We start from the raw sequence: 57,671 nt of genomic DNA, 5'->3' as shown, positions 1-57,671 counted from the left end.
CAGCCCCGTCAGCTCGACGAGGCGGCGCTGGGAGATGAATTGGCCGGGGCGGACGTCGCGCGCCAGAAGATGGCGCGTGAAGCTCTCATAGGCCTTCTCTCTCAACGTCGGCTGTTCGCCTAGTCCGTCCATCGGCAGCTCCGGGCTGTTCGGTTAGGCCGCCCTGGCGCGAAACAATGCGTCGAAGGCAGCAAAGATCTTGTCGGAATCCTGAGCGTTCATTGGCACGAGTGGCGGCCTAACTGCAAGCCAACTCGCGTCATCTGCAAGGCGGGCAAGGATCGCCTTGATGGACGGGATGATCGGATAGTTCAGCAGCTCTCCAACGAAACGCTCGACCTTGGCGTCATCGGCGCCGTGCTCGGCCATGGCCTGCACTTCGCGGGGCAGCAGGTTCGCCATGCCCGAAATCGCACCTTGCCCGCCGAGGCGGACGCCGCGCGCCAGATGGCGTTCGTCACCGATCAGGATGATGAGGTCACCATGCGTCTTCAGAAGCGTCTCCGTATAGGGCCAGTCGCCGGAGGAATCCTTGACGCCGACCACCACCTCCGGAAATGCCGCACGCAGCCGGCCGACGAGAGAAACGGAGAGTGGCACCATCGTTACCGACGGAATGTTGTAGACGATCACGTCGCGGGCGTGGGTGCCGAGCATGGTGAAAACGGCGGCGAACCATTTGAAAAGCCCGTCGTCGCTGACATTCTTGAAATAGGATGGTGGAGCGAGAAGGATGCCGCGAACACCTTGTGCGAGCGCCTGCGCGGCCTGCGCCGAGGCGTCTTCGGCGGCATCGACGAGAACACCCATGACGATCTGCTTGGGCGCGATGCCGGCCTCCAGCATTGCCGTGAGAACCTGCTGGCGCTCCTGCATTCCGATCGAGGCGCCTTCGCCCGTCGTGCCGAACAGCGTGACGCTGTTGCAGCCATTGGCAAGGCAATGCCTCGCCTGTTCGATCACACCTGAAATGGCAATCTCGCCATCGGCGTCAAAGGGTGTTGCCAAGGCGGCCGACAGGCCAAAACTCTCTCTCATCCGATCCTCCCGATCTTATGAGATCAGTGCGTATCATACTGACATGTTAGTTGCATAGCAGTTTTTAAGTCAGTCTTGCATAAGTGACTTGCAGATGCGGAGGTATGGCCTGAAGGGAGCGATCGACGTCACTGAAAACACATGGCTTTGGATGAAACATTGGCACGGCATTGAGAATGCTCTCCCCGCGAAATTTCGCAAGGAGAGCAAGACTGAGCTTCGGATCGATCGCAGGAGACCTGCCGATCAGCCCCCGCCTATTTCTGGATGGGCACGTAGTCGAGCCCGCCGTCGATCTTCTGCGGTCTGCCATCGAGAAAGAGTTCGCCGATGCGAGGTGCCGAGCGGGCAATGATTTTGCCGCGCTTGATGACGGCGAGGCGATTGGGCTTCAGGCGAAGTGCCTCCAGCGTATCGACGGCTTGCAGGACGACGAGATCGGCATTGCAGCCCTTTTCCAGCCCGTATCCGTCAAGGCCCATGGTCCTGGCGGAGTTGACGGTGAGGGCGTCAAAGATCTTCTTTTTGTCCTCGATGCCAGCCATCTGCGCGACATGGATTGCCATGTGCCCGACCTCGAGCATGTCGCCCGAGCCCATCGAATACCAAGGGTCCATCACGCAGTCGTGGCCGAAGGAAACGTTGAGGCCCGCATCCATCAGTTCGCGCACGCGCGTCATGCCGCGCCGCTTGGGGTAGGTGTCATGCCGACCCTGCAGCATGATGTTGATGAGCGGGTTGGGGACGACGTTGATCCTGGCTTCCGCCATCAGCGGGATGAGCTTGGAGACGTAATAATTGTCCATCGAATGCATCGAGGTCAGGTGAGAGCCGGCAACGCGGCCCTGCAGTCCGAAGCGGACCGTCTCCGCTGCCAGAGTTTCGATATGGCGCGACATCGGGTCGTCTGTTTCGTCGCAATGCATGTCGACGGGAAGACCGCGATCGGCGGCGATCCTGCAAAGGGCTTCGACCGAAGCCCGGCCTTCGTCCATGGTGCGTTCGAAGTGGGGAATGCCGCCGACGATGTCGACGCCCATGTCGAGGGCGCGGGCAAGCGAGGCGACGCCATCCCTGGCGCGGTAATAACCATCCTGCGGGAATGCGACAAGCTGCAGGTCGATATAGGGCTTGACCCTGTCCTTGACCTCAAGAAGCGCCTCGGCCGTCACCAGTTTCGGGTCGGAAGTATCGACATGGCTGCGGATGAACAGCAGCCCTTGCGTCACCGCAAGATCGCAATAGCGCAAAGCCCGCTCCACCAACTCTTCTTTCGTAACGATCGGACGCAACTCTCCCCAGAGCGCGATGCCTTCCAGGAGCGTGCCGGAAACGTTCATTCGCGGCAGACCGAGCGATAGCGTCGCGTCCATGTGGAAATGCGGGTCGACAAAGGGCGGGCTCACCAGCCGGTCGGTCGCGTCGATCTTTTCCCTGGTCTCGGCGGTGATCGAGGCTTCGATTGCTGCGATCTTGCCATCCTTGACTGCGATATCGATGCCCTTGCGGCCATCGGGCAGATTGGCATTGCGAATGATCAGATCGAACATGAATGGCTCCTCGGATTATCTCTCGCCACGGCGATAGGGTTGCATCAACGCCTGCGGCACGCGGGCTCGCCTGCTCATGACGGCAAGGGCGACGATGGACAGAATGTAGGGCGTCATCAGGAAGATCTGATAGGGTACACCCTGAACTGCGGTTTGGAGGCGCAATTGGAATGCGTCGAAGAAGGCGAAAAGCAGGGCGCCGAACAGCGCCCGGCCCGGCCGCCAGGACGAAAAGACCACCAGTGCGATGCAGATCCAGCCGCGGCCTTGAACCATGGTCGGAAAGAAACTGTTGAAGGCTGACAAGGTCAGGAAGGCACCGCCCATGCCCATCAAGGCGCTGCCCGCGATGATGCTGCCGTACCGGATTTTCATCGGGTTGAGGCCCTGGGCCTCGGCGGCATGCGGGTTTTCACCCGCCATTCGGATGGCAAGCCCGACCGGCGTGCGAAAAATGAGGTAGGCCATAACGAGCGCCACCAGGATTGCGAGATAGGTGGGTACCGTCTGGGTGAAGAGAGCCGGACCGATGAAGGGCAGGGTCGACAGGCCGGGGATCGCGATCGGCTGGAAAGGGGTAATGGTCGGCGGCGTTCCGGCAACCGGTACGACCAGCCGGAAGATGTAATAGCTGAAGCTGGATGCGAAGAGCGTCACGCCAAGGCCAGAAACATGCTGCGACAGGCCGAGCGTTACCGTCAGCGCCGAATGCAGCAGCCCGAAAATGCCGCCGGCGATCGCTGCAATCAGAAGGCCGGTCCAAAGGTCGGCGCCATGATAGACCGAGAGCCAGCCGATCATCGCGCCGAAGGTCATGATGCCCTCGATGCCGAGATTGAGGACGCCGGCTCGTTCGCAAAGCAGCGCGCCGAGCGTGCCGAAGATCAGCGGTGTGGCGATCCTGAGCACGGCAGCCCAGAGCCCGGCTGAAGCAATGATGTCGACCAGCGTGCTCATCGGCGAATCCTGTACTGCGTGAAGAACAATGCGATCAGCATGGTTAGTAGCGAAAGGGCGACCGTGACGTCGGCGATATAGGTGGGGATGCCGAGGCTGCGGCTCATACCATCCGCGCCGACGAACATGGTTGCGGTGAAGATCGCCGCAAGCACGACACCAAGCGCATTAAGGTTGGCAAGCATGGCAACGACGATGCCGGCATAACCGAAGCCGGGCGACAGATCGGTGGTGACGTAACCTTTTACGCCCATCACTTCGATCGCTCCGGCAAGGCCGGCCAGCCCGCCCGACAGACAGGCGACCTTGACGAGGGTCGAGCCGAGGCGAACGCCGGCAAAGACGGCGCCCGACGGGTTGAGGCCGGCTGCCCGTGATTGCATGCCGAAGACGGTGCGCGACTGGACGAAATAGACGACCGCCGCGATGACGATCGCAATTGCAAAACCGATATGGAGACGCGAGCGGGCAATCAGTTTCGGCAGCATGGCCTGATCGACAAGAGCCTGGGATTGCGGCCAGCCAAATGCCGTCGGGTCCTTCAGCACGCCGTCGATCAGCATGGAGACGAAGAGAACGGCGATGAAATTCAGAATAAGGCTCGTGACGACCTCATCGACAGAAAAACGCAGCCGCAGCCATAGCGGCACGAGGATCAAAACCATGCCGGCAATGGCGCCGATCACCATCAGGAGCGGGATGAGAATGGGACCGGGCACGCCGGCGAGCATTTTCGACCCGAAACCTGCAACAGCAATAGCGCCGAAATAGAATTGCCCCTCGGCGCCGATGTTCCACAGGCGGGCGCGAAAGGCGACGGCGGCGGCAAGCCCTGTCAGGATCAGCGGTGTTGCGCGTGTGAGTGTCTCCGTTGCCGAGAGCCGCGAACCGAAGGCGCCGAGCAAGATCCGCCGATAGGCTTCGAAGACAGGCGCGCCGGCGATGGCGATCAGGATGCCGGCGAGCGCGAGCGCGGCAATGATGGCAAGCAACGGTGCGAGGATCATCATGTAGAGTGGGCGGTGCTCTCGCCGTTCAAATCGCATGGTCAGCCCCACTCTTTTCTTTCCATTCGCCTGCCATCATCAGCCCCAGGAGCCGCGCATCGGCCTCATCGGCATCGATGGGTGGCGAAAGATGTCCGCCGACGATCGCCTGGATGCGATCGGCCAAGGCAATGACTTCATCCAGATCCTCCGAGATCAGAAGAACGGCCGTGCCTTGCCGGCGAGCCTCCAGGATGCGCCCGTGAACGGCAGCGACGGCGCCTTCATCCAGCCCGCGCGCCGGTTGGGCGGCGATGAGGATACGCGGGCGCTCATGGAGATTGCGTCCGAGGATCAGCTTCTGCATGTTGCCGCCCGACAACAGGCGGGTGCGGGTCACGGCATTGCCACCGCGCACGTCGAATGCCTCGATGATCTCCTGCGCGAAGGCCATGCCGGCGCCTTTGTCGACCAGTCCGCGTTTCGAATAGGAGGACAGGCGCTCGAGTACGGCATTTTCCCAGATTGCCATTTCGCCGATGGCGCCGTCGCGATTCCGATCCTCCGGAATGCGCCCGATACCGGCATCGATGACCGCGGCGACATCGAGATCGCCGACCGGCTTATCGAACAGAAGAAGCTCGCCCGAGGTACGGTTTGCTGTGCCGGACAGAATCTGCCCCAAGTTCGCCTGACCGTTTCCGGACACGCCGATGATGCCGAGAACCTCGCCCGCACGGACATGGAAGCTGATCTTTTTCAGGCGTTCGACGCCGCCGCTCTTGAGCGTGATGTTGCAAGCTTCAAGCGCGATGGCGCCAGGCGCGCTTTTCTCCCGGGTCGGGCGCGTGACGCGGTGTCCGACCATCAGTTCGGCAAGCTCGCCCTTGGTGGTTTGAGATGCCTGCCTTTCGGCTGCAACCTTGCCGCCCCGCAGAACGACGATGCGGTCGGCCGTCGCCATAACCTCATCGAGCTTGTGAGAGATGAAGATCAGGGAGAGGCCCTGTGCTGCCACCTGCTTCAGCGTCGAGAAGAGTTTCTCGGCCTCGATCTGGGTGAGAACGGCGGTCGGTTCGTCGAGGATGAGAATGCGTGCATCGTTGTAGAGCGCTTTCAGGATCTCCACGCGCTGCTGCTCGCCGACCGAGAGATCACCGAGGCGCGCATCGGGATCGACCTTCAGGCCGAAGCGCTCGGAGATCGCCAGCAGCTTTTTGCGGGCCGCCGCCGTTTGGGACTTGAGCGACCAGAGCGCCTCCGTACCCGTCATGATGTTTTCGAGGACGGTCAGGTTCGGCGCGAGCGAGAAATGCTGATGCACCATGCCGACACCGGCCCTGATTGCTGCGCGCGGCTTGCCCTGCGGCTGTTCCACGTTGTCGATGAGGATGCGTCCGGCGTCGGGCACATAGTGTCCGAAAAGGATGCTCATCAGTGTCGTCTTGCCTGCGCCGTTTTCTCCGAGCAGGGCGACGATCTCGCCCTTTCCCAATGACAGCGAGATATTGTCATTGGCGATCGTGTTGCCGAAGCGCTTGCTGACACCTTCGATGGTCAGAACAGGAATGCTCATGTCGGAAATCCTGCGATCGGGTAGCGGTGCTGCCAAGGTTGCTCGGCCTCGAGCACAGATGCAAGCTGCAGCAGGAGGTTATCCTCACCCATGGGTGTCATCAGCTGGACCGGCAGCGGCAATCCTTCGGCATCCTCGCCGAAGGGGAGCGTGATCGCCGGAAAGCCGGATATGTTGGCAAGCGAAGCAAGCGGCGCAAAGCATGTCATGCGCTCAAGATGCAGCTCGGTGTCCGAATGATCCGTGGGGAAAGACCCGATCGGCGGCGGTGCCGAGGCGAGCATCGGCATGACGATGACGTCGACCTTGTCGAAGATCTCCCACAGACTGCGGCTGGCCCTTACGGCGCCATTGAGCGAGCTCCAAAGGGCCGCTGCCGGCATGGCGCGTCCGCGCGTGATGAAGGCCTGCGTCATCGTCTCGGCGGCACGCATGTCCAGGCCGAGATCGTCAACCAGGCTGGCAATATTGACGGAAATGATATCGCCAAAGGTGCGGGCGCTGGCCTCAACGGCGCTTTTCACCTCGTCCCAGCGAAGGGATACCAACTCGGTTCCCTTTTTCTCGAGCAGGCGGGCGGCTCTCTCCACCGCTTCGGCGCGGTCTGGCTCGATCGCGTAACGCCGTCCGGTTTCTGCCAGAAGTCCAATGCGAAGTTTGCCCGTCTTGGCTGGGGATTGAGCGATATCCGCGAACGGTCCCCGTGTTCGACCCCGTACGACATCGAAGATCCGCGCGGTATCGCGCACGGAGCGGGTCACGGCGAGTTCGCTGGCGATGCCGCCGAGATGATTACCGAATGAAGGGCCGGCGGGCACGGCGCCGCGTGTCGGCTTCAGTCCGACAAGGCCGCAACAGGCGGCCGGGACGCGGATCGAGCCGCCCGCATCCGTCGCATGGGCAATCGCCACGATGCCGGCGGCGACTGCGGCCGCGGCACCTCCCGAGGAGCCGCCGGCGGTTCTGCTTGGATCCAGCGGGTTTCGGCAGATCGGGCCGATCGCCGGCTCGGACGCGAGGGAGAAGCCGAATTCCGGGCTGGTGCTCAAGCCAAAGGCGCAGAGGCCGGCATGGCGAAAGCGACCGGCCAGGTCGCTGTCAGCGCCCCGGCCGGTGCGCGTGAACAGCCGAGAGCCCGCCGTCACCGGCAGTCCCGGAAAAGGGCCGCCGAGATCCTTGGCAACCGTCGGCACCCCGGTAAAGCTGCGCTCAGCAAAACGTTCCGGATGCAGCGACGCCTCCTGATCGAGAGCGCGCGCTGCCGCAAGCCCCGCCTCAGGATTGACATAGGCGATGGCGCCAAGCTCAGCTTGCTTGGCGCAGGCAGCAAGAGCTGCCTGCATGGCGTCCATGCAGGCGAGTTTGCCGGCCTTGATTGCGCCGGCCAGCTCCGTGGCGTCGGCGAATGACGGGCTGCTCATGATCGAACCGGAGGACTACTTCGGCTGATCCGGCACCTTCGGAACTTCAAAGGTGCCGGCCTTGATGTCGGCACGGACCTTCTCCATTGCCGCTTCCGCTTCCGCCGGTGCGACGCCTTTCACGTAGACTATATCGCTGCCGCCCTCCTTCAGCAGGCCATAGGCCGTGTAGTTGCGGCCCACGGGCTTGCCAGCGACAACGTCTGCGATGGCGGCGTTGAGAATGGGGCGGAAATACCACATGGCGTTGGCAAAGACGGTGTCTGGGTAGCGCGGCGTGTAATCGATCAGCGATCCGACGGACTTGATATGCCGTTCCTTGGCGGCATCCGCCGTGCCGATGCGTTCGCCGAAGAGAACGTCGGCACCTGCGTCGATCTGAGCGAGACCTGCTTCACGCGCCTTGGGCGGATCGAAGAAGGTGCCGATGAAGGAGACGAGGTGCTTGCAGTTCGGATTGACCGCCTTGACGCCGGCGGCGAAGGCATTGATCAGCATGTTGACTTCGGGGATCGGAACCGCGCCGACGGATCCGACGACATTCGACTTAGTCATCTTGCCGGCGAGCATGCCCGCAAGATAAGCGCCGTCATAGTTCCACGTGCCGAAGACGCCGAAATTGCTGCCGGCAGCCTCGCCGCTCGAGCCGAGCACGAAGGCGGTGTCCGGATAATCGCCTGCGACTTGGCGTGCTTCCTTTTCAACCGCATAGGCCTCGCCGATAATCAGCTTGTTGCCCTGTTCCGCATATTCACGCATGGCGCGCGGATAGTCCGTGCCCGAGACGCCCTCGGAAAAGACGTATTCGATAACGCCTTCCTTGGCTGCGTCCTGAAGGGCTTTGTGAAGACAGGAATTCCAGGCATTTTCGACTGGCGAGGCGTGAATTCCGGCGACTTTGAGTGGCGCTGCCGCTCGAGCAGCCGGTGCAAGCGCACCGACGCCGAGTGCAATGCCGGACGCGATGACGGCACGACGTGTCAATATGATCTGCTTGGTCATTTTTTAGTTCCCCTGCTTTTTGATCATTTGGTAAAAAATCATAGGAGGCGTCTAAAAAAGTGTCAAGCAACAGCTGTGCCCAAATAATATGCGAAGGGATGAGGAGCTGGATCTCTTCAAAGGAGAGAAACAGTCTAGGCAGCCGGTAATTTCGTGGCTAGCGAATTGCGATCTTCAGCCATCAAGTGCGCGTGTCCCTCAGCCCGCAATATGCTTGATAAGATGCGCAATCGCTGCGCGATATCGATCCGCGTTGCCGCCTGCATCGACCGCAAGGGCTGCTCGATCAAAGGCTGCTGAAAGAATGTCGGCAAGCGCGTCGGCTGGGATGTTGGAGGCGTGGTCCAGATTGAGCGCTGCTTCCAACCCATGCTGCAGGCTAAGTGCCGTGGTTTCCTCGTCCAATTGCTTCATGTCGAGATAGCCGAGCACTGTCGGGCCTTCGATCAGCAAAAGCCGTGTGCGGCCGCCCACCCTCATCGCGTCGAGATAGGCATTGCTGCCGGCGATCAGCGCATCGACAGCCGAAAGACGATCAGGCGTCGCCGCCTCGATCGCGGCTGTTACGGCAAGCGCTTCCTCCCTGACAACGGCGCGAAAGAGTGCGCGCTTGTCCTCGAAATGATGGTAGAGCGCGCCGCGCGTAATGCCGGCCGCTGCCACGATCTCCGGCGTCGACGTTTCGGCATAACCCTTTTCAACGAAGAGGGCGCGCGCTGCTGTGATGAGCGCGGCCTTGGTCTTTTCGGTTCTTTCTCGATTGGAGCGATAGTCTTGCATGCATGCAGCCTGTATGTTATGTACGGAAATACAGGCAGACTGTATGTCTTTTTTGAGGAGATGTGAAGCATGAAGGTGACGAGCTATTACCCCGTGATCATGACGGAGCGCGTCGAGGAGACTGCGGCGTTCTACAGGACGCATTTCGGCTTCCAGGAGAATTTCGCCAGCGATTGGTATGTGCACCTGCAGCATGGGCAGGATAGCGCGATCAACCTTGCCATTCTGGATGGGCAGCATGAGACCATTCCGGGCCAGGGTCGGGGGAGGGTCGCAGGACTATTGCTCAATTTCGAGGTGGACGACGTCGATGCGGTTTATGATCGTGTGCGGCAGGCCGGCCTACCCATTTTGCTTGCCATTCGCGACGAAGCCTTCGGTCAGCGCCACTTCATCACCACCGATCCGAACGGTGTGCTGATCGACATCATTAAGCCAATACCGCCGAGCGCGGAATTTGCGGCGCTTTATGCCGAAGATGCCTTGCCAAAAGAGCAGTAAGCTCTTGAAAGGCAATCGCTAAAATCCGCAGATACAACTCTATCTTTCATTAACTAGGTCACTTCACCCATCTTTTGGGGTTTCTATGCGAAAAGCCCAATAAAGGTGAGGTGACCCATGCAAGAACTTCCGGTTTCGTCGAAAATTATCAAGTCCGTCTTTTTCCGCCCGGATGACGGGCGGCTCTACATCCGTTTTAAGAATGGCGAGGAACGCCAGTTTACCGGCGTGCCGCAGAAGGCGGCGCTTGCCATGGTCAAGGCGTCGTCGCCCGGCCAGCACTACATCGAACATATTCGCACGCAGTTCGAACGCGTGGCCTGAGGGATCGGTTCGGGCGCGCGTTTGCTTTTGAGGCAGTCGCTGCCTGTTTCACCCTCAGGTTCGGTGCGTGAAGTTGCTTTGCCGTCCAGCGCATTGATAAACGCCGAGTTGCGCTATCTACATCAATCAGAACCATCTTTCTGGGAGGATGAGGCGTGGTTGATGAAAAGCAGCTTATCTCCAGGATCACCTGGAGGCTCATGCCGTTTCTGGGTATCCTTTATCTGATCGCCTATATCGATCGTCAGAACGTCAGCTACGCGAAGCTGGAAATGGTCGGCGATCTCGGCATGAGCGAATATGCCTATGGTCTCGGCGCGTCGCTGTTCTTCATCGGCTATTTCATCTTTGAGGTGCCGAGCAACCTGCTTCTCGACAGGTTCGGCGCCAGCAAATGGTTCGCGCGCATCCTGATATCCTGGGGGATAGTCACGGTCGCGTTGGCCTACACCCAGAATGCGACGATGTTCTACATCCTCCGCTTCCTGCTCGGCGCCTGTGAGGCGGGTTTCTTCCCGGGCGTTCTATATCTTCTGACGCTATGGTACCCGTCCGCCTATCGCGGCACGATGGTCGGTCTGTTCATGATCTTCAGCGCCTTCGCCAATGCGATCGGTGCGCCATTGGGGGGCATGCTCCTCGATCTGAACGGCCTTTACGGCATGGCCGGGTGGCAATGGGTTTTCCTCGTCACCGGCATACCCGCCATTATCGCAGGGATCATCACGCTCTTTTTCCTGCCAGATTTGCCTGCCCAGGCGTCGTTTCTCAGCGATACGGAAAAGACATGGCTGAAGGACCGGCTCGCGGCGGAAAATTCAAGCATGGAGAAGAATGCCGCCGACGGATTCCGCGCACTCATCAATCCGCGCGTGTTGCTGATGGCGCTTTGCTATGTCGGCTTCCCGCTGGCTGCATACGGCCTGAGCTACTGGCTGCCGACCATCGTCAAGAACTTCGGCGTCAGCAACACGACGAACGGCTTCCTGAACATCATTCCCTGGCTTCTCGTCGCGATCGCCCTTTATGCGGTGCCCGCAGCGGCTGATAAGGCGCAGTCCAAGACACCCTATATCGTCTTGCCGGCGCTGGTTGGTGCGGTCAGTCTCGTTCTCTCCGCCGTCGTTCCCGACCACACCCTGCAGTTCGCCTTCTTATGCGTCGCGGCCGCCGGCATATTTGCCGGGCAGCCGGTGTTTTGGAGCCTGCCATCGCGATTCCTGCAGGGGGCAGGTGCCGCGGCAGGCCTTGCCGCCATCAACTCCGTCGGCAATCTCGGCGGCTTCGTCGCCCAGAATGTCGTTCCCTGGATCAAGGATTCGACCGGCAGCACGATCGCACCGATGTTCTTCCTTGCTGCTTGTCTGCTGGCTGCGGCGCTGTTGGTTCTCGTGATCGGTCGCATGATACCGAGGGATCTCCGCCGTGAGACTCTTGGCAATTCAGGCGCCGCAAGCGCGAAATGATTGCGAGCAGGCCGATATGATAGCTTCAGCAACGAAAGGGGCGGCCGAACGCCGCCTCTTTCGTCGGATAGGATGTGATCTTTGGCGAATTCAGCCAGCGCGGGGGCCTGGTCAGCCGCATCAACCGCGCTGAAGCAGCGGTCAGAGACAGTGCCGCCATTCTCGCGATGCCGCCGAGGACGGCACCTTTGCTGACGCCGCGCGACAATTTTTCATGGTGCATCGAATCCCTTCCATTTCGACCTCAGTCGGGCCTTGCCTCAGTCGATGCAACCAGCCTCCGGCTTACCGCGATTGCAACTCTCCGGTGTGGCGTCGAGGCCGTATGGATCTCGCAAATAATAACAAAAATTGACAGATATTTACAGATCGAGTAGGTCTGTTGCGAGGACATGCGCTATGGCTGCCGCTGGTCGGCATTGCGAAGGATGATGATGAAACTCGCTGCCGCCAACGAACCCATTACGGGCGCGACGCGCTTCGGCGACATCATCTATGAGCGGATCGTCGCCATGATTGCGGAGGGGAAATTCCCGGTCAACGAACGCCTGCCGGCGGAAACCAGGCTTGCAGAAATGTTCGGTGCATCACGGCCTGTGGTCCGCGATGCACTGGAACGGCTGCGTACCGACGGTTTGGTCGTTTCGCGCAAGGGATCGGGCTCTTACGTTCGACAGAGGCCGGATTCGTCGGTCCTGACGATGGTGCCTGTCGGATCGCTCGCCGATGTTCAACGCTTCTTCGAATTCCGCGCCGGGCTTGAGGCGGAAGCGGCCGAACTCGCTGCCCGCAACTGGCAGCCCGCCGACAGGGAGCGGATTTCGGCTGCGCTGCAGAAGATTGAACAATGTCTGCGTGAAGGCAGGCTTGGGGCTGAGGAAGATCAGGAACTGCATGATGCGATTGCGATGGCGACCGGCAATCAATTTCATGTCTCTGCCCGCGAGTTGTTCAGGCCGCATTTCGCCATTGGCCACTCCGTCACGCGAAGTCTCAGCCTCAAGCGGACGCCCGAACAGATCCGCAGCGTCCAGGACGAGCATGCCGTGATCGTAGAGGCGATCTTTGCACGTCGGGAGGTCGAGGCGCACGATGCCATGAAGCGTCACATATTGAATGCACGCGCCCGCATGTTCCAGGGCGTTTAGGGAGTTTGAGGACACGCGGGAAGAGGCGAGGCGCCTCTTGAAGCATGTTTGGTCCGTCTCAACGGTAACAAGGGTAAGGGTAGGAAGATGAGCGTAGAAATCATGCTGCACGCGTTGACCGGCGTATCCGGTGTTCCGGTCACGGCCTATGATGCCGGCGGCGAGGTGGAAGCAAGGGTAACGGCTCGGGTTTACCAGCGCGTCGCGGCTGCCGGTATCCATAACATCGTTGCAGCCGGCAATACCGGCGAGTTCTATGCGTTGACGCCGGACGAAATCCGCCGTGTCCACGAAGCCGCAGTCGCCGGTGTCGACGGCAAGGCGCCGGTCACGGCGGCGATCGGCCGCTCGCTGCGCGAAGCCATACGAATGGCGAAGGACGCTGCTTCGATCGGCGCTTCGGCCGTCATGTCGCATCAACCGGTGGATCCGTTTGCCGCACCGGCGGCACAGATCGATTACTTCCGGGATTTGGCGGAGGCTTCGCCGCTGCCGCTTGTTGCTTACGTCCGTGCCGAAGGGTTCGGCGTCGACGATATGGTTCGGCTGGCCGGACACGGAAATATCGTCGGCATCAAGTTTGCGACAACCGACCTGATGCTGCTCACACGGGCGATTGCCGCCTCCGATCCAAATGGTGCATTGTTCATTTGCGGCTTGGCCGAAAGCTGGGCACCGACATTTGCAGCAGCGGGCGCGCGTGGTTTCACCTCCGGACTGGTCAATGTGGCACCAAAGTTGTCGCTTGCCGTTCATGCTGCTCTGGCAAAAGGCGATTTTGCCGCTGCGCGTACCATCGTGGCCAAGCTTGAACCCTTCGAGCGCATGCGCACCAAGTTCCGTAACGGCACGAACGTCACGGTCGTCAAGGAGGCGGTCAGCTTTTCTGGTCTGGATGTCGGCCCGGTTCGAGTTCCAGGGCTACCGCAGCTCGACCAGAAGGATCGCGAAGAGTTGCATGTGTTGCTTCGCAGCTGGCGAGAAGCCGGCGACGCCTTCTAGGGCCGAATTCACTCGATCTCTGCGCAAATGGAACTCCATTTATGATTGGGGCTGCCGTCGATATTGGTGCTAGTCATCTGAGGCATATCGACAAGCCCCCGTAATTCGATTGCAAGAATGGTATTGCTTAACCACAAGCTTATCAAAGGGCACGGCCCCGCGATGAGCTTGTTTCTGGTCGGCCGGGCCGACCCAGTGATTTCCTCATTCCGGTCCCGTATTGCTGGTCGCATGGGCCGCGACGCTTCGCCGCTGGCGACTACTCTTGCGGCCTCCCGCTTTTCATTGCTCTTTGCCAAGCGGTACAACCGGGCACATCGACCCCAAAAAACGAAACTCGCTTGAATTGTTTGTGGCATTGAAAACTACAACTCTACTTGGTACCGTCATATTCTGATATGAGCCGCCCCGGCCTTGTTCGATGGGACGGGTCATGATCCTTGCGCCTTATCGGCGCGTAGAATTGGTGCGGTCGCCCTCGTGGTGGCCGGCATCCTTGAGATGATCGCCGCCGGTTTTACGGCGACGAAGCCTGGAAAAACCGCGATCATCGATGTGGCCGGTAGGCTTGCGTATTGCTTGCTACTCGCGAACGCGCCTTCCGTAATCGCTGTCGATCTGCTCGGTTTGGTCGCGCTCATGGATTGCGTTTTTCGCTTGTAAAACAAGTCGATGAAGCCGTAGGCCGACCATGGAGTTGCTTGAGAAGAAACCGCTTCGAAATACCGATTAGATGGTCTGGCATGCGGTGGGCAGTTGAAAGATTAAAGTAGTTTGCCTGCGCGGCCCAAGAGCGTGCGGACCGATGGTTATGGAGAGTGCAATGGCTGTTTCGCGAAAGACCTGGCTTGCAGGCGCAATCATTATCATTGTTGCAGCGGCTGGCTATTACGCATGGACGAAGATCAATGCCCCCGGCCTTCCCGCCGGCTTTGCTGCAAGCAATGGTCGCATTGAGGCGGTCGAAATTGACATTTCCACCAAGACCGCCGGGCGATTGCAGGATTTGCTGGTCCGAGAGGGCGATTTCGTCACGGCCGGCCAGACGCTCGCTCAGATGGATACGGCTCAACTCGAGGCTCGCAAGCGCCAGGCAGAAGCGCAGCTGCGTCGCGCGCAGATCTCGATCGACACGGCGAATAGCCTTGTTGCCCAACGACTGGCGGAGAAGACCTCGGCGATGGCTGTCATCGAACAGCGCAAGGCCCAGCTCGATTCCGCAAGCAAGACGAATGCCCGCAACAGGCAGCTGTTGAGCAGCAACACGATCTCGCAGCAAATCGTCGATGACAGTGAGGCGAACGAGCAGGCTGCCAAAGCAACGCTTGCCTCGGCACAAGCAGCTCTTGCGGCGTCAGACGCCGCCATCAATGCCGCCAAGGCGCAAGTGGTGGACGCAGAAGCGGCGGTCGATGCGGCAAAGGCCGAAATTGAGAGCATAGAAACGGATATATCCGACAGTACGCTCAAGGCTCCGAGGGATGGCCGAATTCAATATCGCATTGCCCAGCCGGGTGAAGTGCTGGCAGCCGGCGGCCGGGTTTTAAATCTCGTCGACCTCGGCGATGTCTACATGACGTTCTTCCTGCCGACGGAACAGGCGGGCCGGACTTCGATCGCATCGGACGTTCGTCTGGTGCTCGACGCGGCGCCGCAATACACGATTCCCGCCAAGGTCTCGTTCGTCGCAGACGTTGCACAATTCACGCCAAAAACTGTCGAAACCGAAGAGGAGCGGCAGAAGCTCACCTTCCGCGTTCGCGCCCAGATCCCTCAGGAGCTTCTGAAAAAATACATCCAATATGTCAAAACGGGTTTGCCCGGCATGGCCTATGTCCGTCTCGACCCAAAGGCACAGTGGCCTGACAATCTCGAACGCAACCTCGTCAAGTAGCGGTTGACGATATGGTGGACGCGGTCGAACGTATACCGAAAGACGAGAAGAGCAACGTCGCAGTTGCCAGGCTGGCCGATGTTCGGCTCGTCTACAAAAATGCGATTGGGCTGGACAACATCGCGCTTGAAATTCCTTCGGGGCGGATGACCGGCTTGATCGGCCCCGATGGCGTCGGCAAATCCAGCCTATTGTCGCTGATTTCAGGCGCCCGCGCGGTGCAGACGGGACGAGTAGAGGTATTCGGCGGAGACATGAGCGATGCCCGGCATCGCGACCGGACATGCCCACGGATTGCCTATATGCCGCAGGGGCTCGGCAAGAATCTCTATCCAACCCTTTCCGTCTTCGAGAATGTCGATTTCTTCGGGCGCCTTTTTGGACAAGGCAAGGAAGAACGGAAAGCCAGGATTGCCGAATTGCTCGACAGCACCGGTCTCGGACCGTTTGCGCAGCGTCCGGCCGCGAAACTGTCGGGTGGTATGAAGCAGAAGCTCGGATTGTGCTGCGCGCTCATTCACGATCCTGACCTGCTTATTCTGGACGAGCCGACCACCGGCGTCGATCCGCTATCGCGTCGGCAATTCTGGGAGTTGATTGGCAGCATTCGGACAAGCCGGCCCGGTATGAGCGTCATCGTCGCGACCGCCTATATGGAGGAGGCGGCCGGGTTCGACTGGCTGATCGCGATGAATGCCGGCAAAGTCCTTGATACCGGCACTCCCAAGCAACTTCTTGAACGCACGCAGACCAGCGATCTCGATGCTGCCTTCATCGCTCTGCTTCCGGAGGCCGATCGCCGTGACCATCACGAGATCATCATTCCGCCACGCCCGAAGGCCGCTGAGGGTGTCTACGCCATCGAGGCCAGTCACCTCAGCATGCGGTTCGGCGATTTTACTGCCGTCGACAATGTCAGCTTTCAGATACCAAAGGGCGAGATATTCGGCTTTCTGGGCTCGAATGGGTGCGGCAAGACCACGACGATGAAGATGCTGACGGGGCTGCTTGCCGCGAGCGAAGGCGAAGCCAAGCTTTTCGGCCGCAAGGTCGACGCCAGCGATATGGCGGTCAGACGTCGGGTCGGCTACATGAGCCAAGCCTTCTCGCTTTATGGCGAGCTGACAGTCCGGCAGAACCTCGATCTTCATGCCCGTCTTTTCAAACTGGCCGAAGAGCGGATTCCCGCACGCATCGCCGAAATGACGGATCGCTTCGGGCTGGGCAATGTGATGGATGCGCTGCCGGACGCACTGCCGCTCGGCATCCGCCAGCGGCTGTCGCTTGCGGTTGCAATGATTCACGCGCCGGACATTCTCATTCTTGACGAGCCGACCTCGGGTGTCGACCCGGTTGCGCGCGATGCTTTCTGGCAGATCCTTGTGGACCTCTCTCGCAAGGATGATGTGACGATCTTCATCTCGACCCATTTCATGAACGAGGCCGAGCGCTGCGATCGAATTTCGCTGATGCATGCGGGCAAGGTGCTGATTAGCGACACGCCGGCGGCCATCGCCCGCAGCCGCGACGCGGCGACGCTGGAAGATGCATTCATTGCTTATCTCGAGGAAGCGTCGGGTATCGTTCGAGGCGAAGAAGCCAAGCCTGTCGTGATGGCAAACGCTCACGAGCCACCCGCAATGCCGGTCCGCCGACGGCTCTTCGATTTTAGGCGGATGTTCAGCTATACGCGCCGCGAAGCGCTGGAGCTGCAGCGCGATCCCATTCGTGGCACACTTGCCGTTCTCGGGAGCGTTATCCTGATGTTCGTGATCGGCTATGGCATCAACCTCGATGTCGAGGATCTGACCTTTGCCGTGCTCGACCGCGACGATTCGACCATCAGCCGCGACTACGTGCTCGATATTGCCGGCTCGCGATACTTCATCGAAAAGCCACCGATCAAGGACTATGCCGACATGGATCGGCGCATGCGCGACGGCGAACTCAGTCTTGCCATCGAGATACCGCCAGGCTTCGGACGAAACGTATTGCGCGGCGACAATGTCGAGATCGGCGCATGGATTGATGGAGCCATGCCGCAACGGGCCGAAACGGTCAGGGGTTATGTTCAGGGCATGCACGCCAGTTGGCTGGCACGCAAGGCAAAGGAGCTCTACGGACCGGCGGCGACGCAAGGCGCTTTCACGATCGAAACGCGCTTTCGCTATAATCCCGACGTTAAAAGCCTGGTGGCAATGGTCCCGGCAGTCATCCCGCTGCTGTTGATGCTCATCCCGGCAATGCTTGCAGCCTTGAGTGTCGTGCGCGAGAAGGAACTTGGCTCGATCATCAACCTATACGTCACGCCCGTCAGCAAGCTGGAATTCCTGATCGGCAAGCAATTGCCCTATATCGCGCTGGGAGTATTGAACTTTGTTCTGCTGACAGCCTTTGCAACGCTGGTTTTCCGCGTTCCCTTTACGGGCAGCTATCTGACCTATCTGACGGCGGCGCTGCTCTATGTCATCATCGCGACTTCGATCGGCATCGTCATCTCCTCCTTCATGAAAAGCCAGATCGCGGCCATTTTTGGCACTGCGCTACTGACCTTGATACCTGCGACGCAATATTCCGGCATGATCGACCCGGTTTCGTCATTGCAGGGCGCAGGTGCATTGATCGGCAAGCTCTATCCGGCAACCTATTTCATGACGATTTCTCGCGGCACCTTCTCGAAGGCGCTCGACTTTGCGGGCCTCTATGGTTCCTTTATTCCGCTATTGATCGCGATCCCGATCCTTTCGATCCTGGGCACGCTCCTTATCAAGAAGCAGGAGGGATGACATGGCATTGTCCAATATCCTGCAGCTAGGGATCAAGGAGTTGCGTGGTCTGGCCCGCGATCCGATGCTCGTCCTGCTCGTCGTCTATGCATTCACGTTGCAGATCTACACCGGTTCCAGCGCCTTGCCGGAAACGTTGAACAACGCGGCTGTCGCCATCGTCGACGAGGATCAGTCGCCGCTGTCAGGCCGTATCAGCACGGCGTTCTACCCGCCGTATTTCGTGCCGCCAAAGCAGATTTCCATCGCAGAGATGGATCAGCGAATGGATGCGGGCCTCGATACCTTTGCGCTTAACATCCCCCCGGACTTCCAACGCAAGGTCATGGCGGGGCAACAGCCGGCCATTCAGCTTAATGTCGACGCCACCCGCATGAGCCAGGCTTTCTCCGGGAGCGGCTATATCCAGACCATCGTCACGAGCGAGGTCGACGAGTTCATGAAGCGCTATCGCGCTGCCAGTAACGTGCCGGTGGAGCTGACCTTGCGGGCCAGATTCAATGCGCAGCTCAACAAATCCTGGTTCGGCTCGATCAACAACATCATCACCTCGATCACGATGCTTTCGATCGTCTTGACGGGTGCCGCCCTCATTCGCGAAAAGGAGCATGGCACGATCGAGCATTTGCTCGTCATGCCCGTAACCCCGCTGGAGATCATGCTGAGCAAGATCTGGTCGATGGGGCTCGTGGTCCTGGTTGCCACGGCTTTCTCCGTCTTCGTGGTGGTCAAGGGGCTGCTTGGCGTACCTATCGAAGGCTCGATGGCGCTGTTTCTGCTTGGAACAGCGCTCCAGCTTTTTGCAACGACGGCAATGGGAATATTTCTGGCTACCATCGCGGGCTCGATGCCACAATTCGGCCTACTCCTGATTCTCGTGCTCTTGCCGCTGCAGGTCCTGTCCGGTGCCATGACACCGCGCGAAAGCATGCCCGATATCATTCAGAACATCATGCTCCTTGCGCCGAACACTCATTTTGTCATTCTGGCGCAAGCCGTGCTCTTTCGAGGCGCAGGCATCGATGTCGTCTGGCCGCAGCTTTTATCCTTGCTTGCTATCGGCGCGGTTTTGTTTTTCCTGGCTCTAGGAAGATTCAGGAAGTTCCTGAGATAATGGCACGGCGAGGCTGTTGCGGCAGTCCGTCGTATCTGTCCAGAGCTGCAAGACTGCTGAAGTGCGAATGATTTTTCGCCTGTACCACCAAGGCACAGCTCGTCAGCTCTGTCACAAGACTGACAACTATCAGTTGCGATATAGCGTCGCACGGGCCTGGTTGCTTGATTGCTTCCGTGCGCAAATGCCCTAACTTGGGGTGGCAGTACCCTCTGATCCGAGGCTTATCATGACCGACGACGTCCTGCTGACATTCAATGCCGGATCCTCGACCCTGAAGATCGGGGTCTTCGAACAGACGGGCCGCCATGCCAGGAATATCGGTCGCGGAAAGATCGACTTCGATAAGGCGCCGTTGTCGCTCGCCTACTCGATCAGAGACGATCGATACGAAAAGACGCTTACAGGAGATAACGCGGAGAATTTCGTCTCCGTCGTCAGCGAGACCCTCGATCACATCCTTGGCCATCTCCCCGGCACGCTACTTGCGGCATCCCACCGCATCGTTCATGGCGGCCTGCAGTTTCAAGGGCCGGTATTGCTTGACGATGCCAATATCGAACGCGTGGAGGGCCTTGTCCCGCTCGCGCCCTTGCACCAGCCGCAGGCGCTGCGCGTCATCCGCTCGCTTCGAAAACTTCGCCCCGACATTCGGCAAACCGCATCCTTCGATACCGCCTTTCATTCTTCTCAAGCAGATATTGTCAGGCGGCTTGCGATCCCGAGGGCGTTGCACGATGACGGCGTGCGCCGGTACGGTTTTCACGGGCTCTCCTACAAATACATCGCCTCGAAGCTCAATGAGATCGATCCGGCGGTGGCACGAGGCAAGGTCATTGCCTGTCATCTCGGCAGTGGCGCCAGCCTCTGTGCCATGGAAAACGGGATCAGTTGCGACACAAGCATGGGGTTTTCGGCGCTTGACGGCATTCCGATGGCAACGCGCCCGGGATGGCTCGATCCCGGTGCCCTGCTTTATCTGATGCGAAGCGGCCCGCATCAGCCTGAGAAAATCGAGGACTTCCTCTACCATGAATGCGGGCTGCTGGGCGTTTCCGGCATCAGCGGTGATACGCGCGTTCTTTTGCAGGACAAGCGTCCGGAAGCCGCCGAGGCCATCGATCTGTTCTGTCTGCGCATCGCCGGGGAGATCGGCCGAATGTGCTCTACGATCGGCGGCCTCGATGCGATCGTCTTCACCGCCGGCATCGGCGAAAACCAGCCGGAGATTAGAGCCCGCGTTGCGCAAAGGTTGCAATGGTTAGGTATTGAGATCGACGGAGACGCAAATGAGCGCAATTTGATCTCGATCAACGCAACCACCAGCGCCGTCAAGCTATTCGTGATTCCAACCGACGAGGAACAAGTGATCGCCGATGAGACGATAGGGCTCATTGCGTGACGAAAACGAGGAGACGAACATGACCGCAGTCGCCGCACCGCTTTCGCCCGAGGAACTGTCCCTGATCGACCGCTATTGGCGGGCGGCAAACTATCTGTCGGTTGGGCAGATCTATCTGATGAACAATCCGCTTTTGCGCGAACCTTTGAAGGCTGAGCACATCAAGCCGCGACTGCTCGGACATTGGGGAACGACGCCGGGACTGAACTTCATCTATGCCCACCTCAACCGCATCATCACGGCACGCGATCTCGATATCATCTATATGTGCGGACCGGGTCATGGTGGTCCCGGTATGGTGGCCAACACCTATCTCGAAGGTATTTACAGCGAGATCTATCCCGAGGTTCCCGAGACTGCCGACGGGCTGCAGCGTCTGTTCAAGCAGTTTTCCTTCCCCGGCGGTATTCCGAGCCATGCTGCGCCTGAGACCCCGGGTTCCATTCATGAGGGCGGGGAGCTTGGCTATGCGCTCGTCCATGCGTTCGGTGCAGCTTTTGACAATCCCGACCTGATCGTCGCATGTGTCGTCGGAGACGGCGAGGCTGAAACCGGTCCCCTGGCCGCAAGTTGGCATTCGAACAAGTTCCTCAATCCCGCCCGGGACGGCGCGGTGCTGCCGATCCTGCATCTCAATGGCTACAAGATCGCCAACCCCACTATTCTCGGACGCACGAGCGACGAGGATCTCAGGCATCTATTTGAAGGTTACGGATACGAGCCATTTTTCGTCGAAGGCCACGAGCCGGCAAGCATGCACCGGCAGATGGCCGCAACCTTCGAACAGGTTTTCGATCGCATTCGCTCGATCCAGAATGCGGCACGGGAAGGCAATGCGCCTGCGGCGTGCCCCCGCTGGCCGATGATCGTGCTTCGCAGCCCCAAGGGGTGGACGGGGCCGAAGGAGGTGGATGGCAAGAAAGTCGAGGGATTTTGGCGAGCCCATCAGGTGCCGGTGTCGAATTGCCGGGAAGACGACGGCCACAGAAAAATCCTCGAAGATTGGATGCGAAGCTATGATCCCGAAGATCTCTTCGACCAGCAGGGCAAACTCAAGGCGGAGTTGAAGGCGCTCGCGCCCCGCGGCACAAGGCGTATGGGCGCCAATCCCCATGCCAATGGGGGCCTTCTGCGCAAGGAGCTTAGGGTTCCGCCGATCGGGGATTACGCGATCGAGATCGGTGACCGCGGCAGCAAGCAGGTGCAATCGACGGAGATCCTGGGGCATTATCTTCGGGACACGCTGAAACTTAATGCCGACGAGAAGAACTTCCGCGTCTTCGGTCCGGACGAGACGGAATCGAACCGTCTCGGCAGCGTCTTCGAGGTGACGGACCGGGTCTGGATGGAACATATCGAGGACTACGATGTCCACTTGGCACGCGATGGCCGGGTGATGGAGGTCTTGAGCGAGCATCTTTGCCAAGGCTGGCTGGAAGGCTATCTGCTGACTGGACGGCATGGCTTGTTCTCATGCTACGAGGCCTTCATCCACATCGTCGATTCCATGTTCAACCAGCATGCCAAGTGGCTCAAAGTCAGCCGCGAGCTCGAATGGCGCAAGCCGATTTCGTCATTGAATTATCTCCTGACCTCGCATGTCTGGCGACAGGACCACAACGGATTTTCCCATCAAGATCCTGGCTTCGTCGATCTCGTCGCCAACAAGCGGGCCGATATTGTCCGCATCTATCTCCCGCCGGATGCCAACACGCTGCTCTGGGTCGGAGACCATTGCCTGCAAACCTACGACCGGATCAACGTCATCGTGGCGGGCAAGCAACCGGAATCGCAGTGGCTCACGATGGATGAAGCAATCGCCCATTGCAAAGTGGGCGCTGGCATTTGGGACTGGGCAAGCTACGAGGACAATACGATTGCGCCCGACGTCGTCATGGCCTGCGCCGGTGACGTTCCGACCATGGAGACGCTGGCCGCCGTCATGCTGCTGCATGCTGCAATCCCCGACCTGAAGATCCGCACGGTCAATATCGTCGATCTTCTTGCCCTGCAAGATCCCGAGCAGCACCCGCATGGGCTCGATCATCATGAGTTCGATCGGATTTTCACGACGGACAAGCCGGTGATCTTCGCCTATCACGGCTATCCCTACTTGATCCATCGCTTGACCTACAGACGCACCAATCACCGGAACATCCACGTTCGCGGCTTTATCGAGGAGGGTACGACCACAACCCCTTTCGACATGACCGTTTTGAACGAGCTCGATCGCTACCATCTCGCGCTCGAAGCAATCAGCCGTGTCCCTGGCCTTGCAGAGAAAGTGCCTGACGTCGTGGAGGCTCTGGAGGCGAGGCTCGTCGAGCATCACGCCTATGTCCGGCAGCATGGCGAGGACATGCCGGAGATTAGAGATTGGCGATGGAAACGGTGACGCTGGCATTCGTATGTCGACGGGCCGTGATCACCGGCGTAAAGCCACCTCGCCAAGTGGTCGTTTACGCCGGGCGCTGACAGGCTCGGGCATCGCCAAGCTCGTTCGTCAGATGATCCGCCGATGTTCGTCTGCCAAAGAGCGGTCAGCGCAGGCGGTTTCCTTGTGTGTCGAAGTAGCGGCGGCGCGAGGGATGACAGTGGACATGGATGGTGTCGCCGCGCTGGATCTCCGGTCCATCCCGGTACTCGGCAACCAGGCTCTGGCCGTCGTCGCTTTGGCAGTAGAGGTAGCGGGTCCCGCCAAGGTATTCATCGAAATCGACCTTGACCCGAATGGCGTCGTCTCTTTCCGATACGACGGTCAGATGTTCCGGACGCATGCCAACCACCACCTTGTCGCCGGATGACAGGCTTGCTTCTCGGATGTCAGTCCGGATAGCGCCGCCGGCGGTGCTTGCAAGGCCGTTACCGGCCCATTCCGCCTCGATCATGTTCATCCGCGGCGATCCGATGAAGCCTGCCACAAAGCTGTTGGCGGGATCTTCATAGACTTCGCGCGGGCTCCCTACCTGCTCTATCCTGCCGTCCTTGAGCACGACGATCTTGTCGGCAAGCGTCATAGCTTCCGTCTGATCGTGTGTGACGTAGATCATCGTGTTGCCGAGCTCGCGATGCAGCCGGGCGATTTCGATACGCATGGAGACGCGAAGCTCGGCGTCGAGATTGGAGAGCGGTTCGTCAAACAGGAAGACGTCCGGCTTGCGCACGATCGCGCGGCCGATTGCGACACGCTGCCGCTGGCCGCCGGAAAGCTGGCCCGGCCGGCGATCGAGCAGATGGTCGATCTTGAGGATCGCCGAGGCGGCCTTGACCCGAGCTTCGATGTCCGAAGCTCCAACACGTGCCATCTTCAACCCGAAGCCGAGATTGTCGCGTACGCTCATATGCGGATAAAGCGCATAGGATTGGAAGACCATCGCTATGCCACGCTCGGAAGGATCGAGGTCGGTAACATCGTGCCCCTTGATCGCAATCTCGCCGTCCGTGACCTCCTCCAGGCCGGCAATCATGCGCAGCAAAGTGGATTTGCCGCAGCCGGACGGGCCGACGAAGACGACGAATGCGCCTTCGGGTATGTCGAGATCGATGCCGTGAATGACCGCAAGCCCACCGAAGCTTTTTCGCACGCCTGTCAGGCGCATGCCGTTCTTCGTCATCTCAGGCTCCGCGCTGCATCTGGTCGGCGCGGATCCAGACCAGCATTTCGCCGGGCTCGCGATTGTCCCAGAGATGATAGGGAACGAAACGCGCCGTCGAGGAGGTGCTGTTCGGCGGTGCGGTCCGATAGAGATCGGTACCCCAGTCAGCCGTCTCCCGTGTCACGGCAACGTCGAGTGCGATAGCTCCTTCCAGCGCGGCAATCTCTCCGCTCTTGGCAGATGCCGGGTCACCTGCGAGCGAAATGCCGTTGAGGTCCTGACCATTGTCCGTTGTTTCGACACAATAGACGAGCGGCCCACGCATGAGAGCAGCGCGCCCGGCATCCTGGCGGACTTTCGGGTTGGCAAACAGCGTGCGCGGGATAAGCGGAAGGGTAAGGTCGACACGATCGCCGACCTGCCATTCGCGCTCGATGCGAGCATAGCCATCGATCGTCACAGTTGCCAGTTCGATCGACGAGCCATTGATTGCGAGCGTGGCGCCTTCGGCCCATTCGGGAATGCGCAGCGATAGCGCAAATGTCGCGTTGCGATCCGGATTGACCTCGAAGCGGATTGCGCCGTCCCAGGGATAACGCGTCCCCTGGGACAACTGCACGGTCACACCGCCTGCCAAGGGAATGCGAGCCTTGCTCTCGCCGTAGAGATGGACGGCAATCTCGTTGTCGGCGGCGGCATACATATAGGAGCCGACGGAGGCGAGCAGGCGCGCGATGTTGGGTGGGCAGCAGGGGCAATGATGCCAGGTCCAGCGATGATGCTTGCCGGCGCTTTCCAGCGGGTTTTCATAGAAGAAGGTCTTGCCGTCCTGTGACAGCCCCGCCATTGCGCCGTTATAGAGCGCTACTTCCATGACATCGGCATAGCGGCGGTTCGGCCCGCGGCCCAGCATACGGTTCGCCCAGAAGACCAGTCCGACGGAGGCGCAGGTCTCTGCATAGGCGCTTTCGTTCGGCAGGTCGTAATAGTCGGTAAAGCCCTCATTGGAGGCTGCAGGTCCGATGCCGCCGGTCACATACATCTGCTTGGTGGTCAGATCGTCCCAGAGCGTCTCGAGGGCCGCAGTCAGCGTGTCGTCGTTATATTCCGTGGCGATGTCGGCCATGCCGGAATAGAGGTACATGGCGCGTACGGCATGGCCCACGACCTTCGTCTGGTCGCGCACCGGTCGGTGCGACTGGCTGTATTCATAGGTTTTCTGCACGAAATTCTTGGGGTCGCGGCCGTCGCGAATTGCCTCGTCGGTGAAGAAATGCGGCTCCTGGCCGCGCTCGTCGATGAAGTATTTGGCAAGGTCGAGATACTTCTTCTCGCCTGTGACGCGGGCGAGCTTGACGAGGGCAAGTTCCACTTCCTCATGGCCGCAATAGCCGCGAAGCTGGCCTTCGCCATGTCCGAAGACGGTGATCATGTAATCGGCAAAGCGGCTCATGATGTCGAGCAGCTTGCGCTTGCCCGTCGCCTGATAATAGGCGACCGCTGCCTCGATCAGATGGCCGGCGCAATAAAGTTCGTGATGATCGCGCAGGTTTGTCCAGCGGCGTCCCGGCTGGACGCGCTGGAACCAGGCGTTCAGATAGCCGTCTTCCTGCTGGAGCTTCTCATACATGTCGATGATGGCGTCCGCGCGCGCCTCCAGTTCGGCATTGGGGCGGCGATAAAGGGAATAGGCGATGGTCTCAATGGATTTTCCGAGATCGCTGTCCCAGAACATCTGCGTCGAGCCCGACCATGCCTGCAAGGGAATAACGATGCCAGGACTTGGCTGATCGACATCGATGGCCCTGATCATGCCGGCTTCGACGCAGCGATCGAGCAGCGTCGCGGCGGTGGAGTTGCAGATGGCATCCTGGCGGGCGCCGAACAGGCCAGCAAGCTCGACATTCGGGACGGGGAGGGGGCGAAACTGGCGATTTTCTCTGTCAGACATGGTTTCATCCTTGTTGAAAGGGTTATTTCACCGCGCCGGCCATCAGCCCGCGCATGTAGTAGCGTTGCAGAAGCAGAAAGACGATGACGCAGGGGATGGTCATGACGGCGATGCCGGCCTGGACCGCGCCCCAGTTGACGGCGCCGAGGCGACCGGTCCGGACGGCGATCATCAGTACTGGCAGGGTGAACTTTTCGTTGCTCGACAGCAGCACCAATGCCGCCAGAAACTCGTTCCAGGCATTGAGGAAGGCGAAGATTGCTACGGTCGCGACACCTGGCAGCACCAAGGGAAAGAGAACGCGGAACAAAAGTTTCAGATCGCGTGCGCCGTCGATGCGCGCGGCTTCCTCGATTTCCTTCGGCACGGCGTCGAAGGCGTTGCGCATCATGAACACCGAAAAAGGGAGCTGCAGTGTCACATAGACGAGCGTCAGCCCGATCAGCGAATTGTTGAGGCCGAGCCTTGCCAGGATGATGAAGAGCGGCGTCAGGATCGACTGAAATGGGATCATCAGCGTCGCGATAATCAGGATGAAGAGTGCACCTTTGAAGGGGAACCGATAGCGAGAAAAGCCGTAGCCGGCGAGCAGACTGACGATGACGGTTAGGATCACGGTAACGACCGAGACGAAAAGCGAGTTCAGCGTATGCTGCACGACACCCGCGCCAAAGCCATCAAGCGAGCGATAGGCGTCTAAGCTAAAGCCGGTCGTTGGCCATGGTGGCAGCGGCGGGAGGCTCGCCTCCGATCCATGTCTAAATGACGATAGTAATGCGATCGCGAACGGTGCGAAGAAGAAAATGACGATGACGACACCGATACCGTGATAGCCGATGCTGCCGAAGAGCTTGCGCCTTGCACGGCGCTCTTTTGCGGTGGTCATGGTTTGTCCTCCCCGATGCGCAGCAGCCAGAGCTGGACGATGCTGATCAGCACCAGAATGATCAGGAGCGCGATCGACAGTGCTGCGCCATAGCCGAGATTGAAGGACACGAAAGATTGGTTGAAGATGTAATAGACCACCGAGATCATCCGGTTCTGCGGGCCGCCTGAAGTCATGATGTAGAACTGGTCGAAGGCGAGCACCGAACCGGTGATGGAAATGATCAGCGCAAGCGCGATCGTGCGGCGCATCAGCGGCAGCGTCAGATGCCGGAAGCGTTGCCAGCGTTTTGCGCCATCGATCCGGGCGGCCTCGGTCAGTTCGGACGGGATTGCCTGTAGGCCGGTCAGGAGAATGATCATGGTGAAGCCGGCGATCTTCCAGACGACCATGACGATGATGGTTGCAAATGCCATGTCGAAATCGGCAAGCAGGTTCGGTCTCTTCTCGACGAGACCAAGCGCCAGTGCGACCGGTGCAAAGAAGCCGCTGTCGACATTGGCAAGCCAGACCCAGAGCAGTGACGCTGTCGCAAGCCCGACGACGACCGGAAGGAAGATGATGGTGCGATAGAGGCCGACGAACGGTCTATGCTTCTCGACAAAGAAGGCGAGGGGAAAGGCGACGGCAAATATCGCGATCGTCACGACGACGGTGTAGTAGGCGGTAAAGCGCAAGGCCGACATGAAGCGCACGTCCGAGAGCATGCGCGTGTAGTTGCCAAGACCGATCCAGCGCGGATTGCCAAGCAGCGGCCAGTTGTGGAAGCTCATCCAGACGGTGAAGCCAACCGGTAGTACAAAGAAAATCAAGACGAGCGCCATGGCCGGCGCGATGTAGACAAACCCGTGCCAGTCGGCACGCCTTCGCCTTTTTCGAGGACGCGCGGCTGCGATAGCTCCAGGGCCAGCCATGGAATGCTCCCGATGTTGCGATGAATGAACCGGGAAGCCTTTGGCGCTCCCCGATGTTGATGGATCGACTATTGTTGTGCGTTGTCGATGATCGACTGCATTTCCGACTGGGCGTTGGAGAAGGCGCCGTCGACATCGTTTCCAAAGATGGCGGCGTTGGTAAAGCCCGCCCAGGGGCCGTTGGCACTGTTGATCAGATCGTTGAACTGCAGCGTATAGGGCGTCTTGGCGATGGAAATCGCCTTCAGTCCGACTTGCATGCGCGGATCAAGACCCTGAAGCACCTGCTCGGCGATATCGCCGCGCGTCGGCAGGCTGCCGTATTTCGCCATGATCTTCTGCCCGTCGAGCGAGTAGGTATATTCGAGGAACTTCTTCACGGCATCGAGCTTCTTCGTACCCTTGGAGATGACGAAATTGTCGCCCCCGGCAAAGGACGAGGGCTTGCCGTCGACGCCTGGGATCAGTGTCACACCGAAATGGATGTCAGGATATTGGGTAATCAGCGTACCGATCGAGAAGGCGCCGATACTCTGCTGGCCGATTTTGCCGTTGCTGATGCTGAGGAAATTGGCGCCGGTGTCGCTTGCCGCGCCCGCCGGCACCAGATCCTTCTTCACCATGCTGCGATAAATGTCGATAGCCTTGCGCATTTGCGGCGTGTCGAGCGTCGCCTTCTTGCTGTCGGCAGAGAGAATATCTGCGCCGGCACCCCAAACGAGCGGCGTGAAGGTGAAGATCATGCAGCCGCCACAACCGCCGCCGGAGAAGTAGAAGCCATAGGTGTCGCCGCCGAGTGCGCGAATTTTTTCCGCATTCTGCTCGATTTCCTCCCAGCTCGCCGGCGCCTTTTCCGGATCGAGGCCAGCCTTCTTGTAAAGATCCTTGTTCCAGGCAAAAACCGAGGTCTCTACGGAGAGCGGCAGCCCGTAAACATGACCGTCATAGGTGCCGAGCTTCACATGCGAAGGCGATAGAGAATTGAAGTAGGGCAGGCTTTTGGCCCAGTCGGTCAGGTCTTCGAGCTGGCCGGCCGCAGCAAAGGCAGGTGTGTAGATGAGATCCATCGACAGCGCGTCGGGCGCCTGACCGCCGGCAATGGCCGTTGCATATTTCTGCACGAGCTCGGCAAAGGGGACCTCGGTCAGTGTCACCTTGTCATCGTGACCGGCATTATAGGCCTCGACGACTTTCTTGAAGGAATCGCCAATGCCGCTTCGAACCCACATGGAGAGGTTTTCGGCAGATGCTACGGATGTAAGGCATAGAGATATGAGGCCGGTTGCGGCCAGAAATCGCTTCATCATGTTTCTCCTCCCTTGGGGCAACTCCCATTGCCCGTTTCGTCCACTAAGGCTTGCAATCTCCTCCGCACGATTGCCGAATGATCAATTCACACGGCAACGTCCTGATGCCCGGTTCGACGGCATGTCCCTCGGCAAGCGCCAGGACCGTCAATCCTGCCTCGCGCCCGAGCGCTTTCAGATTCATGTCGACTGTCGTCAACGGCGGCCGGGTCTGGGCAGCGACAATCTCCCAGTTGTCAAAGCCGATCACGGAGACATCCTCCGGCACACGCACGCCACGCTCGCGCAGCCCGTCCACGGCCGCACGTGCGATCTGGTCGTTGCCGCAAAAAATGCCATCGGGTTTCGGACCGGGCGCCATCCATAGCTTCGCGATCGCCTCATGCCCCCAGGCCTCCGACCATTCCCCGTAAAGCACCGGAAAGGCGTCGCCGACAAGGCCGCGATAGGCCCGGCTGCGTTCGCGCACGGATACGAAACTCTCCGGGCCGGTAACATGCGCGATCCGGCGGCGACCGAGCTCGATCAGCCGCTTGACGGCAAGGGTCGCGCCCTGAAAATCGTCGGCGCAGAAGGTCACGCTGTCGGGCGCGCCCTCGGTGAAAGCATAGACGACCGGCACGGGTAGATTGGAGAGATCCACCGGCAGCCGGCGATCGATCCTTTTTCCTGAAGCGATAATGCCGTCGACGTGCTTGTCGAGCATGGCGTCCACATGAACCTTTCCGAGCGCCGGATCGTCTTCGATGGTACAGAGAAATACCGAGACGCCGTGATCGGCGAGCGCCTCTGTAATCCCGGCCATCACCGGAAGCGTGAAGCGGCCGTATGTATCATTGGTCAAAAGACCGATGGTGAAACTGCGATTGCTGAGCAGGCTCTTGGCAAGGGCATTCGGACGAAAGCCGATTTCTGCTGCCATCCGCTTGACGCGGTCGCGCGTCTCCTCTGCCATCCGCCCGGTATTGTTCAATGCCTTCGATGCCGTTGAAATGCTGACGCCGGCAGCCGCCGCAACATCGTGAATCGTCGTTCGACCGCTTTTGGTACGCTGATTTTGCAGATGACCTCTCCCGCACGAATTGATGTGAGAAAAGCTTTTCTCATAGCGATAGTCAAGATGAGAAAAGCTTTTCTCAAGATTTTGTTGTAGCGCGGCCATGTGGCGCCGAGGTCTTGCCGATCCCGTTGAGGCCTGCAGCATGCACCCGTTTTCCGACGGGCCTGATCGGGATAACGGGTCAATGCAACACCCGTGAATGTTGAAGGCGGCCGGAGGCAGCCGAAGGCAACCGATGGCTGGGTCTGCTTGCCCAAGGGGCGGGCGACCGCCGTGCATTCGATTGATTAAATCAGATATACTGATATAGAGCGTCGATACGCGTTCATATCTTGCTGATCGGACCCCCTATGAGTCGCAATTTTCTCGTCGTCCACCCTGAGGAGGGTATGTCCGTCCTGAAGGGACTTGCATCGCCGGCAAGGATCTCGGTGCTGAAATTGTTGCACGAGAGAGGCGCGCTGAACGTCAACGAAATTGCTGAAATCCTTGATTTGCCGCAATCCAGCGTCTCGACCAATGTGCAGATGCTCGAGGAGGCGGGGTTGATCCGCACCGAGACGCAGAAGGCGCGCAAGGGCAATCAGAAGGTCTGTCATAGCGTCTATGACGAGATCCTCGTGGTCTTCAAGAATGAAATCAAGGAAGCTGAACCAGATGCCATTGAGGTGGCGATGCCGCTTGGTCTCTATACAAGCTTCGATGTGACGGCGCCATGCGGTCTCTGCTCGGTGGACGGCATTATCGGGCTGCTCGACGTTCCGGCAACATTCCTTGATCCCGACAGGATGAAAACGGCACTTATCTGGTTCACCCGTGGCCATGTCGAATACCAGTTTCCCAACAATGCGCGACTGACCAATGCCCATGTTCGCGAGATCGAATTCGTTATGGAGTTGAGCTCTGAAGTGCCCGGCACAAGTGCCGACTGGCCCTCCGACATTACCCTCACCGTCAACGGCGTCGATATCGGAACCTGGACGTCGCCCGGCGATTTCGGCGACAAACGCGGGGTTTTTACGCCCGATTGGTGGAAGCTGAAAGGGTCGCAATACGGAAAGCTGAAGAGCTTCCGCATTAATGATGACGGTGCCTTTGTCGACGGCCTGCGCATTTCGAATGTGACGTTGGCCGATCTCAAGCTCAACGAGCACCATTCGATTCGTCTGCGTATCGGCGTGCGCGACGATGCCAAGCATCCCGGCGGCATCAATATATTCGGCCGCGGCTTCGGCAATTACGATCAGGATATCCTGTTGCGCATCAGGACCCGCTAAGCCAATCGGCTTTTCTGATATTTACCCTTGACCGCAGCCGTGGCTTCCGCTTTATTCATCTTAAATTGTGATATAGATCACAGAATATGATAAAGTGGAGGATGTCATGAAGGCTGCGGTGACCGCGCACGGCAAGTATACGATCTCGGACATCGATCCGCGTCTCTACGGTTCGTTCATCGAGCATCTCGGCCGGGCCGTCTATACCGGCATCTACGAGCCGGGGCACGTGACCGCCGATGACAACGGCATGCGCAAGGACGTGATCGATCTCGTCAAGGAGCTCAACGTTCCGATCGTGCGCTATCCGGGCGGCAACTTCGTCTCGGCCTATAACTGGGAGGATGGGATTGGCCCGAAGGAAAATCGGCCGACCAGGCTCGATCTTGCCTGGCACACCTCGGAAAGCAACCAGGTCGGCATCCACGAATTTGCCGATTGGTGCGTCAGCGCCAGCACCGAAATGATGCTCGCGGTCAACCTCGGCTCGCGCGGCTTGGATGAGGCGCGCAATTTCCTCGAATATGTCAATCATCCCGGTGGCAGCGAATGGAGCGACAGACGCATCGCCAACGGCCGGGCCGAGCCTTGGAACGTCAAGCTCTGGTGCCTCGGCAACGAGATGGACGGTCCCTGGCAGATCGGTCACAAAACGGCTGACGAATACGGTCGCCTGGCGCATGAAACCGCAAAGGCCATGCGGGCTTTCGACAGCCGCCTGGAACTTGTCGTCTGCGGATCGTCCAATGCCCACATGCCGACCTATCCGGAGTGGGAGGCGACTGTTCTCGACCATACCTACAACGAGGTCGATTACATTTCGCTGCACATGTATTTCGAGAACCGCGCCAAGAACACCGCAAACTACCTCGCTCGCAGCCTCGAACTCGACCGTTACATCGGCACGGTTGCCGGGGTCATCGACTACATCAAGGCCAAGAAGCGTTCGGCCAAGGATGTCTATATCTCGTTTGACGAGTGGAATGTCTGGTACCATTCAAAGGAGCGCGACAAGGCAACGCTTGCCGGCGCCAATGGCTGGCCGCATGCCCCGGCACTCCTCGAAGATGATTATAACTTTGAGGACGTGCTGCAGGTCGGCTGTATTCTCAACACCTTCATCAACCGCGCCGATGTGGTGAAAATCGCCTGCCTTGCGCAGTTGGTGAACGTCATCGCGCCGATCATGACGACGCCGGGTGGGGCGGCCTGGCGTCAGACGATCTTCTATCCCTACTACTTCGCGTCGGTCTACGGTCGCGGTACGGCGCTGAGGCTGATGGTCGACAGCCCCACCTATAAGGTGGATGAACTCGGCGAGGTGCCGTATCTGGACGTTTCCGCCGTTCACGATGCGGATGCCGGTGCGTTGACATTCTTCATCGTCAATCGTCATGGGAACGACGTGCTTGACCTGGATGTCAGCCTGCTTGGCTTCGGGGCGTTAAAGGTCGTCGACGACCAGGTTATCGCGCACCCCGATCTCACCATCACCAATACCGCCGAGGCGCCCTTCAATGTCGCGCCGGTCAGGGCGAGGGACACCCTGGTTGCAGATGGGAAGCTTAACGCAAAGATCGCCCCCTTGTCCTACCGGATGATCCGTTTGCAGGTCTGAATTGTAAATCAGCATTTCTGATCTATATCGAAAATGCATTGACATCGAATTAGTATGATTTAATGTCAATGCATCGGTCTTGGCGTGCCACTGGGAGGAAGAGATGGAAGCAGAAGCTTCTGTTTTGGCGCTGTTGCCGACTGACGCGTGTCCGTTCTTCATGATGGATATTCGCACGGTTCGCACATGTCAGACATATAGTGATATCGGCTTTTCGGGTTCTGACCGCCTCATCGAGGTGACCGGATGACGGCGAATATCGAAATCCAGAATGTCAGCAAGCGCTATGGCGCCGTGACCGTCCTTGACGATCTGTCTCTATCTATCATGGCCAACGAATTCATGGTGTTCCTTGGTCCTTCCGGCTGCGGAAAGTCGACGCTTTTGCGGATGATTGCCGGCCTGGAGAGCGTCGACGAGGGTGCCATTTCGATCAATGGGCAGCGCATCGACACACTGCCGCCCGGTCAACGCGATGTTGCCATGGTCTTCCAGAGCTATGCGCTCTACCCGCATATGACGATCGCCGACAACATGGCGTTCGGCCTGCGCAATATCAATGTCGCGCCGGACGTGATTGCGGCCCGCGTTGCCGAAGCTGCCCGCATGCTGGAGATCAGCCATCTGCTGGAGCGCAAGCCTGGCCAGCTTTCGGGCGGCCAGCGGCAGCGCGTCGCGATCGGCCGCGCCATTGTAAAGGAGCCGAAGGCCTTCCTCTTCGATGAGCCCTTGTCGAACCTCGACGCGGCGTTGCGGGTGCGCACCCGTGTCGAACTGGCCCAACTGCGCAATCGTGTCCAATCGACGATGATCTTCGTGACGCACGATCAGATCGAAGCGATGACGCTTGCCGATCGTATCGTCGTCATGAACAACCGCAAGATCGAGCAGATCGGCTCTCCAATGGAGATCTACTCACGTCCGGCCAGTCGTTTCGTCGCCACTTTCGTCGGATCGCCAACGATGAATTTCCTCGACGTCGGCCTTTCCGAGCGCAACGGCTTCCTGTGCGCCAGGCTGCCCGACGGCACGATGTTGCAGACGGCAATCCGTGCCTCAGGCCCCAATGCCGCTCCGCATTCGCTGGGCATTCGGGCCGAGGCGGTAAAGCCCGCAGGAGGTGGCGATGCGACGACAACAGGCAAGGTCGAAGTGCTCGAACGCCTAGGCGACCGCACGCTTCTCTATACGCGCCTCAAGGACGGCAGCACTTTGGTGGCCGAAGATATCGGCAATAGTCGCGTGGCCATCGGCGAGGAAATCGCGCTGATGCTCGACGGCACCCGCAGCCATATTTTCGATGCAGCGGGGCGCGCCTGGCATAATGAGGAACCAGGCCATGGCTGACGTGACGTTGTCGCAAGTTCGATCGGCCACCAGGGCCGGAACCCGGAACAAGGTGCAGAACATCAATGCTCCGCTGTGGCGCAACGCGCTTTTCGTTGCTCCCTATCTCTTCTTCTTTGTTACGCTGCTCGTCATACCCTTGTTCTGGGGCATGTGGCTAAGCCTGCACAAGGCAGATGCCTTCGGCACCGGACGCTTTGTCGGGATCGACAACTACGTGCGCCTGTTCCGTGACAAGATCTTCCTGCAGGTGGTTGGCAATACATTCTACTTCGTCTTCCTGACCGCGCCGGCTCTGGCCATTCTCGGGCTCATGCTGGCCCTGGCGCTCAACCGGAAGACGAAGACGGCGGCCGTCCTGCGCACGATCTATTTTTCATCGTCCGTGCTGTCGGTAACGATCGTGACGCTGATCTGGCGCATCGTCTTCATCGGCAACTTTGGCCTGCTTGCGACGATCTATGGCTGGTTCGGCAAGACTTCACCGGCATTCCTGTCCGATCCGAACCTTGCGATGATTGGCATTGCGATTGCGACGGTCTGGTGGTGCATTGGTTTGCCGATGATGCTCTTTCTCTCCGCACTACAGCAGGTGCCGGCGGAGATTTACGAGGCTGCCGCACTCGACAATGCCAGCCGCTGGCGCACGCTGCGATATATCACCCTGCCGTCGATCCGACGCACTTTCGTCCTCGTTCTCATCATTCAGGTCGTGCTTCAGTTCCAGCTGTTCGGCCAGTCGAAACTGATGACGCTTGGCGGCCCGAACAATGTGTCCAAACCGATCGTCTTTTACATTTACGAAGCTGCCTTCACCAAATGGGACCTTGGACTGGGCGCCGCGGCTTCCGAGGTTCTGTTTCTGCTGATCCTGATTGCTGCCATGGCGCAGTACTTCATCTCGCGCCGCAAAGGAGAGGAAGGATGAGCATGGGTTCCGCTGGCAATATGGTGGGTCGCTCGACTGGCGATCGGGTGATCCTGTTCCTTACCATCCTCTGCGCTCTGATCATGATGGCGCCGGTGCTGTGGGTGATCGGGCTCTCGCTCAAGGACAACAAGGAATTGATGGCGGATATGAACGCCGTCTTCCATGCACCCTACACGATCAACAACTACATCAATATCCTTGCGACCTCGTCGGTCTTCCGTTGGATTTTAAACAGCGTCATCGTTGCCGGCGGTTTGACGATCATGACATTGATCTTGTCTTCGCTTGCCGGCTACGGCTTTGCCAGGCTGAATTTTCCCTTCCGCAATGTGCTGTTCATCATCGTGCTGCTCGGCCTTGCCGTTCCGGAACAGGCCGTCCTGATCGCCCGGCACCAGCTGTTCAGTTGGCTGAAGTTCCACAATACCTATCACGGCCTGATCCTGCCGGGTCTGTCGGCACCTTTCGGTGTGTTTCTGATGACGCAGTATTTTCGAGCCATCCCGAAGGAGCTCGACGAAGCGGCGCTGCTCGACAATGCCAGCCGTTTTAAGATCTTCTGGGCGGTTCTGCTACCGTTGACGATCCCGGCGCAGGCGACACTTGGCATTTTCACGTTCCTGGGCGCCTGGAATGACTACTTCTGGCCGCTGATTTCGGGAACGAAGAAGGAAATGTACACGCTGACGATCGGCATTGCCTCGACCCAGACCAACTTCGCACAATCCGAGGGTCTCGGCTTTTTGATGTCGCAAGCGGTCTTCGCCGGCGCACCGATCCTCGTTCTCTACCTGTTTTTCCAGAAATACATCGTGACCGCCGTCTCCGGTGCCGCCGTGCGCTGAAGAGACGATATCGCGACGACGGTCGACACGCCCTTTGAGGCGGCAGCAGCCAACGATCAAAGAACTCAAGAGGAGGAGTTGGAATGACGCATGCTTTGAGGAAATACATGCTGGCCGCGGCATCGGTCATCGCCCTTGTCGGCGCGACGCCGGCCTTCGCCGCGACCGAGCTCACCGTCCAGCGCTTCTTCGGCGCCTGTGATGCGGATTTCGGTACCAACACCGACGTCAGCAAAGCCGTCGGCGAGTGCGGGATCATCACCTCGCTCATCAACAAGTTCAATGCCGACAATCCAGACATCCACGTCGCCGTGACCACGGTCGAGTGGCCGGGTTACGACCAGCTGACGGCACAGTTCGCAGCAGGGGATCCGCCCGATATCGTCACCATCCACCAGTCCGTGCTCGCAGACTATCAGTCCAAGGGCCTGATCATGCCGCTGGACGATCTGCTGAAATCGGTCGGCGTTGCGCCGTCCGATTTCACCGATGCCAGCCTTGGCGGCGTGACCAAGGATGGGAAGATCTACGGCCTGCCGATCGACAACTGGACCATGCTCTTCCACATCAACATGGACCTCTTCAAAAAGGCCGGTCTCGTCAATGCCGACGGGACGCCGAAGCTTCCGACCAGCGCTGAGGAGCTCCTGGCGCAGGCAAAGCAGTTCAAGGAAAAGACGGGCAAGCCCTATTTCGTACAGAACCTCGCCAACGAGGTCGCACTCTATACCCGCAATCTCTACACCTACCTTTTCCAGCAGGATGCCGACTTCTTCGCCGATCCGAAGAAGGTCAAGCTGAATACGCCCGAAGCCAAGAAGGTTCTCGAGATGTACAAGGCGATCTATGACAACGGAGATACGACCAAGGATCTCGATTACGCTGCCAGCATCAACGCCTTCCTGAACGGTGACGGCGGCGTGCATCTGAACGGTACCTGGGTGATCGGCGATTATACGGCGTCTTCGCAAAAGGCTGGTACCGCCCTCAACAAGGGCGGCTACGCGGTTTACCCCTATCCTCAGCTTTTTGCCGGCAAGAAGGCGCAATATGCCGACGGCCACAGCTGGGCCGTTTCGCAGAAGGATCGTTCGCCGGAGGCAACTGCCGCCATCGGCAAGTTCCTGAAATTCTTCCGCGACAACGATTTCGATTGGTCGCGGACCGGCCATCTGCCGGCTGTCAAGGCGGTTCTAGACTCGGCGCAGTTCAAGGCCCTGCCGCATCGTGACACGATATCGTCAATCGCTCGGCTCGGCACGCCGCTGCCATCGGCCGTTCAGCGCCAGTTTGCGATCCAGGATATTATCGGGCAGGAAATGAGCGCGGCGATCACCGGTCAGAAGGGCGTCGACGCTGCCCTTGCGGACATGGAATCCCGCATCAACGATCTGCTCGCCAACATCTAAGGCTCACACTCTCTCCGAGCCGAAGAGCAGATGCCTGCCGCCGGTCTCGCGGCGGGCATCGGCATAGCCGCCTTGCAATCCAGCCCTCGGATCGGATTTTGCGGATCTTGCTTTCGAAGAGTTGACCGTGTCGATGAACGTGATGGGGAATGGCTGAATCTAGAACCTTCTGATCTTGGAGAGGTCTGTGAGAGTTCATGCTGACGTCAGCATCCAATCAAAGCGCGTTTACGCTGTTGTGATCGAGGCGGATGGACAGACATGGTCGCGTCCGATCGACGCTTTCGGTTTGCATCAAGAGGCGTCCTGTTGTGGTGAGAATCCAGGCTGACCGGCCGCTCGGGTGACATCCGGCGGCCGCGCCCCATCTTCGGCCCGCTGACCGCTGCGGTTCCGCGCGATATTTTTAGCAACGGGCTGAACGTCGTGGTGATCAATCCCTGCCGCCAAGACTTTACTCGAGGCTTCATCATCCCACTTGCACCAAGATCGGCCGTGATTGGCGGTGACTGCTTCACGTCGTTCAAAACCACAGGAGAGTATGCATGTCTCAATCATTCGCAGGCAAGATTGCCGTCATTACCGGCGCGGCGTCCGGTATCGGGCTCGCCACCACCGAAAAACTCCTTTCGCTCGGCGCAACGGTCGTCATGGTCGACTGGGACGAAGCAAGCCTGACGGGGCTTGCCGAGAAATTCGGAAACAGGGCAGTCCCGCAGGTGACAAACCTGATCGATGCTGAAAGTTGCGCGGCAATGATCCTGGAAATTCTCAAGAAGGTCGATCACATCGACATTCTCTATTGCAACGCCGGCACTTACATCGGCGGCGACCTGACTGAGACGACGGGCGAAGCGATCGACAAGATGCTCAATCTCAACGTCAATGCCGTCATGAAAAATGTTCACGCGGTCGTCCCGCATATGATGGAACGCAAGACCGGCGATATTGTCGTCACCTGCTCGATTGCGGGCCATTTTCCGGTTCACTGGGAACCTGTCTATGCGTCCTCAAAATGGGCGATCACCTGCTTCGTTCAGACGATGCGGCGTCAGATGATCCCCTATGGGGTCCGGGTCTCCCAGGTTTCACCCGGTCCGGTCATTTCAGCGCTTCTTGCCGATTGGCCTGAGGAAAACCTGCGCAAGGCAAAGGAGTCAGGCAGTCTCATCGATCCAGGTGAGGTGGCCGATGCCGTCGAGTATATCCTGACACGCAAACGCACAGTGACCATTCGCGATATTCTGGTTCTTCCCACCAATTTCGATCGCGTCTGAGGATCAGAAGCGCTTTCACTCAACAGGGCGACATTCCCGACACAAGGGAACGCCGCCCATGGCATTCGCCTTGACACGCTCCGGGCTGGCCTTGAACGTCCAGATAGACCGAGAAACCAAACAGCCTCATGGGAGACAATTATGCAGTTCGCGGGAAAATCCGTCATTATCACCGGCGCGGGAAAGGGTATTGGCCGCGCCTGCGCGAAGATCATGGCGGAGCGCGGCGCGCAGGTGATCGCGCTTGGACGCACGGCCATCGACCTCGAAAGCTTAGGAGCGGAAATCGATAGTCGGTCTATCCTTGTCGATCTTGCCGACCCGGCGGCCACTCGTGCCGCGATGAAGGAGGCCGGGACTGCCGACTTCCTGATCAATAGCGCTGGAATCAACGTGCTCGAGACCAGCTTTGATATGACCGAGGCGGGTTACGAGGCCGTGATGGGCATCAACTTGCGCGCTGCGCTGATCACCTGTCAGGAGTTTGGACGTGCACGTGTGACCGCCGGAGGCGGCGGCGCGATTGTCAACATCACGTCGATTGCCGGACACCGCGGCTTTCCGGAGCATCTTTGCTATGCGGCGTCGAAAGCGGGCCTCGAAGGGGCGACGCGTGTGTTGGCAAAGGAGTTCGGACCGCATGGTATCCGGGTCAATGCCGTAGCCCCGACGATTACGCTCACGGAGCTTGCGCTCAAAGCATGGAGCGATCCAGCCAAGTCGGAACCAATGATGGTGCGCCATCCAATTGGTCGCTTTGCTGAAGTTGACGATGTCGCGCGCACGATTGCGATGCTGCTTTCGTCTGATACGGCAATGGTGACGGGAACGGTTCTGACCGTAGACGGCGGCTTTCTTGCCACCTAGGGCCGTCGGTCAAGCGGTCGGTTCGCTCATCGAGTGCGTAAGCTATGGGTGCTCGGTCACGTTATCGACCTGGATTTTGGCAGCGATTTCGCCTCCGGCATATTTCGCTGAAAGACGGCTTGCCTTTTGAGCCAGCTTCTCCAAACGCGAACATATCTCGTCCATACTAAGGTCTTCGATCGCCTTGCGCGAAGATTTGGCCATACGAACCTCCATATTGGGGCGAGCAAACTTGTTAGCCGCCTCTCAATTTTAGCCATATAGCGCTCGGTTTCGGATTGGCGAGGACGATCGTGACCATCGTGTCACGACATCGCATGCTCGTGCGATGAGGCGCCACGTTGCTCTTGGGTTATTCGGCCAGGGCCGCACGCTGCCGGGCTGCAAGCACGTCATCCATATTGTTGTGCAACGACTATTCGTGCGATGTTCTGCGCAGGCTGCGGCCTGAGAGGCGAGACATTGGATGACATGAGCGTATCACAGTCAGAGAGCGGCGGTTCGCGCAAGACCAGCCTTTATGAGGAGCTTCATGGGCGGCTCAAGAGAGAGATCCTTGCAGGAGCACTCCCCAAGGGGCTTGTGTTGAGTGAGGCGGCTCTTGCCGATCTGATGGGCAGCAGCAGGGCGCCGGTGCGCCAGGCACTGCAATTGTTGTTCGATGATGGATTGATCGCCAGGTTCGACGGGCGCGGCTTTATCGTGGGCGCGGCCGGGACGCAGCCGACACGGCTCAACCTTGGCGACTATCTGGGCAAGTTGTTTGCTGCTGGCGACGACAGGCCTATGTTTGCCTGGCAGGCGCTTTATGAAGACGTTGAGCGCATCATCGTCCATCGTTCCTTCTTTGGCCGTTATCGCATCAATGAAAACGAGCTTGCGCGCCACTTCGGCGTCGGGCGCGGCGTGGCGCGCGATGTATTGCTGAAGTTGGAGACGCTCGGCATTACCGAAAAGGACGACAATTTTCGCTGGTCGATCGTGCCGCTCGACAGTCAGCGTATCCGCGATCTTTATGAGGTGCGTGCGCAGATCGAACCGGTGGCGCTCGCAAGCGCGCTGGATGGGCTTTCGACGGAGCATGTCGACGCTATGCTGTCACGCCTGTCTCAGGCGCTTGCGGACTATCCCGATGTTTCGGCCTCCACCATGTACGAGCTGGAGCTTGATCTTCATCAGCGCAGTCTCCAGGCCTGCCCGAACAAGGAGTTCCTGAACATCCTGAAGCGAACGCACTGCATTCTCACGCTCAGCAAGCATGTCGTCGGCAGCCGCATTAAAAAGCCCGAATATGAGCCATTCCTTGCCGAGCACATCGGTGTTTTCCAGATGGTGCTGAAACGCGATGAGGAAGGGTTGCGCAAAGCCATGCGCGATCACATCACCAATTCGCAGCCCAATGTGCTGACCCGCGCCGCCTATATCCGCGAACACTACCGGCCCGACGAGTACAGCTTTATTTCATAGATGGGTGGAGAAGCGACCGCTCAATCCGCGTATGGTCGCGGCTTGGCTGCTACTGCACTTTGGACTTTCGCCAACCGGCGGCCCGCGCGTCCGTCTCGCTGCAGAACCAGCGTTCGCCTCGGGAATAATTCACGCGCGTCGCGTCATAGTTTTTCTGGCCCGGAACATAATAGATCCGTTCGCCAGAAGAGGCGCTGATATTGCCCTTGATATTGCAAGCCGGATCCGCGTCCGACCGCACCGACAGGCTCAGAGGCTTCGAAGGCAACTTGTAGCTTCCTGCCATCGTGAAGGATGCGGCCAGACAGAGCGCGGCCAGTGCGACGAACTTAAACATTCTCGGATCTCCCGGTTGCGGGAGGCGTAGCAAACCGCGCTTTCGGTCCGGTTGAGGAGATCGGTCAAAGTCTAGATAAATTCAAGATGGCAGACGTAGCAACCAATTGCGAGCGGTCGCAAATGACTGAGAATGTTGAAAGGCGCCACCGCAGCACTGAATCAGGTGATCGCGCCGACCTGCCACGGAACAAATTCGTTGTCGCCATAGTCGAAGGTCTCGCTCAGCGTCTTTTTTCCGGAGGCAACAGCGATGATTTCCTCGAAGATCCGTTCGCCGGCCGCCTCGATCGTGTCGTCGCCACTGACGATGTCGCCGCAGTTGATGTCCATGTCCTCGCGCATATGGTTATACATTTCGGTGTTCGTGGCGATCTTGACACAGGGCGCCGGCTTGAAGCCCGAAACCGATCCGCGACCCGTCGTGAAACAGATCACGTTGCAGCCGCCTGCCACCTGGCCGGTGACGGCGACGGGATCGTAGCCGGGTGTATCCATGAAGACGAAACCGGGTTCGTCAACGATCTCAGAATATTCGTAGACGGCCTTGAGCGGCATGGACCCGCCCTTGGCGACCGCACCCAGCGACTTCTCAAGGATCGTCGTCAAGCCGCCGAGCTTGTTGCCATAGGACGGATTATTGTTGAGCTCGGCGCCATTGCGGCGGGTATAATCGCGCCACCAGTCAATCCTCGAAAGGAGCTTCTCGGCAACCGCCGGCGTGACCGCGCGGCGTGTCAAAAGGTGCTCCGCGCCATAGATCTCCGGCGTTTCTGCCAATACCGAGGTTCCGCCATTGCGCACGAGCAGATCGGAGGCGTAGCCAAGTGCGGGATTGGCGGAGATCCCCGAATAGCCGTCTGACCCCCCACATTCCAGGGCGAGCTTGATACCCGAGAGCGGTTGAACGGTACGCTTGGCGGAATTCACCTCGGGCAGCATGTCGCGGATCATCTCGGATGCGGCGGCGATCGTCTTGCGAGTGCCGCCCAGATCCTGGATGGTCATGGTGCGCAACCGGTTTCCCTCTTCAAGCTTGTAGTGTTCGAGGATGGGCGCGATCTGGTTGGTTTCGCAGCCTAGGCCGATCATCAGGATGCCGCCGAAATTCGGATGGCGCGCGTAACCCTGAAGGGTGCGTGCCAGATAACGATATCCTTCGGAATTGGTGTTTATAGCACAACCGCCGCCATGGGTGAGGGCCACCACGCCGTCGACGTTGTCGAAGCCATCCAAGCCGCCGCTGCGGTTGAAATGCTCGGCGATATATTTCGAGACGGTTGCCGAGCAATTCACCGTGGTGATGATGCCGATGAAGTTGCGGGTGCCGACGCCGCCGGCACCTCGATCAAAGCCCATGAAGGTCCGACAGTCCGCCTGCGGCAGCATGCCTGCCTCTTCAATGTCGACACTGAACTGATAGGGATGCTCGGACTCGATCACGGCCAGATTCTGCAAATGGACATGGCCGCCCGCCGGAATGAACTGTGTCGCAACGCCGATCGGTTGGCCGAACTTGCGGATCTCCTGTCCCGCCTGGATGTCGCGCACTGCGATCTTGTGACCGCGCGGGATCTGGTCCACCGCAATCAGGCCATCAATGCCTGTCGGACTTCCCGCGCGGATCATGGCCCGCGCGACCGCGACATCGTCGATGGAATTGAGCAAGATGACAGGAGAAACGGCGGACATGGCAAATTCCACAAGGGTTGGATTAATGTCTATTGCTAGCAATAGACAATTATTCGATGGGAAACGTCAAGCATGATCCATGCTGGAGTCAACGCTTTACCTCTTAGTCGTGCGGCTGGCGCGCGAGCCAAACGCTGAGATCGGTCTCTGCCCGCTCAAGTGCATTGTGATTGAGCAGCTTTCGAAGAAACGCTACGGCAACCGCTCGCGTTCGCAGATTGAACCGGCCATCATCGTCCTGGCCGCCGATCGGCTGATAAACGCCGAGTTTGACGTAGAGCTGCTGCAAACGGTTCTGCACGCTCCGCACTGAGAGATTGCGCCTATTCGCGATGGCGCGATCGGTCAACCCAAGGGCGATGTCCACCAGGATTTCATATTCGGCCTCGGTGAAGCCGTTGGTGTTGCCGAGACTCTTTTGCTGCATGCCGCGGACTTCGCGGTCAATCACGCACTGGCTCTCGATGAAGATGCTGCGGAGTGCCAGTTTCAGCCGGTCGTCAGAGGCGGATTTCAGGACATAACCATAGACGGCACCGGCCGGTACGATGCGCGAGACACCGCGAACATAGGCCTCGTCTGAGTAGTTTGACCAGAAGAGGATACGTGTCTCCGGTCGCTCTTTCCATATCGTGCGCGCAGCCTCGATGCCATTGCGTTGGCCCATCTGCAGATCCATGACGATGTGGGCGGATTTCCAGTCGCGGGCCAGCCGCTCGCCCGTGCCACCGTTTTCGGCCTCGAGCACGCCGTCACATTCAGGAAGGGCCGCGCGGATGGCTTCGCTGAGGTAGGAGCGATGAAGCGGATCGTCCTCGATGATCAGAACCTTCATGCCGTCGCGCTCTCCGATGGTTTGGCGGCGATCGGCAAACTGACGCTGACCAGCGTTCCTCCGGTTTCCGCCTTTGCCTTGATCGCGAAACGCGCCGAGATAAGGCGCGCTCGAGTTCTCATATTTTCTATGCCGCCTCCAGATGATCTGCGGGCGTTTCCGAGCCCGACACCGTCGTCCATAACCTCAATGGTCAATGCGCTCTCGGAGGCTTTCAACTGGACCTCTATACTGCTCGCTTGAGCATGCCGGATTGCGTTGTTGATGGCTTCCTGGCCGATGCGGAAGAGCGCGATGGAAACGAATTGTTCAAGGCAATCAATGGCGCCGCCGGTCTCGTCTTTCAGGGACCATGTCAAAGTGGCCCCACTTTCCTGGATGGATCGCTCCAGGTGGTTCTCAACCGCTTGCGCGAAGCCGAACAGTTGAAGGACAGAGGGTTTGGCTTCCTCAATGATCTGGCGAAGATCGTGCATGCTATGTTGCAATCCGCGAAACAGCGGCTCAAGTGCTTCACCTGTGACATCGGGCTGGCGTGCGAGGCGCTCCAGTCGACGTGAGAGACGGGTTAGATCGGCAAGGATTTGGTCGTGCAGGTCCATGCCGATGCGCTGACGCTCGGCTTCGAGCGCCTCGGTCAGTTTCAGGGCGCCAAGTCGCAGACCCTCTTCGCGCGCGCGGGCTTCCGCTTCGACGATTGCCGAGCGCTTCGCCTGATCGGCGGCGCGGATGGCAAAGAAGTGAGGGGCCAGGAGATCGGCAATGACGCGCGCATTTTCGATATCTTCCATCGTATAGAGGCCGGTCCGGTGGCTTGAGCAGGAGAGGGCGCCAATTACGTGACCCTGAACCTTAAGAGGCACATGCAGACGGCTATGCAGTGACTGATGAAAGATCGGATGCGAGAAGGCGCCTTGGAAATGAAACTGCGGATCGCTCCAGGCGTCATCGGTCAAAAGGTAGTCGGTCTCGCCCCAAAGAAGTGTCCGGATAGGGCTATTGCTCACGGGTGCTGGAAAGCGGCGCCCCCAATCCGTCTCAAGTCCGGTCTCATATGCGGTGTGGAACTGCTCATCCACCAGAATGATGCAGACGTCCAGATGATCATGCGGGATGACATGGCTGATTTCAGCGGCAACCGATTGGATAACGGAATGAAAGTCGAGTTGACCGGCGAGTAGCCTTGATATGTTGAGATAGTGGTCGAAGACCGATGCCGGCGCCAGATTGCGCAAAACAAGCCCTCCCAGGCAGCATGTCGATCGCTTCTCCTCCGATCGATCTCAATTGCGAATTCTACGCTATTAAGCGCCTATCCGAGCTATCCGTCCTGCGGATTTGCGCATTTTTTCTGCGGGATCCCGCAACGTCTCACCCGTTAAGCGCCTGTACAAGCGTAACAATCTCGGACATCCTACTTTTACTGAGGGGGGAACCTTCAGTGCAAATATTATTTTCGATCGGTCGTTGAGGAGCGCCTTCGAAAATCTCGGCTCGGAAGTGGAAGTACGGGCTCTTTTGGGAGGAAAATATGAATATTGCGAAGATGCTTCTGGCATCCGCCGCCATCGCTTGCGTTGTCGTGCCGGGTTCCGCTTTTGCAGACACGTCATCCAAGAAGATTGCATTGTCGAATAATTATGCCGGCAATTCATGGCGTCAGGCCATGTTGACCAGTTGGCAGAAGGTGACCGGCGATGCGGTCAAGACGGGCGTTGTTGCCGCTGCCGATCCGTTTACGACGGCAGAAAATCAGGCGACCGAGCAGGCCGCGCAGATCCAGAACATGATCCTGCAGGGCTATGATGCGATCGTCATCGATGCCGCGTCTCCGACTGCGTTGAATGGTGCCATCAAGGAAGCCTGCGACGCCAAGATCGTCGTCGTTTCCTTTGACGGTATCGTCACTGAACCCTGCGCATGGCGTATCGCCGTCGATTTCAAGGGCATGGGCGCCAGCCAGATCGATTATCTCGCCAAGAAGATGCCGAAGGGTGGCAATGTGCTGGAAATTCGCGGGCTTGCGGGCGTCTCTGTCGATGACGAGATTTCCGCCGGCATTCATGACGCAGCGGCCAAATATCCGCAGTTCAAGATCGTCGGCTCAGTTCATGGCGACTGGGCACAGGACGTCGCACAACGCGCCGTGGCCGGCATCCTGCCGAGCCTTCCCGACATCGCAGCGGTCGTCACCCAGGGTGGTGACGGATATGGTGCAGCCCAGGCATTCGCCGCTGCAAAGCGCACGATGCCGACGATCGTGATGGGTAACCGGCAGGATGAGCTCGCCTGGTGGAAGAAGGAAAAGGATGCCAGTGGCTATGAGACCATGTCGGTTTCGATTGCTCCGGGTGTCTCGACGCTCGCATTCTGGGTAGCCCAACAGATCCTAGACGGCCAACAGGTGAAGAAGGATCTGGTCGTGCCGTTCCTGCGCATCGACCAGGATAATCTTGAAACCAACCTTGCGACGACGCAGGCCGGTGGGGTCGCCAATGTCGAATACACACTGGACGACGCAAAGAAGGTTATCGCCGCAGCGAAGTAATCACGTAGTCCGAATAGGAAGCCCGGCGCTGCCAATCAAAGGCGGTGCCGGTTGGACCCAACGCCCGGCCGGACGATCCATGGTTTCAGTCAAAGACAATAGCGTGATGGAAGAGAATACCGAGCAACAAGCTGTCGTCTCGGTCAAAGGCATCAAGATGCATTTCGGTGCCGTCAAGGCGCTGGATGGTGCCGACCTCGCCATTCATGCCGGCGAATGTATTGGACTCGTTGGACACAACGGCGCAGGCAAATCGACGATCGTCAACGTCATCAATGGTGGCCTCAGCCCCCATGAGGGAACGGTCGCCTATGATGGCGACGCCAAGATGCATGGCGTTAATGCGGCCCGCGCGCATGGTATTCGCTGCGTCTTTCAGGAGCTTTCGCTCGCTCCCAATCTGACCGTGGTCGAAAACATGCGCATCGTGCATCATGGCCTCTCCGGCTGGAATTGGCGTCGACGGGCAGCTGCGATTGTTGGTGCCAAGCTTGACGAGATCTTTGCCGGTCACAAGATCGACGTCATGCGCACGGTCGGCGAGCTTTCCATCGCCGAACGCCAGATGGTGGAGATCGCGATTATTTTCGCGACCGTCACTGAGAGGCCGAAACTCGTTATTCTTGATGAGCCGACGTCATCGCTCGATGCGGGGCTCGCGGCCCAGCTGATGGCCTATGTACGCGACTTCGTCCAAGCTGGCGGCGCGGTGATGCTGATCTCGCACATCCTTGGCGAAATCCTGACAACCGCGAGCCGTATCGTGGTCATGAAAGACGGCCGCATCGTTGCAGATCGCGCTGCGCGGGACTTCGGTGTGAAGAGCCTTGTCCAGGCAATGGGTAGCGTCGTCAAGGAACAGAACCGCAAGCGCAAAGATGGGGAGCGCGCCGCTACGCCGCAGATCCTTGCATTGCCTCCGCGTGGTGGGCGAGGCCTTCGCTTTGAAGCTCGCAAAGGAGAGGTGATCGGTCTTGCTGGTCTCGCCGGGCATGGTCAGACCGATATGCTGCTCGACCTTCATCGCTCGCTATCAAGCAGCTGGTTTCCCGGCAGAAGAGATAGCATTGCCTTCGTCGCCGGCGACCGTAGCCTGAACGGGACGTTTCCTTTGTGGAGCATCCTGAAAAATCTCAGCGTCGCGTCCCTTGGCGATCTGTCGAAGGTGTTCCTGATCGACAGACAGCGGGAACACGGCCTTGGCGCGGACTGGAAGGGGCGGATCGAGATCCGAACACCGACCATGGCAAACGGCATTCTGTCATTGTCCGGCGGCAACCAACAAAAGGTCCTGTTTGCGCGCGCCCTGGCGACCACGTCGCCTATCGTGCTCATGGACGATCCCATGCGCGGCGTCGACATTGGCACCAAGCAGGAAGTCTATCAAATCCTGAACGACGAGGCTTCGGCTGGCCGGACCTTCGTCTGGTACTCCACGGAAATGGACGAAATCCGCCTTTGCGACCGTGCCTACGTGTTTCGCGACGGCGCAATTGTCGCGGAGCTCGTCGGAGACGATATCACGGAGGAAAATGTGCTTGCAGCGTCCTTTGACGGAGAGGGCGCATGATCCGTCCATCGTCCTCAACCCTGCGCCTCCTGATCCCGGCTCTTTCGCTTGGCGTCTTGCTGATTGCGGTCTTTTATCTTCAACCACGGGCGATGAGCTATGTCGGGCTCAATCTTCTTTTCAATCTCGCAGTGCCGATCGCGTTGGCGACGATTGCCCAGATGATGATCATGGCAGTCAATGATCTCGATCTGTCGATGGGAACATTTGTGAGCTTTACCGCCTGTGTCGCGGCGACCTATTTACAGTCGTCGCCGCTTCTCGGTGTCCTCATCCTGGCCGCAGCGATTGCTGTCTATGCCGTCATGGGCGTGATTATTTATGTCAAGGACCTACCATCGATCGTTGTCACCCTTGGCATGAGCTTTGTCTGGGGTGGCCTTGCGGTGCTGTTACTTCCGGCACCTGGGGGAACTGCCCCTGACTGGGCTCGCTGGTTGATGACGTCAAAGCCGCCATTCGTCCCTGTGGCAATCGTAGCAAGCGTCATTATTGCGCTTATCTCTCACCTGATCCTCATGCGCTCTTCTTTCGGCGTTCTCATCCGTGGGGTCGGCGGCAATCAACGCTCGCTTCAGCGTGCCGGTTGGTCTGTCCTGGGCTTGCGTGCGGCAGCATACGGCCTCGCTGGTCTGTTTGCTGTGCTATCGGGCATTGCGCTGGTTGGGTTAACGACTTCCGCGGATGCAAATATTGCTTTGCGCTACACGCTGCTGTCGATCGCCGGGGTCATACTGGGTGGCGGTGAATTCATCGGTGGTCGTGTCTCGCCGGTCGGGGCCGTCATCGGTGCCCTGACATTGACCCTGGCGGGTTCGTTTCTGTCATTCCTGCGGATTTCTCCGGATTGGCAGATCGGTGCGCAGGGCGCCATCCTGATTATCGTTCTGGCCTTGCGGCTTCTGCTCAACCGCGTCGAAAAGCGGGAGAAACACGCATGATCGCCCTCCGCATGCTCGGCAAGAAGCCATGGATCTGGTCCTTTCTTGCCACGACCATCGTCTGGATTGTGACCGTTCTCTTTACGGGTGGGGCGAGTTCGATAGGCCTGTCGCAGGCGGCCCTGACATTCGCAGCCTTCTCCGTGATCGTCGGGATCGGGCAGATGTTTGTCATCACGCTCGGACCGGGGAATATCGATCTGTCCGTACCCTCCACCATGACGCTTGCCGGGACAGTGGCGCTGAAGCTGATGAATGTCGAGGACGGTATGATCGTGCCCGGCCTCTTGGTGTCGATCCTGATCGGACTTGGCGTCGGCATCGGCAATTATGCGCTCATCAAGCTTTTGCGCATCCCGCCGATCATCGCGACGCTTTCGATGAGCTTCATCATCCAATCGACGGCCATATGGAGCAATCGTGGCCTGCGCATCAAACCGCCGGAGCAATTGGCCGATTTCACGACGTCAGGCTTCCTCGGCATTCCAAATATCGCGCTCGTTGCGCTAGTGCTCTCGCTGCTTGCCTGGGTGTTGCTGGAGCGGACGATCTACGGCCGGTGGATCTCGGCAATCGGACAAAGCATGTTTGCGGCGCGCATGGCAGGCATTCCCGTCGATGGCACGCGGCTGGTGACCTATGTGCTCTGCTCCATTCTGGCGTCGATCTGCGGCTACCTGCTGGCGAGCTTTTCCGGCGGTGCTGCCCTCAACATGGGGGCCGAATATCTGTTGATGTCGATTGCCGTGGTCATCATCGGCGGAACCGTGGTGGCCGGAGGAGACTCGAACGTTCCGGGGATATGGGGCGCCTCGCTCTTCATGTTCCTGGTCGTGTCCATGCTCAACACCTATGGGTTTGGCGCTGGCCCGAGGCTCGTTTTGACTGGCCTTATCATCATTGCAGTCATCCTTGTTGCCGGCGGCCGCCCAGGCGGCGGGCGCTGACACCAATTCCTCCCAATTTCAGGACCTTCGAAATGCCGCATGACGTGTCGCCCCTCTATGAGATTTACGATTCCCGCTTCCGCAATCTTGTGGTGCCGAGTGCCGGACTGGACGAGCTCGATTCCGATTGCCGCTGGGCAGAAGGACCCGTCTGGTTTGCTGATACCGGGTGTCTGATCTGGAGCGACATCCCGAATGAACGCATGTTGCGCTGGGTGCCAGGCGGAGGTGTGTCGATCTTCCGCTCGCCATCGAATTTTGCCAACGGCAATACCCGCGATCGCCAGGGCCGCTTACTGTCCTGCGAACATGGCGGCCGCCGGGTGACCCGTACCGAGACTGATGGTTCCATCACCGTTCTTGCGGACAGCTATAAGGGCAAACGTCTGAATTCACCCAACGATGTCGTCGTGCGCTCGGATGGAACCATTTGGTTCACCGATCCGACCTACGGCATCCTGTCAAACTACGAGGGTTACAAGGCCGAACCTGAGCAGATAACACGCAATGTCTACCGGCTTGATCCATCGACAGGCGCGCTTGAGGTCGTGGTCGACGATTTCGGCCAGCCGAATGGTCTGGCCTTCTCGCCTGACGAAACCAGACTCTATGTGGCGGATTCTGCCGCGAGCCATGATCTCAGCGCTCCGCGACACATTAGGGTTTTTGATGTCGTGAATGGTAGAACCCTGACAAATGGCCGCGTTTTCTGCAAGATCGACGCCGGCATCCCGGACGGGTTTCGGGCTGATATTGAGGGCAATATCTGGACAAGCGCGGGTGACGGCGTTCACTGCTTCGCGCCGGAGGGTACGCTGATCGGCAAGATCAAGGTTCCTCAGACGGTGGCCAATCTCACCTTCGGTGGTCCGCGTCGAAATCAGCTGTTCATCGCCGCTACGCGTTCGGTCTATCGTGTCTTCACCACAGCGACCGGTGCGCAAATGCCCTGAAGGTGCTCGAGAACAAATCGGCACCTCCAATTCCGGCTGAGAACTCGATAGTTCGTTCGCGGTTGCACCTTAATGGATTTCTGCGAGCTTATTGCGACGAAGGGAGCGCTTGTGAGTGCACAGCAGGACTGGCGTCACGGTACAACAGCACAGAGCCCCGCTTGGAGAGGGTGTTGCGAACGCCGTATTGATCCGTTGCCGGTTTGGCGACGCGGCTCGCATTACCTCTCCAGCCTCAATCCCTTATTGAGGCCACGCTTCAGCTGCTGCTGGCGAGACAACTCGGCGCGCTGAGCTCGATCTGTTATCCGCGCAATTGCCCGGATCCTCTCGATCTCGACTGTGGCCTTTGCACCAAGCCGCAGATTGTCGGGTGTAAGGTCACGTGAATCTGAGCTCCCAAACCGCAGTTCGAGCGCTTGCGCGACCTGGGTTGCCTCGGTGAGTGCCTCCCTCCCGGCCGGGCTGCCGGATAGGCGCGCAAGGAACTGGGGCCGCTCGGCCTGGGGCAGGGCATCGAACTCCCTGAGAATGGCCTCGCTGCGTTTCGTCAGACCCGGAACCTCGATGACATCGCGCTTTTCGCGCTTCCAGGTTTCCGAACTGCGCTCGGCTTCCAGCCAGCGTTCCCACCGTTGGCCGATCGAGGCGATGTGATGGGCGAGCGCCCTGGCCTGATGACGAGCTGCCTTGCGATCCCTGCTGTCGCCAAGGAGGCCCGATCTGCCACGCAGCTCTCCGAACTGCTCCGGGTGCTGGATCATCCGTTTGGCCAGCAACTCCCTATTTGCACTCTCCTGGAGAATGGCGGCGCCAAGCTTGCCGGCCACCCTCTCCGGATTGGCGTAGACATGGCCGCACACCGACCGCACCGCCTCCATCGCCTGATCAAACTGCGGTCGTGCCCGCTCACGCGCGACGTCTTCGACGCTTTTGCTGTAATGCGTGATCGCTGGCACCAATGGATCGAGCTTGCCCACCATGTTGCGAGTTGGCGGTCCGAGGTCGATCTCACCGTGGAGATTGGTGTCGTCGCCTAGTCCTCGCCTGTCGGCAAAGGCCCGGGTGTAGTCAAGCGTTGTCTCCTTGGCGCCCGACCGGCTCATGGTGGCGCCAAGCGCCTTCATGTCCTTCAGTTCATCGCGGCCGGCATAGAGCTTTGCGGCGTCGCGATGGCGCGTCATCGCCACATAGGTGAGGTGCCGATCCATGGTGGCAGACGCCATGACAAAGGCGCGATCGACGGTCGACCCCTGCGATTTGTGGATCGTTGTCGCATAGCCATGATCAAAGGCTTGGTAACGATTAACCGGTAGGGTCAAGGCACGGGTGCCTTCTCTCCCGTTGCCGTCGAGCCTGATCTGTATTGCGTCCGGTTCGACGGCCGCCACCGTCCCCAGCATGCCATTTTTGACGGCAAGATCTCGGTTGTTTTCCAGAAGTACGATGCGATCGCCCGGCGCGAACGAGCGCTTGCCGTCATTGGTCTGATAGAGGACTTCACGACCAAGCTCGCCCTGATCATCTCCGCCTTTTGCCAGACGACCTCTCTCCTGACGTGACGATCGAATACCGGCATTGATGGCACGGACATCGACGCGCCGATGAGCAAGCGCGATCCGCGACCCTCCCGGGTTGTTCTCCACATCCGCAACATAGTCCCGCACCAGATCGGCGCGAGCGTCCTCGCGGGTTTCGTGGAATTGGATGCGGTCGCGGTCGGCATAATGGGCAAGGGCCGCAGTGGTGCGATGCGTGGCAAAGGCGACCGACGCCTCGCGTTGCCAGCCCTCGCGCTGACGACGAATTTCCCTGAGTTCGACGGCTCCGACGCATTCGACAATGGCCCGGAACGGCGATCCCGCGCCGATCGCCTGCAGCTGTTCGTGGTCGCCAACCAGAACCAGCTTTGCGCCACGCGCCTCCACCTCGCCGACAAAGCGCGCAAGCTGTCGGCTGCCAACCATGCCGGCCTCATCGATGACAAGAATGTCGCCTCTGCCAAGCTCGCCCTTGCCCGACTGCCACCCATATTCCCACGACGCCAATGTCCGTGCCGCGATCCCCGAAGACTCCTCCAGCCCCTCGGCTGCCTTGCCAGCAAGAGCCGCGCCATGAACGCGATATCCCTGCCGTTCCCAGGCATCGCGCGCCGCCGCCAGCATCGTCGATTTGCCGGCGCCGGCAAAGCCGATCACAGCGGCAATCTGCGTCGGCCCGGTCAGGTGCTGAACCGCAATCCGCTGCTCGCCACTCAAGCCGGCCTGGGCAACCTGACGGTCTCGTTCGGCGACTGTGATGTCACCGCAATTGAGACGGCCGCTCAGCGATGCCGCGGTGCCAAGCTTGATGGCGCTGTCCTGCCGCGCCACCGCCTGGTCGACAAACCGACCGGCGACACCATGGCTGGACGAGCGGCTCATGCGTTCCGCGCTAGCGGCCAGGGCGTGCTCAATCTCAAGCATTTCTCGTGTCGAATAGCGCGCCAGTTCGCCCTTCTGCTCTGCGCGCAATTCGACAAGGGCAGGAGAGGCCATGACGGAGGCAAAGGCATTCTGGAACGCTTGCGGATCGTCGATATAGCGATGCAGCGCCCGCGCCACGTCATATCGGTCGAAGACGCTCTTTTCCGCCGTTAGCATCGACAGGACCTGGTCCGGCTTTTCCCGGATGAGATCGGCATTGCGTCGTGCCGCCTTCTCGTCGATACGTGCGCGTGATACCTCCAGACCGCGCCGCTCCATCTGCGATGCAAAGACCCCCATATGCTCGGTCGGCTCGATCTCGAGACCACGCTCCAGATGCGAGCGATGATCGATCCTGGCATCGAGGCCGGCGAGCATCAGATGACGGTTGGCATGCTGCTCCCAGGTCTGCCTGATCTCGCGAAGCTGCATGTGCGATGTCGGCTGGTTGCTGTTGAGCAGCCACTTGTTCTCCCGCTCGATCAACGTCTTCTCACCGAGCCCTTGAGCACTGACCATACGCGTGGTCATCAGCATATGGGCATGGGCGTTTCGGACATCGCCCTGGACATGCGGCCGATGGATGGCGAAGTCGACGGCGGCGCCATAGCGGTTGGCAAGATCCTGGGCGAAGTCGCGGGTCAATGTCAGGCGCTGTTCGGGGCTCAACTCATGCGGAAGCGCAAGCTCGAACTCGCGGGCAACCCGCGCATCGCTTCGCCTCTCCGCACGCTCCGCCGTGTTCCAGAGCTTTGCGCGATCCAGTGCCCAGGCTGCCTCGATGCCCTTGGGAAGGACGATCTCGGTATGCTCGACCCCCTGCTTATGGGTGAAGTCATGGGTCAGGCCGTCGCGCTCGTTGAGGATCTTCGTCGCAGTCCGATAGGCGATTGCGGCGACGGCGCTTCTGCCGCCACCGCGGGCAATCGGCTTCATGCTGCAATGATAGATCGCCAAATCTCATGTTCCCGAAGCAAACGGAGGTTTTGAGCGCTGAGTTGCGCAGCAACTCGTAAGTGCGCCCTTGGAACTTCAATCGCTGCGCTCTTTCAGTAGGGATCAGGCACACAACGCCATCAACTCCCATTTCTGTCAGTTGCGATCGGGAGGGGGGCGCCTAGGGTCCGAGCATTCGACGCTCGAGATGGAATTCCTGCGGAAGGATAGTCATGGCGCGCAAGACGATCGAACAGCGCATCGCCGAACTGGAAGTGCGAAAGAAGACCCTGATGGCGCGGCTTGGCAAACGGGAGCGCGCGGAGGATACGAGGCGCAAGATCCTGCTGGGTGCGCTTGTCCTCTATCATCTCCAGCAGGGCAAGGATCTATTTCTGCGGGACCTGGAGAACTGGTTGCGTCGAGAGCTTCCGGGCTACCTCAGCCGCGATCAGGACAGGATCCTGTTTCCCGAGTTCATCGATGCGCCCAGCCAACCCGGCCCGGAGGAAGCTGGAATCGAGGACAGGCGATGAAGCTCCTTCGGCTGCTGAAGTCCGTTGTCACCGCTCCAGTCTATGCGATCATCGGCGGTCTGCTCGGCCTGGTATTGGCGGCGCTCATCCTGCTGGCGAACGGCGCTGCGCATTGGCTCTCTGACCAGGAAGAGGGATACATCAGCTTTGCCGTCACGGTCATTGCACAGCATCTGCCCGCGGTGCTGTTGGTGGGTGGTATCATCGGCGCGTTCGTGCCGATCTCGCATCTGCGCGGCGCGGTGTTCGGATCCGCCCGTTGGGCCAATCGCAAGGAGCGGCAGGCGCTCGGCAAGATCGACACCGGCTTGCTGATTGGCCGCGATCCGACAAGCCGGCAACTGCTGCGCTATGACGGGCCGGCACATTTGCTGACGATGGCGCCGACCCGTACCGGCAAGGGTGTCGGCACCGTCATTCCCAATCTATTGACGGCCGATCGCTCGGTGATCTGCATCGATCCGAAAGGGGAGAATGCCAGGATCGCTAGCCGGGCGCGGCAATCCTTCGGACCTGTTGCCATCCTCGATCCCTTCGGGGTCACCGGCATGCCATCGGCGGCCTTCAATCCTCTCGATACGTTCGATCCGTCCAGCCTCGATGTTGCGGAAGACGCCAGTACTCTAGCCGATGCACTGGTGTTCGATGAACCGGGCATGGCGGGCGAGGCGCATTGGAACGAAGAGGCCAAGGCGCTGATTGCGGGGATCATTCTTTACATCATTGCCCATGAGCCTCCGGACGATCGGACGCTGATCCGCTTGCGTGAGTTTCTCACCCTGGCGCCGGAGGCATTCGTGGCTCTGCTCCACCGCATGCAGGCGTCAGGCGAGATCCTCGGTCTCATTGCTCGCGCCGCCAATCGCCATCTCGGCAAGTCCGATCGCGAGGCCGCGGGCGTTCTGTCGGCTGCGCAACGCCACACGCATTTTCTCGACAGTCCACGCATGGGCGCTGTCCTCGGCCGATCGGACATTCGCTTTGCCGATCTCAAGCATCGCAACGCAACGGTGTTTCTGGTTCTGCCGCCGGATCGGCTTTCGACCTATGCCCGTTGGCTGCGCCTGCTCGTCAGCCAAAGTCTCGCCGACATGGCGCGTGATCCAGTCAAATCCAAACTCCCCGTCCTCTATCTCCTTGATGAATTCGCCGCACTCGGCCATCTCGCGCCGATCGAAAGGGCCATGGGCCTCATGGCTGGATATGGCGTTCAGCTCTGGCCGATTGTTCAGGACATTCATCAACTCAGGGCAACCTACGGCCAGAGGGCAGGGACGTTCCTGTCCAATGCCGGGATCCTGCAGGTGTTCGGTGTCAATGACATCGAGACGGCGGAGATGATTGGCAAGACGATCGGCAAGACGGATGCCCAGTACTTCACCGGATCCTGGAGCGAGGGAAAACACTCGACCTCCGAGCACGTTTCTGCGCGTGACCTCATTAATCCCGATGAGATCATGAGGCTGTCACAGCAACAGATGATCCTGCTGCGGCAAGGGCAGCGGCCCGCGCTCGTGCGCAAGCTGCGATACTTCGATGATCCGGAGTTCAAGGGACTTTATGTGCCGCCGTGAATGAAACACAGGACCTGATCAAAACGCTGATGTTCACGGCGGACTGCATTGTGAACAGTGCCGCCAGCGAGAGGAGGCGCATCGCCGAGGCTTACGCCAGCGCCCACGAACTGGTGGCGAAGATCCCATTGAGAAATGGGAGTGCCTATCCTTGGATCATTGCCTGTTTCGAGCAATTTGACCGCTATCGGGCGGCCAGCGATGTTGCCTGTTCGGGGTGGATGCTGGCCGCGTTAGAATTCCGATTGGATGAGCATGGTCTGGAGGGTTGGCGGGAGCTCCGCTCAATCGTGGACCAGCTAGTAGCGCTACTGCCGCTGCCGACGGCGATTGCAACAGTCCACTGACTGCTCGCACAGGATTTTCAGAAGGAGATCGCTAGGCACGAGCGCCTGTAAGTGTGCGGTCGGAGCTCACTGCTGATCTGAGAACAGCAAAATCCCATTGCCCCTTAGTTCCGCTGCATATAGCGCGGCAATCAGGATGAGACGCTTGCGACAATCTGGATGAGATTCTTAGGTCGCGGTCGGGATCAAGTTATCATGCTGATTGCCGCTGACAAGTTCTTCGTCGTTTTCTGATTGCCGCTCCGCGACAGATGGCACTGAGGTTCTGATTGTCGCGAAGGAAGCCGGTCGG

The 57,671-nt window shown here is 59.2% G+C and carries 49 protein-coding genes (1 of these 49 running past the window's edge); 28 read left to right on the top strand and 21 right to left on the bottom strand.

The window, feature by feature from the left end; genetic code table 11:
• The 9 genes from ACIQJ2_RS29785 to ACIQJ2_RS29745 form a co-directional block, all read right to left on the bottom strand.
• Positions 1-132: the 5' portion of a GntR family transcriptional regulator gene (locus ACIQJ2_RS29785; RefSeq protein WP_400674005.1), read on the bottom strand. It extends 528 nt beyond the left edge of the window; the window shows 132 of its 660 coding nt (coding positions 1-132); its start codon is at positions 130-132; the stop codon falls past the left edge of the window.
• Positions 133-153: 21 nt separating this feature from the next.
• Entirely contained in the window at positions 154-1,038 is an 885-nt protein-coding gene (locus ACIQJ2_RS29780) for a dihydrodipicolinate synthase family protein (RefSeq protein WP_400674007.1), read from the bottom strand.
• Between the two features lie 257 nt (positions 1,039-1,295).
• The gene (locus ACIQJ2_RS29775) at positions 1,296-2,588 is read right to left on the bottom strand and encodes an amidohydrolase family protein (RefSeq protein ID WP_400674010.1); all 1,293 of its coding nucleotides are present in this window, start codon (positions 2,586-2,588) and stop codon (positions 1,296-1,298) included.
• Between the two features lie 15 nt (positions 2,589-2,603).
• Complete coding sequence (locus tag ACIQJ2_RS29770; RefSeq protein ID WP_400674012.1) at positions 2,604-3,545, bottom strand: ABC transporter permease; 942 nt, start codon at positions 3,543-3,545, stop codon at positions 2,604-2,606.
• Positions 3,542-4,591, bottom strand: a complete 1,050-nt coding sequence (locus ACIQJ2_RS29765; RefSeq protein WP_199149953.1) for an ABC transporter permease — start codon at positions 4,589-4,591, stop codon at positions 3,542-3,544. The genes ACIQJ2_RS29770 and ACIQJ2_RS29765 overlap by 4 nt, the downstream gene beginning before the upstream one ends.
• The gene (locus tag ACIQJ2_RS29760; protein ID WP_400674016.1) at positions 4,581-6,107 is read right to left on the bottom strand and encodes an ABC transporter ATP-binding protein; all 1,527 of its coding nucleotides are present in this window, start codon (positions 6,105-6,107) and stop codon (positions 4,581-4,583) included. Before ACIQJ2_RS29760 ends, ACIQJ2_RS29765 begins: the two co-directional genes overlap by 11 nt.
• The gene (locus ACIQJ2_RS29755; RefSeq protein ID WP_400674019.1) at positions 6,104-7,528 is read right to left on the bottom strand and encodes an amidase; all 1,425 of its coding nucleotides are present in this window, start codon (positions 7,526-7,528) and stop codon (positions 6,104-6,106) included. Before ACIQJ2_RS29755 ends, ACIQJ2_RS29760 begins: the two co-directional genes overlap by 4 nt.
• Before the next feature lie 15 nt (positions 7,529-7,543).
• Entirely contained in the window at positions 7,544-8,530 is a 987-nt protein-coding gene (locus tag ACIQJ2_RS29750; RefSeq protein WP_400674022.1) for a BMP family protein, read from the bottom strand.
• 198 nt (positions 8,531-8,728) lie between these two features.
• Positions 8,729-9,310: a TetR/AcrR family transcriptional regulator gene (locus tag ACIQJ2_RS29745; RefSeq protein WP_400674024.1), complete on the bottom strand. Its 582-nt coding sequence runs from the start codon at positions 9,308-9,310 to the stop codon at positions 8,729-8,731.
• Between the two features lie 69 nt (positions 9,311-9,379).
• Between ACIQJ2_RS29745 and ACIQJ2_RS29740 the strand changes: the two genes are divergently transcribed.
• From ACIQJ2_RS29740 to ACIQJ2_RS29730, 3 genes are all read left to right on the top strand, one after another.
• The gene (locus ACIQJ2_RS29740) at positions 9,380-9,811 is read left to right on the top strand and encodes a VOC family protein (protein ID WP_400674027.1); all 432 of its coding nucleotides are present in this window, start codon (positions 9,380-9,382) and stop codon (positions 9,809-9,811) included.
• A gap of 117 nt (positions 9,812-9,928) precedes the next feature.
• The gene (locus ACIQJ2_RS29735) at positions 9,929-10,135 is read left to right on the top strand and encodes a KTSC domain-containing protein (protein WP_199094995.1); all 207 of its coding nucleotides are present in this window, start codon (positions 9,929-9,931) and stop codon (positions 10,133-10,135) included.
• A gap of 155 nt (positions 10,136-10,290) precedes the next feature.
• Positions 10,291-11,601 (top strand): MFS transporter, encoded by a 1,311-nt coding sequence (locus ACIQJ2_RS29730; protein ID WP_400674030.1) that lies wholly within the window; start codon positions 10,291-10,293, stop codon positions 11,599-11,601.
• A 25-nt stretch (positions 11,602-11,626) separates the two neighbouring features.
• On the opposite strand, the gene ACIQJ2_RS29725 is transcribed toward ACIQJ2_RS29730, so the two are convergent.
• On the bottom strand, positions 11,627-11,824 hold the full coding sequence (locus ACIQJ2_RS29725) for a hypothetical protein (protein WP_400674033.1): 198 nt from the start codon (positions 11,822-11,824) through the stop codon (positions 11,627-11,629).
• Between the two features lie 211 nt (positions 11,825-12,035).
• Here ACIQJ2_RS29725 and ACIQJ2_RS29720 point away from each other — a divergent pair, with 211 nt between their 5' ends.
• The 7 genes from ACIQJ2_RS29720 to ACIQJ2_RS29690 all read left to right on the top strand — a co-directional run bounded on the left by ACIQJ2_RS29720 (position 12,036) and on the right by ACIQJ2_RS29690 (position 23,342).
• Positions 12,036-12,749 (top strand): FadR/GntR family transcriptional regulator, encoded by a 714-nt coding sequence (locus ACIQJ2_RS29720; RefSeq protein WP_400674123.1) that lies wholly within the window; start codon positions 12,036-12,038, stop codon positions 12,747-12,749.
• Positions 12,750-12,836: 87 nt separating this feature from the next.
• Positions 12,837-13,751, top strand: coding sequence for a dihydrodipicolinate synthase family protein (locus ACIQJ2_RS29715; protein ID WP_400674037.1), 915 nt, complete (start codon positions 12,837-12,839; stop codon positions 13,749-13,751).
• Between the two features lie 823 nt (positions 13,752-14,574).
• The gene (locus ACIQJ2_RS29710; protein ID WP_400674039.1) at positions 14,575-15,645 is read left to right on the top strand and encodes an HlyD family secretion protein; all 1,071 of its coding nucleotides are present in this window, start codon (positions 14,575-14,577) and stop codon (positions 15,643-15,645) included.
• A gap of 11 nt (positions 15,646-15,656) precedes the next feature.
• Positions 15,657-18,431, top strand: coding sequence for a ribosome-associated ATPase/putative transporter RbbA (gene rbbA / locus ACIQJ2_RS29705; RefSeq protein ID WP_400674041.1), 2,775 nt, complete (start codon positions 15,657-15,659; stop codon positions 18,429-18,431).
• 1 nt (position 18,432) lies between these two features.
• A complete protein-coding gene (locus ACIQJ2_RS29700; protein WP_400674044.1) occupies positions 18,433-19,545 on the top strand; it encodes an ABC transporter permease in 1,113 nt (370 codons plus the stop codon).
• Positions 19,546-19,774: 229 nt separating this feature from the next.
• On the top strand, positions 19,775-20,947 hold the full coding sequence (locus ACIQJ2_RS29695; protein ID WP_400674047.1) for an acetate/propionate family kinase: 1,173 nt from the start codon (positions 19,775-19,777) through the stop codon (positions 20,945-20,947).
• Positions 20,948-20,966: 19 nt separating this feature from the next.
• Entirely contained in the window at positions 20,967-23,342 is a 2,376-nt protein-coding gene (locus ACIQJ2_RS29690; protein WP_400674050.1) for a phosphoketolase, read from the top strand.
• Positions 23,343-23,487: 145 nt separating this feature from the next.
• On the opposite strand, the gene ACIQJ2_RS29685 is transcribed toward ACIQJ2_RS29690, so the two are convergent.
• The 6 genes from ACIQJ2_RS29685 to ACIQJ2_RS29660 all read right to left on the bottom strand — a co-directional run bounded on the left by ACIQJ2_RS29685 (position 23,488) and on the right by ACIQJ2_RS29660 (position 30,763).
• Entirely contained in the window at positions 23,488-24,561 is a 1,074-nt protein-coding gene (locus tag ACIQJ2_RS29685; RefSeq protein ID WP_400674053.1) for an ABC transporter ATP-binding protein, read from the bottom strand.
• 1 nt (position 24,562) lies between these two features.
• Complete coding sequence (locus tag ACIQJ2_RS29680) at positions 24,563-26,494, bottom strand: glycoside hydrolase family 127 protein (RefSeq protein WP_400674055.1); 1,932 nt, start codon at positions 26,492-26,494, stop codon at positions 24,563-24,565.
• 22 nt (positions 26,495-26,516) lie between these two features.
• Positions 26,517-27,380, bottom strand: a complete 864-nt coding sequence (locus ACIQJ2_RS29675) for a carbohydrate ABC transporter permease (protein ID WP_199149651.1) — start codon at positions 27,378-27,380, stop codon at positions 26,517-26,519.
• Positions 27,377-28,294: a carbohydrate ABC transporter permease gene (locus ACIQJ2_RS29670; protein ID WP_400674058.1), complete on the bottom strand. Its 918-nt coding sequence runs from the start codon at positions 28,292-28,294 to the stop codon at positions 27,377-27,379. The genes ACIQJ2_RS29675 and ACIQJ2_RS29670 overlap by 4 nt, the downstream gene beginning before the upstream one ends.
• 68 nt (positions 28,295-28,362) lie before the next feature.
• Positions 28,363-29,601 carry an ABC transporter substrate-binding protein gene (locus ACIQJ2_RS29665; RefSeq protein ID WP_400674061.1) on the bottom strand — a complete coding sequence of 413 codons (1,239 nt, stop codon included), beginning with the start codon at positions 29,599-29,601 and terminating at the stop codon, positions 28,363-28,365.
• Positions 29,602-29,644: 43 nt separating this feature from the next.
• Entirely contained in the window at positions 29,645-30,763 is a 1,119-nt protein-coding gene (locus ACIQJ2_RS29660; RefSeq protein WP_400674125.1) for a LacI family DNA-binding transcriptional regulator, read from the bottom strand.
• 248 nt (positions 30,764-31,011) lie between these two features.
• On the opposite strand from ACIQJ2_RS29660, the gene ACIQJ2_RS29655 reads away from it, so the two are divergent.
• From ACIQJ2_RS29655 to ACIQJ2_RS29610, 10 genes are all read left to right on the top strand, one after another.
• A complete protein-coding gene (locus ACIQJ2_RS29655; protein ID WP_184706887.1) occupies positions 31,012-31,938 on the top strand; it encodes a transcriptional regulator in 927 nt (308 codons plus the stop codon).
• Between the two features lie 106 nt (positions 31,939-32,044).
• Positions 32,045-33,556, top strand: a complete 1,512-nt coding sequence (locus ACIQJ2_RS29650) for an alpha-N-arabinofuranosidase (RefSeq protein ID WP_400674064.1) — start codon at positions 32,045-32,047, stop codon at positions 33,554-33,556.
• Between the two features lie 103 nt (positions 33,557-33,659).
• Positions 33,660-33,806: a hypothetical protein gene (locus tag ACIQJ2_RS29645; RefSeq protein WP_199149647.1), complete on the top strand. Its 147-nt coding sequence runs from the start codon at positions 33,660-33,662 to the stop codon at positions 33,804-33,806.
• Complete coding sequence (locus ACIQJ2_RS29640; protein WP_400674069.1) at positions 33,803-34,903, top strand: ABC transporter ATP-binding protein; 1,101 nt, start codon at positions 33,803-33,805, stop codon at positions 34,901-34,903. The genes ACIQJ2_RS29645 and ACIQJ2_RS29640 overlap by 4 nt, the downstream gene beginning before the upstream one ends.
• Positions 34,896-35,831: a carbohydrate ABC transporter permease gene (locus ACIQJ2_RS29635; protein ID WP_400674072.1), complete on the top strand. Its 936-nt coding sequence runs from the start codon at positions 34,896-34,898 to the stop codon at positions 35,829-35,831. Before ACIQJ2_RS29640 ends, ACIQJ2_RS29635 begins: the two co-directional genes overlap by 8 nt.
• Positions 35,828-36,679 (top strand): carbohydrate ABC transporter permease, encoded by an 852-nt coding sequence (locus tag ACIQJ2_RS29630; protein WP_400674074.1) that lies wholly within the window; start codon positions 35,828-35,830, stop codon positions 36,677-36,679. Before ACIQJ2_RS29635 ends, ACIQJ2_RS29630 begins: the two co-directional genes overlap by 4 nt.
• An 83-nt stretch (positions 36,680-36,762) precedes the next feature.
• Complete coding sequence (locus ACIQJ2_RS29625) at positions 36,763-38,088, top strand: ABC transporter substrate-binding protein (RefSeq protein ID WP_400674077.1); 1,326 nt, start codon at positions 36,763-36,765, stop codon at positions 38,086-38,088.
• 545 nt (positions 38,089-38,633) lie between these two features.
• Positions 38,634-39,365: an SDR family oxidoreductase gene (locus ACIQJ2_RS29620; RefSeq protein WP_400674079.1), complete on the top strand. Its 732-nt coding sequence runs from the start codon at positions 38,634-38,636 to the stop codon at positions 39,363-39,365.
• Between the two features lie 141 nt (positions 39,366-39,506).
• Positions 39,507-40,232: an SDR family oxidoreductase gene (locus ACIQJ2_RS29615; protein ID WP_400674081.1), complete on the top strand. Its 726-nt coding sequence runs from the start codon at positions 39,507-39,509 to the stop codon at positions 40,230-40,232.
• Positions 40,233-40,703: 471 nt separating this feature from the next.
• Positions 40,704-41,699, top strand: coding sequence for a GntR family transcriptional regulator (locus ACIQJ2_RS29610; protein ID WP_400674083.1), 996 nt, complete (start codon positions 40,704-40,706; stop codon positions 41,697-41,699).
• Positions 41,700-41,748: 49 nt separating this feature from the next.
• Here the strand turns inward: ACIQJ2_RS29610 and ACIQJ2_RS29605 are convergent, their stop codons facing one another.
• From ACIQJ2_RS29605 to ACIQJ2_RS29590, 4 genes are all read right to left on the bottom strand, one after another.
• Positions 41,749-42,036, bottom strand: a complete 288-nt coding sequence (locus ACIQJ2_RS29605) for a hypothetical protein (protein WP_400674085.1) — start codon at positions 42,034-42,036, stop codon at positions 41,749-41,751.
• 161 nt (positions 42,037-42,197) lie between these two features.
• Positions 42,198-43,727 carry a UxaA family hydrolase gene (locus ACIQJ2_RS29600; RefSeq protein WP_400674088.1) on the bottom strand — a complete coding sequence of 510 codons (1,530 nt, stop codon included), beginning with the start codon at positions 43,725-43,727 and terminating at the stop codon, positions 42,198-42,200.
• A 103-nt stretch (positions 43,728-43,830) separates the two neighbouring features.
• A complete protein-coding gene (locus ACIQJ2_RS29595) occupies positions 43,831-44,562 on the bottom strand; it encodes a response regulator (RefSeq protein ID WP_400674090.1) in 732 nt (243 codons plus the stop codon).
• Positions 44,559-45,797, bottom strand: a complete 1,239-nt coding sequence (locus ACIQJ2_RS29590) for an ATP-binding protein (RefSeq protein WP_400674092.1) — start codon at positions 45,795-45,797, stop codon at positions 44,559-44,561. Before ACIQJ2_RS29590 ends, ACIQJ2_RS29595 begins: the two co-directional genes overlap by 4 nt.
• 296 nt (positions 45,798-46,093) lie before the next feature.
• On the opposite strand from ACIQJ2_RS29590, the gene ACIQJ2_RS29585 reads away from it, so the two are divergent.
• The 5 genes from ACIQJ2_RS29585 to ACIQJ2_RS29565 all read left to right on the top strand — a co-directional run bounded on the left by ACIQJ2_RS29585 (position 46,094) and on the right by ACIQJ2_RS29565 (position 51,521).
• The gene (locus ACIQJ2_RS29585) at positions 46,094-47,110 is read left to right on the top strand and encodes an ABC transporter substrate-binding protein (RefSeq protein WP_400674094.1); all 1,017 of its coding nucleotides are present in this window, start codon (positions 46,094-46,096) and stop codon (positions 47,108-47,110) included.
• Between the two features lie 106 nt (positions 47,111-47,216).
• On the top strand, positions 47,217-48,680 hold the full coding sequence (locus ACIQJ2_RS29580; protein WP_400674127.1) for an ATP-binding cassette domain-containing protein: 1,464 nt from the start codon (positions 47,217-47,219) through the stop codon (positions 48,678-48,680).
• On the top strand, positions 48,677-49,621 hold the full coding sequence (locus tag ACIQJ2_RS29575) for an ABC transporter permease (protein ID WP_400674097.1): 945 nt from the start codon (positions 48,677-48,679) through the stop codon (positions 49,619-49,621). Before ACIQJ2_RS29580 ends, ACIQJ2_RS29575 begins: the two co-directional genes overlap by 4 nt.
• Entirely contained in the window at positions 49,618-50,568 is a 951-nt protein-coding gene (locus ACIQJ2_RS29570; RefSeq protein WP_400674099.1) for an ABC transporter permease, read from the top strand. Before ACIQJ2_RS29575 ends, ACIQJ2_RS29570 begins: the two co-directional genes overlap by 4 nt.
• A 32-nt stretch (positions 50,569-50,600) precedes the next feature.
• A complete protein-coding gene (locus tag ACIQJ2_RS29565; RefSeq protein ID WP_400674101.1) occupies positions 50,601-51,521 on the top strand; it encodes an SMP-30/gluconolactonase/LRE family protein in 921 nt (306 codons plus the stop codon).
• Between the two features lie 221 nt (positions 51,522-51,742).
• Here ACIQJ2_RS29565 and traA read toward each other — a convergent pair whose 3' ends face one another.
• Positions 51,743-54,943 (bottom strand): Ti-type conjugative transfer relaxase TraA, encoded by a 3,201-nt coding sequence (gene traA / locus ACIQJ2_RS29560; RefSeq protein ID WP_400674104.1) that lies wholly within the window; start codon positions 54,941-54,943, stop codon positions 51,743-51,745.
• Positions 54,944-55,155: 212 nt separating this feature from the next.
• On the opposite strand from traA, the gene ACIQJ2_RS29555 reads away from it, so the two are divergent.
• The 3 genes from ACIQJ2_RS29555 to ACIQJ2_RS29545 are packed head-to-tail and all read left to right on the top strand — an operon-like array spanning position 55,156 to position 57,379.
• Positions 55,156-55,458, top strand: a complete 303-nt coding sequence (locus ACIQJ2_RS29555) for a mobilization protein (RefSeq protein ID WP_400674107.1) — start codon at positions 55,156-55,158, stop codon at positions 55,456-55,458.
• A complete protein-coding gene (locus ACIQJ2_RS29550) occupies positions 55,455-57,032 on the top strand; it encodes a type IV secretory system conjugative DNA transfer family protein (RefSeq protein ID WP_400674109.1) in 1,578 nt (525 codons plus the stop codon). Before ACIQJ2_RS29555 ends, ACIQJ2_RS29550 begins: the two co-directional genes overlap by 4 nt.
• Positions 57,029-57,379, top strand: coding sequence for a hypothetical protein (locus ACIQJ2_RS29545; RefSeq protein ID WP_400674112.1), 351 nt, complete (start codon positions 57,029-57,031; stop codon positions 57,377-57,379). The genes ACIQJ2_RS29550 and ACIQJ2_RS29545 overlap by 4 nt, the downstream gene beginning before the upstream one ends.
• Positions 57,380-57,671 lie beyond the last annotated feature (292 nt).

Source organism: Rhizobium sp. NPDC092011, from assembly GCF_044756305.1.
GTDB lineage: Bacteria > Pseudomonadota > Alphaproteobacteria > Rhizobiales > Rhizobiaceae > Rhizobium.
The sequence above is the reverse complement of the archived record's forward strand: the minus strand, read 5'-3'. Positions and strand labels throughout refer to the sequence as shown.

Bases quoted from the DNA above. Each gene is read 5' to 3' on its own strand.
- ACIQJ2_RS29780 (WP_400674007.1), bottom strand. From the start codon at position 1,038: ATGAGAGAGAGTTTTGGCCTGTCGGCCGCCTTGGCAACACCCTTTGAC.
- ACIQJ2_RS29775 (WP_400674010.1), bottom strand. From the start codon at position 2,588: ATGTTCGATCTGATCATTCGCAATGCCAATCTGCCCGATGGCCGCAAG.
- ACIQJ2_RS29770 (WP_400674012.1), bottom strand. From the start codon at position 3,545: ATGAGCACGCTGGTCGACATCATTGCTTCAGCCGGGCTCTGGGCTGCC.
- ACIQJ2_RS29765 (WP_199149953.1), bottom strand. From the start codon at position 4,591: ATGCGATTTGAACGGCGAGAGCACCGCCCACTCTACATGATGATCCTC.
- ACIQJ2_RS29760 (WP_400674016.1), bottom strand. From the start codon at position 6,107: ATGAGCATTCCTGTTCTGACCATCGAAGGTGTCAGCAAGCGCTTCGGC.
- ACIQJ2_RS29755 (WP_400674019.1), bottom strand. From the start codon at position 7,528: ATGAGCAGCCCGTCATTCGCCGACGCCACGGAGCTGGCCGGCGCAATC.
- ACIQJ2_RS29750 (WP_400674022.1), bottom strand. From the start codon at position 8,530: ATGACCAAGCAGATCATATTGACACGTCGTGCCGTCATCGCGTCCGGC.
- ACIQJ2_RS29745 (WP_400674024.1), bottom strand. From the start codon at position 9,310: ATGCAAGACTATCGCTCCAATCGAGAAAGAACCGAAAAGACCAAGGCC.
- ACIQJ2_RS29740 (WP_400674027.1), top strand. From the start codon at position 9,380: ATGAAGGTGACGAGCTATTACCCCGTGATCATGACGGAGCGCGTCGAG.
- ACIQJ2_RS29735 (WP_199094995.1), top strand. From the start codon at position 9,929: ATGCAAGAACTTCCGGTTTCGTCGAAAATTATCAAGTCCGTCTTTTTC.
- ACIQJ2_RS29725 (WP_400674033.1), bottom strand. From the start codon at position 11,824: ATGCACCATGAAAAATTGTCGCGCGGCGTCAGCAAAGGTGCCGTCCTC.
- ACIQJ2_RS29720 (WP_400674123.1), top strand. From the start codon at position 12,036: ATGAAACTCGCTGCCGCCAACGAACCCATTACGGGCGCGACGCGCTTC.
- ACIQJ2_RS29715 (WP_400674037.1), top strand. From the start codon at position 12,837: ATGAGCGTAGAAATCATGCTGCACGCGTTGACCGGCGTATCCGGTGTT.
- ACIQJ2_RS29710 (WP_400674039.1), top strand. From the start codon at position 14,575: ATGGCTGTTTCGCGAAAGACCTGGCTTGCAGGCGCAATCATTATCATT.
- rbbA (WP_400674041.1), top strand. From the start codon at position 15,657: ATGGTGGACGCGGTCGAACGTATACCGAAAGACGAGAAGAGCAACGTC.
- ACIQJ2_RS29700 (WP_400674044.1), top strand. From the start codon at position 18,433: ATGGCATTGTCCAATATCCTGCAGCTAGGGATCAAGGAGTTGCGTGGT.
- ACIQJ2_RS29695 (WP_400674047.1), top strand. From the start codon at position 19,775: ATGACCGACGACGTCCTGCTGACATTCAATGCCGGATCCTCGACCCTG.
- ACIQJ2_RS29690 (WP_400674050.1), top strand. From the start codon at position 20,967: ATGACCGCAGTCGCCGCACCGCTTTCGCCCGAGGAACTGTCCCTGATC.
- ACIQJ2_RS29685 (WP_400674053.1), bottom strand. From the start codon at position 24,561: ATGACGAAGAACGGCATGCGCCTGACAGGCGTGCGAAAAAGCTTCGGT.
- ACIQJ2_RS29680 (WP_400674055.1), bottom strand. From the start codon at position 26,494: ATGTCTGACAGAGAAAATCGCCAGTTTCGCCCCCTCCCCGTCCCGAAT.
- ACIQJ2_RS29675 (WP_199149651.1), bottom strand. From the start codon at position 27,380: ATGACCACCGCAAAAGAGCGCCGTGCAAGGCGCAAGCTCTTCGGCAGC.
- ACIQJ2_RS29670 (WP_400674058.1), bottom strand. From the start codon at position 28,294: ATGGCTGGCCCTGGAGCTATCGCAGCCGCGCGTCCTCGAAAAAGGCGA.
- ACIQJ2_RS29665 (WP_400674061.1), bottom strand. From the start codon at position 29,601: ATGATGAAGCGATTTCTGGCCGCAACCGGCCTCATATCTCTATGCCTT.
- ACIQJ2_RS29660 (WP_400674125.1), bottom strand. From the start codon at position 30,763: ATGGCCGCGCTACAACAAAATCTTGAGAAAAGCTTTTCTCATCTTGAC.
- ACIQJ2_RS29655 (WP_184706887.1), top strand. From the start codon at position 31,012: ATGAGTCGCAATTTTCTCGTCGTCCACCCTGAGGAGGGTATGTCCGTC.
- ACIQJ2_RS29650 (WP_400674064.1), top strand. From the start codon at position 32,045: ATGAAGGCTGCGGTGACCGCGCACGGCAAGTATACGATCTCGGACATC.
- ACIQJ2_RS29645 (WP_199149647.1), top strand. From the start codon at position 33,660: ATGGAAGCAGAAGCTTCTGTTTTGGCGCTGTTGCCGACTGACGCGTGT.
- ACIQJ2_RS29640 (WP_400674069.1), top strand. From the start codon at position 33,803: ATGACGGCGAATATCGAAATCCAGAATGTCAGCAAGCGCTATGGCGCC.
- ACIQJ2_RS29635 (WP_400674072.1), top strand. From the start codon at position 34,896: ATGGCTGACGTGACGTTGTCGCAAGTTCGATCGGCCACCAGGGCCGGA.
- ACIQJ2_RS29630 (WP_400674074.1), top strand. From the start codon at position 35,828: ATGAGCATGGGTTCCGCTGGCAATATGGTGGGTCGCTCGACTGGCGAT.
- ACIQJ2_RS29625 (WP_400674077.1), top strand. From the start codon at position 36,763: ATGACGCATGCTTTGAGGAAATACATGCTGGCCGCGGCATCGGTCATC.
- ACIQJ2_RS29620 (WP_400674079.1), top strand. From the start codon at position 38,634: ATGTCTCAATCATTCGCAGGCAAGATTGCCGTCATTACCGGCGCGGCG.
- ACIQJ2_RS29615 (WP_400674081.1), top strand. From the start codon at position 39,507: ATGCAGTTCGCGGGAAAATCCGTCATTATCACCGGCGCGGGAAAGGGT.
- ACIQJ2_RS29610 (WP_400674083.1), top strand. From the start codon at position 40,704: ATGAGCGTATCACAGTCAGAGAGCGGCGGTTCGCGCAAGACCAGCCTT.
- ACIQJ2_RS29605 (WP_400674085.1), bottom strand. From the start codon at position 42,036: ATGTTTAAGTTCGTCGCACTGGCCGCGCTCTGTCTGGCCGCATCCTTC.
- ACIQJ2_RS29600 (WP_400674088.1), bottom strand. From the start codon at position 43,727: ATGTCCGCCGTTTCTCCTGTCATCTTGCTCAATTCCATCGACGATGTC.
- ACIQJ2_RS29595 (WP_400674090.1), bottom strand. From the start codon at position 44,562: ATGAAGGTTCTGATCATCGAGGACGATCCGCTTCATCGCTCCTACCTC.
- ACIQJ2_RS29585 (WP_400674094.1), top strand. From the start codon at position 46,094: ATGAATATTGCGAAGATGCTTCTGGCATCCGCCGCCATCGCTTGCGTT.
- ACIQJ2_RS29580 (WP_400674127.1), top strand. From the start codon at position 47,217: ATGGAAGAGAATACCGAGCAACAAGCTGTCGTCTCGGTCAAAGGCATC.
- ACIQJ2_RS29575 (WP_400674097.1), top strand. From the start codon at position 48,677: ATGATCCGTCCATCGTCCTCAACCCTGCGCCTCCTGATCCCGGCTCTT.
- ACIQJ2_RS29570 (WP_400674099.1), top strand. From the start codon at position 49,618: ATGATCGCCCTCCGCATGCTCGGCAAGAAGCCATGGATCTGGTCCTTT.
- ACIQJ2_RS29565 (WP_400674101.1), top strand. From the start codon at position 50,601: ATGCCGCATGACGTGTCGCCCCTCTATGAGATTTACGATTCCCGCTTC.
- ACIQJ2_RS29555 (WP_400674107.1), top strand. From the start codon at position 55,156: ATGGCGCGCAAGACGATCGAACAGCGCATCGCCGAACTGGAAGTGCGA.
- ACIQJ2_RS29550 (WP_400674109.1), top strand. From the start codon at position 55,455: ATGAAGCTCCTTCGGCTGCTGAAGTCCGTTGTCACCGCTCCAGTCTAT.